Source organism: Pararhizobium sp. DWP1-1-3 (assembly GCF_049896125.1).
GTDB lineage: Bacteria > Pseudomonadota > Alphaproteobacteria > Rhizobiales > Rhizobiaceae > Pararhizobium.
Genome location: NZ_JAFCTR010000013.1, coordinates 55,766 through 112,533 on the forward strand (window position 1 = coordinate 55,766; position 56,768 = coordinate 112,533).

The 56,768-nt window shown below is 59.9% G+C and carries 52 protein-coding genes, 3 tRNA genes and 1 pseudogene (2 of these 56 running past the window's edge); 11 read left to right on the plus strand and 45 right to left on the minus strand.

All coding sequences use genetic code 11. From position 1 onward, the window contains the following. Positions 1-197: the end of a L,D-transpeptidase family protein gene (locus ACP7BS_RS22460; protein WP_426239950.1), read on the plus strand. It extends 1,027 nt beyond the left edge of the window; the window shows 197 of its 1,224 coding nt (coding positions 1,028-1,224); its start codon lies off the left edge, out of view; the stop codon is at positions 195-197. A gap of 10 nt (positions 198-207) precedes the next feature. Here ACP7BS_RS22460 and dnaE read toward each other — a convergent pair whose 3' ends face one another. Beyond that, on the minus strand, positions 208-3,714 hold the full coding sequence (dnaE, locus tag ACP7BS_RS22465) for a DNA polymerase III subunit alpha (RefSeq protein ID WP_426239881.1): 3,507 nt from the start codon (positions 3,712-3,714) through the stop codon (positions 208-210). 466 nt (positions 3,715-4,180) lie between these two features. Between dnaE and ACP7BS_RS22470 the strand changes: the two genes are divergently transcribed. Together ACP7BS_RS22470 and ACP7BS_RS22475 are read left to right on the plus strand one after the other, a co-directional pair. Continuing rightward, positions 4,181-4,762 carry a hypothetical protein gene (locus tag ACP7BS_RS22470; protein ID WP_426239882.1) on the plus strand — a complete coding sequence of 194 codons (582 nt, stop codon included), beginning with the start codon at positions 4,181-4,183 and terminating at the stop codon, positions 4,760-4,762. A gap of 80 nt (positions 4,763-4,842) precedes the next feature. Beyond that, positions 4,843-5,310, plus strand: coding sequence for a DUF5680 domain-containing protein (locus ACP7BS_RS22475; protein WP_426239883.1), 468 nt, complete (start codon positions 4,843-4,845; stop codon positions 5,308-5,310). Between the two features lie 17 nt (positions 5,311-5,327). On the opposite strand, the gene ACP7BS_RS22480 is transcribed toward ACP7BS_RS22475, so the two are convergent. From ACP7BS_RS22480 to ACP7BS_RS22595, 24 genes and pseudogenes are all read right to left on the minus strand, one after another. Beyond that, positions 5,328-6,011, minus strand: a complete 684-nt coding sequence (locus ACP7BS_RS22480; RefSeq protein ID WP_113245935.1) for an ABC transporter ATP-binding protein — start codon at positions 6,009-6,011, stop codon at positions 5,328-5,330. A gap of 18 nt (positions 6,012-6,029) precedes the next feature. Continuing rightward, a complete protein-coding gene (locus ACP7BS_RS22485; RefSeq protein ID WP_426230007.1) occupies positions 6,030-7,337 on the minus strand; it encodes a lipoprotein-releasing ABC transporter permease subunit in 1,308 nt (435 codons plus the stop codon). Between the two features lie 11 nt (positions 7,338-7,348). Further along, positions 7,349-8,677 (minus strand): proline--tRNA ligase, encoded by a 1,329-nt coding sequence (gene proS, locus ACP7BS_RS22490; protein WP_426230006.1) that lies wholly within the window; start codon positions 8,675-8,677, stop codon positions 7,349-7,351. Positions 8,678-9,361: 684 nt separating this feature from the next. Beyond that, positions 9,362-9,631: a DUF1467 family protein gene (locus tag ACP7BS_RS22495; protein WP_426239884.1), complete on the minus strand. Its 270-nt coding sequence runs from the start codon at positions 9,629-9,631 to the stop codon at positions 9,362-9,364. A gap of 130 nt (positions 9,632-9,761) precedes the next feature. Further along, positions 9,762-10,166 carry a methylmalonyl-CoA epimerase gene (mce, locus tag ACP7BS_RS22500; protein ID WP_426239885.1) on the minus strand — a complete coding sequence of 135 codons (405 nt, stop codon included), beginning with the start codon at positions 10,164-10,166 and terminating at the stop codon, positions 9,762-9,764. 18 nt (positions 10,167-10,184) lie between these two features. Beyond that, on the minus strand, positions 10,185-11,852 hold the full coding sequence (locus ACP7BS_RS22505; RefSeq protein WP_426230003.1) for a ribonuclease J: 1,668 nt from the start codon (positions 11,850-11,852) through the stop codon (positions 10,185-10,187). A 35-nt stretch (positions 11,853-11,887) separates the two neighbouring features. After that, positions 11,888-12,655: a biotin--[acetyl-CoA-carboxylase] ligase gene (locus tag ACP7BS_RS22510; protein ID WP_426239886.1), complete on the minus strand. Its 768-nt coding sequence runs from the start codon at positions 12,653-12,655 to the stop codon at positions 11,888-11,890. Next, positions 12,652-14,094: an NADH-quinone oxidoreductase subunit NuoN gene (nuoN, locus tag ACP7BS_RS22515; RefSeq protein ID WP_426239887.1), complete on the minus strand. Its 1,443-nt coding sequence runs from the start codon at positions 14,092-14,094 to the stop codon at positions 12,652-12,654. The genes ACP7BS_RS22510 and nuoN overlap by 4 nt, the downstream gene beginning before the upstream one ends. A gap of 18 nt (positions 14,095-14,112) precedes the next feature. Continuing rightward, on the minus strand, positions 14,113-15,624 hold the full coding sequence (locus ACP7BS_RS22520) for an NADH-quinone oxidoreductase subunit M (RefSeq protein WP_426239888.1): 1,512 nt from the start codon (positions 15,622-15,624) through the stop codon (positions 14,113-14,115). Next, a complete protein-coding gene (gene nuoL, locus ACP7BS_RS22525) occupies positions 15,624-17,621 on the minus strand; it encodes an NADH-quinone oxidoreductase subunit L (protein WP_426239889.1) in 1,998 nt (665 codons plus the stop codon). The genes ACP7BS_RS22520 and nuoL overlap by 1 nt, the downstream gene beginning before the upstream one ends. Positions 17,622-17,628: 7 nt before the next feature. Next, positions 17,629-17,937 carry an NADH-quinone oxidoreductase subunit NuoK gene (gene nuoK, locus ACP7BS_RS22530; protein ID WP_037107776.1) on the minus strand — a complete coding sequence of 103 codons (309 nt, stop codon included), beginning with the start codon at positions 17,935-17,937 and terminating at the stop codon, positions 17,629-17,631. A 27-nt stretch (positions 17,938-17,964) separates the two neighbouring features. Further along, positions 17,965-18,579: an NADH-quinone oxidoreductase subunit J gene (locus ACP7BS_RS22535; protein ID WP_426229998.1), complete on the minus strand. Its 615-nt coding sequence runs from the start codon at positions 18,577-18,579 to the stop codon at positions 17,965-17,967. Positions 18,580-18,719: 140 nt separating this feature from the next. After that, entirely contained in the window at positions 18,720-19,211 is a 492-nt protein-coding gene (gene nuoI / locus ACP7BS_RS22540; RefSeq protein WP_113314430.1) for an NADH-quinone oxidoreductase subunit NuoI, read from the minus strand. A gap of 64 nt (positions 19,212-19,275) precedes the next feature. After that, on the minus strand, positions 19,276-20,319 hold the full coding sequence (gene nuoH, locus ACP7BS_RS22545) for an NADH-quinone oxidoreductase subunit NuoH (protein WP_060641215.1): 1,044 nt from the start codon (positions 20,317-20,319) through the stop codon (positions 19,276-19,278). 20 nt (positions 20,320-20,339) lie between these two features. Then, complete coding sequence (nuoG, locus tag ACP7BS_RS22550) at positions 20,340-22,421, minus strand: NADH-quinone oxidoreductase subunit NuoG (protein ID WP_426239890.1); 2,082 nt, start codon at positions 22,419-22,421, stop codon at positions 20,340-20,342. Between the two features lie 110 nt (positions 22,422-22,531). After that, positions 22,532-23,218, minus strand: coding sequence for a hypothetical protein (locus ACP7BS_RS22555; RefSeq protein WP_426239891.1), 687 nt, complete (start codon positions 23,216-23,218; stop codon positions 22,532-22,534). 5 nt (positions 23,219-23,223) lie between these two features. Continuing rightward, positions 23,224-24,528, minus strand: a complete 1,305-nt coding sequence (gene nuoF, locus ACP7BS_RS22560) for an NADH-quinone oxidoreductase subunit NuoF (RefSeq protein ID WP_060641218.1) — start codon at positions 24,526-24,528, stop codon at positions 23,224-23,226. A gap of 12 nt (positions 24,529-24,540) precedes the next feature. After that, positions 24,541-25,665, minus strand: coding sequence for an NADH-quinone oxidoreductase subunit E (locus ACP7BS_RS22565; protein WP_426239893.1), 1,125 nt, complete (start codon positions 25,663-25,665; stop codon positions 24,541-24,543). A gap of 15 nt (positions 25,666-25,680) precedes the next feature. Beyond that, positions 25,681-25,944: a hypothetical protein gene (locus ACP7BS_RS22570; RefSeq protein WP_426229994.1), complete on the minus strand. Its 264-nt coding sequence runs from the start codon at positions 25,942-25,944 to the stop codon at positions 25,681-25,683. Then, entirely contained in the window at positions 25,944-27,134 is a 1,191-nt protein-coding gene (locus ACP7BS_RS22575) for an NADH-quinone oxidoreductase subunit D (RefSeq protein WP_426229993.1), read from the minus strand. The genes ACP7BS_RS22570 and ACP7BS_RS22575 overlap by 1 nt, the downstream gene beginning before the upstream one ends. Before the next feature lie 54 nt (positions 27,135-27,188). Further along, positions 27,189-27,577: pseudogene (locus ACP7BS_RS22580) on the minus strand (four helix bundle protein). A 42-nt stretch (positions 27,578-27,619) separates the two neighbouring features. After that, a complete protein-coding gene (locus ACP7BS_RS22585; RefSeq protein WP_037107735.1) occupies positions 27,620-28,222 on the minus strand; it encodes an NADH-quinone oxidoreductase subunit C in 603 nt (200 codons plus the stop codon). Between the two features lie 17 nt (positions 28,223-28,239). After that, positions 28,240-28,818: a NuoB/complex I 20 kDa subunit family protein gene (locus ACP7BS_RS22590; RefSeq protein WP_037107732.1), complete on the minus strand. Its 579-nt coding sequence runs from the start codon at positions 28,816-28,818 to the stop codon at positions 28,240-28,242. Continuing rightward, positions 28,809-29,174 (minus strand): NADH-quinone oxidoreductase subunit A, encoded by a 366-nt coding sequence (locus tag ACP7BS_RS22595; RefSeq protein WP_037107729.1) that lies wholly within the window; start codon positions 29,172-29,174, stop codon positions 28,809-28,811. Before ACP7BS_RS22595 ends, ACP7BS_RS22590 begins: the two co-directional genes overlap by 10 nt. 544 nt (positions 29,175-29,718) lie before the next feature. On the opposite strand from ACP7BS_RS22595, the gene ACP7BS_RS22600 reads away from it, so the two are divergent. Both ACP7BS_RS22600 and ACP7BS_RS22605 read left to right on the plus strand, forming a co-directional pair. Next, a complete protein-coding gene (locus tag ACP7BS_RS22600; RefSeq protein ID WP_426239894.1) occupies positions 29,719-29,982 on the plus strand; it encodes a DUF982 domain-containing protein in 264 nt (87 codons plus the stop codon). Between the two features lie 102 nt (positions 29,983-30,084). After that, positions 30,085-30,432, plus strand: coding sequence for a hypothetical protein (locus ACP7BS_RS22605; protein ID WP_426239895.1), 348 nt, complete (start codon positions 30,085-30,087; stop codon positions 30,430-30,432). A gap of 87 nt (positions 30,433-30,519) precedes the next feature. On the opposite strand, the gene ACP7BS_RS22610 is transcribed toward ACP7BS_RS22605, so the two are convergent. Beyond that, positions 30,520-30,596 (minus strand) — tRNA-Asp (locus ACP7BS_RS22610). Between the two features lie 52 nt (positions 30,597-30,648). Beyond that, positions 30,649-30,725 (minus strand) — tRNA-Asp (locus ACP7BS_RS22615). Between the two features lie 405 nt (positions 30,726-31,130). On the opposite strand from ACP7BS_RS22615, the gene ACP7BS_RS22620 reads away from it, so the two are divergent. Continuing rightward, positions 31,131-31,206 (plus strand) — tRNA-Val (locus ACP7BS_RS22620). Between the two features lie 191 nt (positions 31,207-31,397). Then, positions 31,398-31,655, plus strand: a complete 258-nt coding sequence (locus ACP7BS_RS22625) for a hypothetical protein (RefSeq protein WP_426229990.1) — start codon at positions 31,398-31,400, stop codon at positions 31,653-31,655. Between the two features lie 90 nt (positions 31,656-31,745). Here ACP7BS_RS22625 and ACP7BS_RS22630 read toward each other — a convergent pair whose 3' ends face one another. The 4 genes from ACP7BS_RS22630 to ACP7BS_RS22645 form a co-directional block, all read right to left on the minus strand. Continuing rightward, a complete protein-coding gene (locus ACP7BS_RS22630; RefSeq protein ID WP_426239896.1) occupies positions 31,746-32,120 on the minus strand; it encodes a CAP-Gly domain protein in 375 nt (124 codons plus the stop codon). Between the two features lie 143 nt (positions 32,121-32,263). Beyond that, positions 32,264-32,662 carry a (R)-mandelonitrile lyase gene (locus tag ACP7BS_RS22635; protein ID WP_426239897.1) on the minus strand — a complete coding sequence of 133 codons (399 nt, stop codon included), beginning with the start codon at positions 32,660-32,662 and terminating at the stop codon, positions 32,264-32,266. A gap of 124 nt (positions 32,663-32,786) precedes the next feature. Beyond that, positions 32,787-36,260 carry an AAA family ATPase gene (locus ACP7BS_RS22640; protein ID WP_426239898.1) on the minus strand — a complete coding sequence of 1,158 codons (3,474 nt, stop codon included), beginning with the start codon at positions 36,258-36,260 and terminating at the stop codon, positions 32,787-32,789. Beyond that, a complete protein-coding gene (locus ACP7BS_RS22645) occupies positions 36,260-37,537 on the minus strand; it encodes a metallophosphoesterase family protein (RefSeq protein WP_426239899.1) in 1,278 nt (425 codons plus the stop codon). The genes ACP7BS_RS22640 and ACP7BS_RS22645 overlap by 1 nt, the downstream gene beginning before the upstream one ends. A 197-nt stretch (positions 37,538-37,734) precedes the next feature. On the opposite strand from ACP7BS_RS22645, the gene ACP7BS_RS22650 reads away from it, so the two are divergent. After that, positions 37,735-38,205, plus strand: coding sequence for a MarR family winged helix-turn-helix transcriptional regulator (locus tag ACP7BS_RS22650; protein WP_426229985.1), 471 nt, complete (start codon positions 37,735-37,737; stop codon positions 38,203-38,205). Positions 38,206-38,291: 86 nt separating this feature from the next. Here the strand turns inward: ACP7BS_RS22650 and ACP7BS_RS22655 are convergent, their stop codons facing one another. The 7 genes from ACP7BS_RS22655 to ACP7BS_RS22685 all read right to left on the minus strand — a co-directional run bounded on the left by ACP7BS_RS22655 (position 38,292) and on the right by ACP7BS_RS22685 (position 49,000). Next, positions 38,292-40,487, minus strand: a complete 2,196-nt coding sequence (locus ACP7BS_RS22655; protein ID WP_426239900.1) for an esterase-like activity of phytase family protein — start codon at positions 40,485-40,487, stop codon at positions 38,292-38,294. A gap of 213 nt (positions 40,488-40,700) precedes the next feature. Beyond that, positions 40,701-40,973, minus strand: coding sequence for a DNA-binding protein HupB (gene hupB, locus ACP7BS_RS22660; RefSeq protein WP_037107702.1), 273 nt, complete (start codon positions 40,971-40,973; stop codon positions 40,701-40,703). A 230-nt stretch (positions 40,974-41,203) separates the two neighbouring features. Continuing rightward, complete coding sequence (gene lon, locus ACP7BS_RS22665) at positions 41,204-43,624, minus strand: endopeptidase La (RefSeq protein WP_426229983.1); 2,421 nt, start codon at positions 43,622-43,624, stop codon at positions 41,204-41,206. 469 nt (positions 43,625-44,093) lie between these two features. After that, complete coding sequence (gene clpX, locus ACP7BS_RS22670; protein ID WP_426229982.1) at positions 44,094-45,371, minus strand: ATP-dependent Clp protease ATP-binding subunit ClpX; 1,278 nt, start codon at positions 45,369-45,371, stop codon at positions 44,094-44,096. A gap of 299 nt (positions 45,372-45,670) precedes the next feature. Beyond that, positions 45,671-46,303 carry an ATP-dependent Clp endopeptidase proteolytic subunit ClpP gene (gene clpP, locus ACP7BS_RS22675; protein ID WP_426229981.1) on the minus strand — a complete coding sequence of 211 codons (633 nt, stop codon included), beginning with the start codon at positions 46,301-46,303 and terminating at the stop codon, positions 45,671-45,673. 270 nt (positions 46,304-46,573) lie between these two features. After that, a complete protein-coding gene (locus ACP7BS_RS22680; RefSeq protein WP_426239901.1) occupies positions 46,574-48,133 on the minus strand; it encodes a phospholipase D family protein in 1,560 nt (519 codons plus the stop codon). 18 nt (positions 48,134-48,151) lie between these two features. After that, positions 48,152-49,000, minus strand: coding sequence for an endonuclease/exonuclease/phosphatase family protein (locus ACP7BS_RS22685; RefSeq protein ID WP_426123600.1), 849 nt, complete (start codon positions 48,998-49,000; stop codon positions 48,152-48,154). A gap of 216 nt (positions 49,001-49,216) precedes the next feature. On the opposite strand from ACP7BS_RS22685, the gene ACP7BS_RS22690 reads away from it, so the two are divergent. After that, the gene (locus tag ACP7BS_RS22690; RefSeq protein WP_426239902.1) at positions 49,217-50,464 is read left to right on the plus strand and encodes a cytochrome P450; all 1,248 of its coding nucleotides are present in this window, start codon (positions 49,217-49,219) and stop codon (positions 50,462-50,464) included. A 39-nt stretch (positions 50,465-50,503) separates the two neighbouring features. Here the strand turns inward: ACP7BS_RS22690 and ACP7BS_RS22695 are convergent, their stop codons facing one another. The 4 genes from ACP7BS_RS22695 to ACP7BS_RS22710 all read right to left on the minus strand — a co-directional run bounded on the left by ACP7BS_RS22695 (position 50,504) and on the right by ACP7BS_RS22710 (position 53,659). Continuing rightward, positions 50,504-51,349 carry an oxidoreductase gene (locus tag ACP7BS_RS22695; RefSeq protein ID WP_426239903.1) on the minus strand — a complete coding sequence of 282 codons (846 nt, stop codon included), beginning with the start codon at positions 51,347-51,349 and terminating at the stop codon, positions 50,504-50,506. A 69-nt stretch (positions 51,350-51,418) separates the two neighbouring features. After that, positions 51,419-51,763, minus strand: coding sequence for a cupin domain-containing protein (locus tag ACP7BS_RS22700; protein ID WP_426239904.1), 345 nt, complete (start codon positions 51,761-51,763; stop codon positions 51,419-51,421). Between the two features lie 55 nt (positions 51,764-51,818). Next, positions 51,819-53,099: an O-acetylhomoserine aminocarboxypropyltransferase gene (locus ACP7BS_RS22705; RefSeq protein ID WP_426239905.1), complete on the minus strand. Its 1,281-nt coding sequence runs from the start codon at positions 53,097-53,099 to the stop codon at positions 51,819-51,821. A gap of 131 nt (positions 53,100-53,230) precedes the next feature. After that, positions 53,231-53,659 carry a CoA-binding protein gene (locus ACP7BS_RS22710; protein ID WP_426239906.1) on the minus strand — a complete coding sequence of 143 codons (429 nt, stop codon included), beginning with the start codon at positions 53,657-53,659 and terminating at the stop codon, positions 53,231-53,233. 231 nt (positions 53,660-53,890) lie between these two features. On the opposite strand from ACP7BS_RS22710, the gene ACP7BS_RS22715 reads away from it, so the two are divergent. After that, a complete protein-coding gene (locus ACP7BS_RS22715; protein ID WP_426239907.1) occupies positions 53,891-54,727 on the plus strand; it encodes an EamA family transporter in 837 nt (278 codons plus the stop codon). A gap of 12 nt (positions 54,728-54,739) precedes the next feature. Here ACP7BS_RS22715 and ACP7BS_RS22720 read toward each other — a convergent pair whose 3' ends face one another. From ACP7BS_RS22720 to ACP7BS_RS22730, 3 genes are read right to left on the minus strand one after another with little or no spacing between them, the layout of a single operon-like run. Further along, on the minus strand, positions 54,740-55,027 hold the full coding sequence (locus tag ACP7BS_RS22720; protein WP_060641242.1) for a HigA family addiction module antitoxin: 288 nt from the start codon (positions 55,025-55,027) through the stop codon (positions 54,740-54,742). An 11-nt stretch (positions 55,028-55,038) separates the two neighbouring features. After that, positions 55,039-55,317, minus strand: coding sequence for a type II toxin-antitoxin system RelE/ParE family toxin (locus ACP7BS_RS22725; RefSeq protein WP_426239908.1), 279 nt, complete (start codon positions 55,315-55,317; stop codon positions 55,039-55,041). 52 nt (positions 55,318-55,369) lie between these two features. After that, positions 55,370-56,191 (minus strand): enoyl-CoA hydratase, encoded by an 822-nt coding sequence (locus tag ACP7BS_RS22730; protein WP_426239909.1) that lies wholly within the window; start codon positions 56,189-56,191, stop codon positions 55,370-55,372. A 163-nt stretch (positions 56,192-56,354) separates the two neighbouring features. On the opposite strand from ACP7BS_RS22730, the gene ACP7BS_RS22735 reads away from it, so the two are divergent. After that, a protein-coding gene (locus ACP7BS_RS22735) for a PaaI family thioesterase (protein ID WP_426239910.1) crosses the window boundary here: on the plus strand, positions 56,355-56,768 show its 5' portion. Its footprint extends 18 nt past the window's final position; 414 of the gene's 432 nt are visible here — the first part of the coding sequence; the start codon lies at positions 56,355-56,357; its stop codon lies beyond the right edge, outside the window.

Here is a 56,768-nt window from a genome sequence, read left to right on the forward strand (position 1 = left end):
CTGACGAAGACCCGGCGGCTTTCAATGCCGCGCAACGGACGCTGGACCGCATCACCGTTCCGGACGAAACGCGCCAGCGGATCGAGGAACTGCTCGCCGAGGGCTCGTCGCTAACCATTTCGGACATGGGACTTGGCCAGGAAACCGGCGCCGGCACGGATTTCGTCACCGTCACCCGTTCCCGATCAAAGTCCTGACGGTCCGCCGCTATACCAGCTCGACGTCGATGACGCCGGGCGCTGTCCGGAGCGCTGCGGCGATCTCCGGCGAGATGCGATACCGCTCATTGAGCTCCACCTCGATCTCGCGCTGGCCGTTATCCTTGATGACGATGAACGACACCAGGCCGTCGCCGCGTGTGTTCAAATGCGCCGCGACCGAGCGCAGCGGGCCGCTGTCCCGGACATAGACGCGCAGCGCCTTCTGCATCTGCAGCGACCGCTCTTCCAGCGACTGCAGCGTCTGGATGCGCATGCCGATGCCCTCCGGCCGCTCTTCGGCCTGCACCGTCATCACCAGCGATTTGCCGGGCTCCAGAAGGTCGCGGTACTGATTGAGCGCCTCCGAAAACAGCACGGCCTCGAACTGGCCGGTGGAATCGGAAAAGGCGATGATGCCCATCTTGTTGCCGGTGCGGGTCTTGCGCTCCTGCTTGGATGTTACTGTTCCGGCCAGACGTCCGGCAGCAGCCCCCTTTTTCACCGATGCGGCGAAATCGGCAAAGGTCTGGACGCGGATCTTGTTCAGCAGCTCGTTATAGGTGTCGAGCGGATGGGCGGACAGATAGAAGCCCAGAACCTGAAATTCGCGGTGCAGCTTTTCCGATGCCAGCCAGGGGGAATAGGGCGGCAGGTTGACCTTTTCCGGGCCGGTCGCAGCACCTGCGCCAAACATGTCGCTCTGGCCGCTGATCTTGTTGGCCTGGGCGATCTGCGCAAAGCCGAGAATGCGGTCAAGGCCGCCCACCAGTTCCGCCCGGTCATACCCAAAGCAATCGAAGGCACCCGCGCAGATCAGGCTGTCGAACACCCGCCGGTTCAAAAGCTTCGGATCGATCCGGAGGCAGAAATCCTCGAGATCGGCGAAAGGCTCATCACCCCGCACCTCGACGATATGATCGACGGCCGCTTCGCCGACGCCCTTGATGGCCGAGAGCGAATAGTAGATGCGGTTGTCGCCGGTCTCGAAACGGCGAAACGAGGTCTGCACCGACGGCGGGATGACCTCGATGCCGAGCCGGTTGGCGTCCTGGCGGAAGTCGTTGATCTTGTCGGTATTCGACATGTCGAGCGTCATCGACGCGGCAAGGAACTCGACCGGGAAATGCGCCTTCAGATAGGCCGTCTGATAGGAAACGATGGCATAAGCCGCAGCGTGCGACTTGTTGAAGCCGTAATTGGCGAACTTGGCAAGCAAGTCGAAGATCAGGTCGGACTGCGGCTTCGAGACGCCGTTGTCGACGGCACCCGTAACGAAACGGGTGCGCTGCTTGTCCATTTCCTCCTTGATCTTCTTACCCATGGCGCGGCGCAGAAGGTCGGCTTCGCCGAGCGAATAGCCCGACAGGACCTGGGCGATCTGCATCACCTGTTCCTGGTAGACGATAACGCCTTGTGTTTCCTTCAGCAGATAATCGATCTTCGGATGGATCGATTCGATCTCTTCCTCGCCGTGCTTGCGGGCATTGTAGACCGGGATGTTTTCCATCGGGCCCGGGCGGTAGAGCGCCACCAGCGCGATAATGTCCTCGATGCAGTCCGGCCGCATGCCGATCAGCGCCTTGCGCATGCCGGCACTTTCCACCTGGAACACGCCGACAGTGTCGCCCTTGGACAGCATCTCGTAGGTCTTCTGGTCATCGAGCGGCAGCGCCTCGAGCTTGACCTCGATATCGCGCTTCCTGATGAAATCGACGGCGACCTTCAAGACGGTCAGCGTCTTCAAGCCAAGAAAGTCGAACTTGACGAGGCCGGCCTGCTCGACCCATTTCATGTTGAACTGGGTGACCGGCATGTCGGAGCGCGGATCGCGGTACATCGGCACCAGCTGCGACAGCGGCCGGTCGCCAATGACGATACCGGCGGCATGGGTCGAGGCGTGGCGGTAGAGACCTTCGATCTTCTGGGCGATATCGAGCAGGCGGCCGATCACCGGCTCCTTATCGACCTCCTCCTGGAAGCGCGGCTCTTCCTCGATCGCCTTGGCGAGCGTGGTTGGATTGGCCGGATTGTTCGGCACCATCTTGCAGATCTTATCGACCTGGCCATAGGGCATTTCCAGCACGCGGCCGACGTCGCGCAAGGCGGCGCGCGCCTGCAGCGATCCGAAGGTGATGATCTGCGCTACCTGCTCGCGGCCATATTTGCGCTGGACGTAGCGGATCACCTCTTCGCGCCGGTCCTGGCAGAAGTCGATGTCGAAGTCGGGCATCGAGACGCGGTCCGGATTGAGAAAGCGTTCGAACAGCAGCGAGAAGCGCAAGGGATCGACATCGGTGATGGTCAGCGCATAGGCGACCAGCGAGCCCGCACCCGATCCGCGGCCCGGGCCGACTGGAATATCCTGCAGCTTTGCCCATTTGATGAAGTCGGCAACGATCAGGAAGTAACCCGGAAACTTCATCTTCTCGATGACGGAGAGCTCGAAATCGAGGCGCTCGCGATAATCGGTCTCGCTATAGCCCGCCGACATGCCGAGCATTCGCAGCCGTTCGTCGAGACCCTCGACAGCCTGACGGCGCAATTCGATCTCCTCGGCGCGCTCGGCTTCCTTCGGATCGTCCGAGGCACCGGTGAAACGCGGCAGGATCGGTGCGCGGGTCTTCAGGACAAAGGAGCAGCGCTTGGCGACCTCAATGGTGTTTTCCAGCGCTTCCGGCAGGTCGGCAAACAGAGCCGCCATGTCCTTGCGGCTCTTCAAATAATGATCCGGCGTCAGGCGAAAGCGCGTGTCATCCGAAACCATCGCATTGTGCGCCACCGCCATCAGTGCGTCATGCGCCTCGAATTCGGCGGGCGACGGGAAGAACGGCTCGTTGGTCGCCACGATCGGCAATTCAAGCTTGTAGGCAAGATCGACGACACGGTTTTCGTGGCGCCGGTCATATTTGCCGTGGCGCTGAAGCTCGACGTAGAGACGATCGCCAAACACTGCGGCAAGAGTCTTCAGCCGCGTTTCCGCCAGCGCATGGTGACCCGACTTCAAGGCCATATCGACCGGCCCGCCAGAGGCGCCGGTCAGGGCAATCAAACCCTCCGATCCGCCTTCCTGCAGCCAGGACAGCGCGATGCGCACCGACTGGTTTCCCTCGCCGCCGAGATAGGCCCGGCTGACGATATCGACGAGCCGGACATAGCCGGCATCCGTCGCGGCGATCAGAACGATGGCCGGCAGCTTGGCCAGGTGCTGGGCGTGGCCGCGTTTCTCGCCCTCGCTCTCATCCTCCATGTCGATCGACAACTGGCAGCCGATCAGTGGCTGCAGGCCATCGTCCATACATTTCTGCGAGAATTCGAGCGCTGCAAACAGGTTGTTGGTGTCGGCAATGCCGATCGCCGGCTGGCCGTCGGCAACAGCCTTGCCGATGATCTTCTTGATCGGCAAAGCCCCTTCGAGCAGCGAAAAGGCAGAATGAACCCGAAGATGAACGAACTGGGGAGACGCGCCGCCCTCAGCGGAACTATCCTGCCGCTTGCCGTTTACCGCATCTGCCATGGCACACCCCGATTCCCGTGAAGGCCTCAGGATATCCCGTTTCCATCCGCAGATGTCCAGTTTTCATCTGTCGCATGGCAGCATTTTCAAACTCGATCGACCTTGTCCACAGCCGCCACTCGTCCATTCCCGCACCACAGCGTATGGGCGGAGTTGGCGGTCTCGGCTCAAGCCATGCTCACATCCCGATGACGATGATCGAAAAGCTGGCGATGAACATGGCGATGGAGGTCAAAGCGGCGAGATCACGAATGAAGTCAGTCATTGGTCGGCTCCCTTTTCCGTTATGTTCTTATATTGTTCTATTTATGTTCACTCGTCAAGCAGCTGTTGCAAATCTTCGACCTTTGAGAAACGGAGATGGTAAACACTTTTCACCCGAGCGCTCAGGCCAGACAACTCGCATCTGGACGCCGGCGGGGCGGCCGATTAGTCTGCGTCTCAAATCCGACTAGGGGAAAGATCGATGAAGATGTCACTGGCCGTCATGACGGCATTCCTGGGCCTGACGGCCACCACGGCGCAGGCGGAAAAAGCCATCGATCCGGATCGCATCGTCTTTGCGGCGACAGGCGATTGGGACAAGGACGGCAGCTCAGACCTTGCCATGCTGGTGGCGCCGGACGAAGGCAGCGACGAGGATAACGCAGTTTATATCTATCTCAATGACGGCGACACCGACCGGTTGAAACTGAGGACCGTGGTACCGAACAAGGTTTGGGGAGATTTGACCATGGCCGGGCGGGCGCCGTCGATCACCGCCCTTGAGAATGGCTCGATCCTCATCACCACCCACAATGATTCTGTCGGCCGCGATCGCTGGGAGCAGAAACTGACGGTCGCCTATCGCAACTTCGACTTCGTCGTCGCCGGCTACACCTATACATCCTACGACACGCTCGACCCCGACAACACGACAGAATGCGATTTCAACGTGCTGACCGGCAAGGGAAAGAGCAGCGGCAAGCCTGTTGCGGTCGCCGGAAAGTTGATTTTCCTCAAGGACTGGAACGACGAGGCCGGTCAGAAAGTCTGTCAGGAACAATGACGTATATGTTCACTTTTTGTTCTTTACAATAGGCAGCCCCTTGTGTCACCTTTCCAGCTTCGACCATGCGGAGAGGCGGCATGCGAAACCTTGATGAACTGACGGCCTTCATCGTCGAGGCTAAAGCGAAAGCCTATGTGGGCGGCGGGAAAACACTTCCCTCTTGCCGGCAAGCCTCACATGACATCGGACATGTGCGCGACGTATGGTCTTATCTCGACAGCTATTTCGGTGGAACGGATTTTGCCGGGCAGGAAGTCGTCTGGGATACAGGCACACCGATCTGGGCGATGAACTATTTCGGAAGAATTATCCTTCCGGATCTGCTCGACGGCGCCCGCGCCGGGGCCGTCATCAAGGCAGCCCTTGCCAGTATGTATACGCAGCAAGGCCGGTTTCTCGGCGGCATGCGATACGCCCACGAACACGGGCTCTATGTCGATGACAGCGATGGCGACACCGCACATTTTCGCGGACGGGAGGTCATCATCGTCGATGGGCAAGAAGCCTACGAACTGGACTACCGCGGCGGCCTTATCCGTCCGTGATCGGCAAGCGCCCCCTACTACAACTCGACGACCTTGCCGTCCTCGATGGTGACGCGGCGGTCCATGCGCGCGGCAAGCTCGTAATTGTGCGTGGCGATCATCGCCGCGAGGCCGGACTGGCGCACCAGTGCTTCCAGAGCTTCGAAGACGTAGCCGGCGGTTTCCGGGTCGAGGTTGCCGGTCGGCTCGTCGGCAAGGAGCACCAGCGGCGCATTGGCGACGGCGCGAGCGATGGCGACGCGTTGCTGCTCGCCACCGGACAGCTCCGATGGGCGATGTTCGGCACGGTGGCCGATGCGCATGTAATCCAGAAGTGCTGCCGCGCGTTCGCGCGCCTCCGCCTTGCTGAGACCGGCGATCAGCTGCGGCATCATGATGTTTTCGATTGCCGTGAATTCCGGCAGCAGATGATGGGCCTGATAGACAAAGCCGATCTCATTGCGGCGGATCGCCGTGCGCCGCTCATCGCTTAGTGCACCGCAGGACTGGCCGTTGATCAAGACTTCGCCGGCATCCGGGCGCTCCAGCAGCCCAGCCAGATGCAAAAGCGTCGATTTGCCCGTGCCCGACGGGGCAACGAGCGCCACGGTCTGGCCGCCATGAAGCGAAAAGTCCGCACCCTTGAGGATCGACAGGGTTTCTTCGCCCTGGCTGAAATGACGTTCGACGCCGGAAAGCTGCAATGCCACGCGCGCATTCATCGTGTCTGTATTCCCTCGTTATTCGTAGCGCAGAGCCTGAACCGGATCGAGGCGCGAGGCGCGCCAGGCCGGAAAGATCGTGGCAAGAAAGGACAGGCCGATGGCCATGACGACGACCGATGTGGTCTCGCCGAGGTTCATATCGGCCGGAAGCTGGCTTAGGAAATAGAGTTCGGGATTGAACAGTGTCGTGCCCGAAATCCAGGAAAAGAACTGGCGGATCGACTCGATGTTGAGACAGACCACAACGCCCAGGAGCACGCCGGCGATCGTACCGACAATACCGATCGCCGCCCCTGTCATGAAGAAGATCCGCATGACCGCGCCTGACGAAGCGCCCATGGTGCGCAGGATGGCGATGTCGCGGCCCTTGTCCTTTACCAGCATGATCAGGCCGGAGACGATGTTCAGCGCCGCCACCAGAATGATCAGCGTCAGGATCATGAACATGACGTTGCGCTCGACCTGAAGGGCGGAGAAGAAGGTCTTGTTGCGATCACGCCAGTCGCTGATCAGCACCTGGCGGCCGGCCGCATCCTCGATCGGCTGGCGCAGGTCATCGACCAGATCCGGGTCGGTGACGAACAGCTCGATCGACTGGGCAATGCCCTCGGCGTTGAAATAGAGCTGGGCTTCTTCCAGTGGCATGAAGATGATCGAGGCGTCATATTCCGACATGCCGATCTCGAAGATCGCCGAGACGGTATAGGATTTGACGCGCGGATTGACGCCCATCGGCGTGATGTCGCCTTCCGGCGCCACCAGCGTGATCGTGCCGCCGGCGGTGATGCCGAGCTGCTGGGCCATGCGCGAACCGATTGCAACGCCTGTTCCAGCGGCGTAACCGACGAGATCGCCGGACTGGATGTGATCGGAAATCGACTTCATCTTGGCGAGATCGTCAGCGCGCACGCCGCGTACCAGCGCGCCCGTCCCGGCGCCGCCCGGACCGGAGGCAAGCGTCTGCCCCTCGATCATCGGGATCGCCATGGTGATCCCCTTGACGCCGGAAAATTTCGTCGCGAGGTCGGCATAGTTATCCAGCGGCCCATCCAGCGGCTGGACGATCATGTGACCGTTGATGCCCAAAATGCGCGAGATCAGCTCGGTGCGAAAACCGTTCATCACAGCCATGACGATGATCAGCGTCGCGACACCGAGCATGATGCCGATGAAGGAAAAGCCGGCGATCACCGAAATGAACGCTTCCTTGCGGCGCGAGCGCAGATAGCGCCAGGCCACCATGCGCTCGAATGTGGAAAACGGACGGCTCGACGGCGCCTTGGCGGTCGTGGCCTTTTCCTGTTCTAGCGTCGCAGCGCTCATTCCCTGGTCCCTTATTTCGAGGCGGTCAGCTTGTTGATGGCTGCCTCGATCGTCAATGTTTCGCGGGCGCCGGTCTTGCGGTCCTTGAGTTCGACCTCGCCACTGGCGACCGATCGCGGCCCGGCAATGATCTGCACGGGAACGCCGATCAGGTCGGCGGTGGCAAACTTGGTGCCGGCGCGGTCGTCCTTGTCGTCGTACAGCGTGTCGAATCCTGCGTTGTTGAGGGCAGCATAGAGGGTTTCGCACGCCGCGTCGCAGGCTTCGTCGCCGGATTTCATGTTGATCACGACCGCATCGAACGGCGCGATCGAGGCCGGCCAGATGATGCCATTCTCGTCATGCGACGCTTCGATGATGGCGGGAACCAGACGGGTCGGGCCAATGCCATAGGAGCCCATGTGCACCGTGTGCTCCTTGCCGTCAGGCCCTTGGACCTTGGCGCCCATGGCTTCGGAATATTTGGTACCGAAATAGAAGATGTGGCCAACTTCGATGCCGCGGGCCGAAACCTTGGAGGCATCGTCGATGGCGTTGAATGCGGCTTCGTCGTGCATCTCCGAGGTGGCGGCGTAGAGCGACGTCCACTTGTCGAAGATCGCCTTCATCGCTGCGGCATCCCAGAAATCGGTATCGTCGGCCGGAATGTCGAAATCGAGGAAGTGCTTGTGGCAGAAGACTTCCGATTCACCGGTATCGGCAAGGATGATGAACTCGTGGCTGAGATCGCCGCCGATCGGGCCGGTGTCGGCCCGCATCGGAATGGCGCGCAGGCCAAGCCGCGCGAAAGTGCGTAGATAGGCGGCGAACATGCGATTGTAGCTGTCCACAGCACCTTCGCGGTTGAGATCGAAGGAATAGGCGTCCTTCATCAGGAATTCGCGCGAACGCATGGTGCCGAAACGCGGGCGCCGTTCGTCACGGAACTTCAGCTGGATATGATAGAGGTTGAGCGGCAGGTCCTTGTAGGACTTGACGTAGGAGCGGAACACGTCCGTGATCATCTCCTCGTTGGTCGGCCCATACAGCATGTCGCGCTTGTTGCGATCCTTGATCCGCAGCATTTCGTCGCCATAGGCGTCGTAACGGCCGCTTTCCTGCCAGAGTTCGGCCGATTGCAGCGTCGGCATCAAAAGCTCGACGGCGCCGGCGCGGTCCTGCTCCTCCCGGATGATTTTCGTAACCTTGTCGAGAACCCGTTTGCCGAGCGGCAGCCATGTATAGATACCGGCCGACTGCTGACGCACCATGCCGGCACGCAGCATCAGCCGGTGCGAGACAATTTCCGCTTCCTTCGGGGTTTCCTTCAGAATGGGCATGAAAAAGCGGGACAGGCGCATGAACGGGTTCCAGAAGTTAAAGCACTTCGCACTATCGTCGGAATCGGGCGAAATAACGTTGAGCCTGCAGGCCGCGCACGCGTCAAGCGCGCAAACCAGACACTGCCGTTTGACTGTTTGCCGCGACGATCCATCCAGCTGATTCCAGAAGGGGATGCACCGCGCTCACGCGTTCATAGACGCTTCGCGGCAGGAAGAAAACCCGTCATCGTGTTTGGCAGGAGCGGTGGAGTATGCATGGATTTCAAGTTGGGAAAAAACGAAAATACCTGCGTCAAAAAGGCACGGTAGTAACAGGATTTTGACAGAAGTTGTCAACGGAAAAATTTAACCAGAGTGTAGCAAAAATGCAAAAAAATCGGATGACAACGCATAATGTTTGAGCTAGTTTTGGCCCACAAAAGAGGCAGGGAGATTAAATTCTTGTCGATTTCGCGGTCAAGTCTTGGGAGGATAAGATCTTAGGCGCGTTTATACGCAGCCACCGGTAACGGATAAGGATCACGCGATACTTTAAGAACAAGGCTTTCAGCCTTGTTTTTTTTTGACTTTTTATACTGAACGCTGGGTCATGAAAAACCACCGTCGCCTGAATCGCGGCAATTCTGTGGCGCCCTGCCTGGCCTGCTCTTCACGCAGCCCGTAAGCCGCCGCTGTCGCAGCCACGGCAACACCGATCATCCCTCAATAGAACTTCGGCGCAAACTGGGGGATTGAATCCAGACCATAGCCCATCCGGACCGAAAGAACGTACCATGTGGCATGGATAACGGCGGCGAGCACCGATGTCATCAGGAAGACCCGAAGTGCGCGGAACCGCGCAGGCGCACTTTCGACGCTTCCCGGCACGACATCGTTCTCTTCGGCCTGCGTCCGCAAGCCGATCGGCAAGACGATGAACAGCGCCAACCACCAGATGATGAAATAGATCGCGAAGGTGGAAAAGATCGGCATGATGGTCTCTCATAAGGAAGGGAGATGGATGTCTCACCTCTTTGGCATGGCGCGTTGGAGCGACGTTATAACGCTTTCGCATCCGCCCGACAAATATTGCGGCCGATATGTACCGGCGCGCGGTCTTCTGTCACACCTGCTCGAGTTCGATCAGCGTGCCGAAGAAATCCTTGGGGTGGAGAAACAGCACCGGCTTGCCATGCGCGCCGGTCTTTGGATTGCCATCGCCAAGCACCCTGCCCCCGGCGGCAACCAGGCTGTCGCGCGCGGCAAGGATGTCTGCGACCTCATAGCAGATATGGTGCATGCCGCCGGCAGGATTTTTCGCTAGGAACGCCCCGATCGGTGATTCAGCGCCAAGTGGCTCCAGCAGTTCAACCTTTGTATTTTCAAGCGTGACGAACACGACGGTGACGCCGTGCTCCGGCAAGGGTTCCGGCTCGGTCACCGAGGCACCGAGCATCGACCGGTATCGCTCGACCGCTTCGGCAAGATCCGGAACGGCGAGAGCGATATGGTTGACACGTCCAAGCATTGAATTTGATCCCGGCTGTCAGAGCTTGTTGATGAACACGGTGACGACGGGCTTCTTGCCCCAGACGTCGTTGGCCGTGCCGCGAATGGCCCGGCGTACGGCTTCCGTCACCATGGCGATATCCTTGCGCTTGCCACGCGGAATGCTTTCGACGGCACCAAGGACCGCGTCGTAGAGCGTGTCATTCATGTCCTCGCCTTCATCGTCGAACTCGGGCAAGCCGATTGGAACGACGATCGGGTCGGCTGCGAAATCGTAGCGCGCGTCCAGAATAACATTAACCGCGACATGGCCGGCAAAGGACAGCTTGCGGCGATCGCCGATGCCCATCTCCTCGAAATCGCCGATCAGGCTGCCATCCTTGTAGATGCGGCCGTGCGGCGCTTCGCCGATGACGGTGGCCGGTCCCGGCGCAAGACGGAGGATGTCGCCGTTGCGGACACGCGGAACGGTCTTGATGCCGGACTGCAAACCAAGTTCGGCCTGTGCGGTCAGGTGGGCAGCCTCACCATGCACCGGCACCAGCATCTGCGGGCGCGTCCACTGGTACATCTGCTGCAACTCGTTGCGGCGGGGATGGCCGGAAACGTGAACCAGTGCTTCGTTATCGGTGACGATATGGATGCCCTGTTCGACGAGGCCGTTCTTGACGTCGTTGATCGCCTTCTCGTTGCCGGGAATGGCGCGCGAGGAAAACACCACCGTATCGCCAGCCGTCAGCGCTACATTGCGCATCTCGTCACGCGAGATCTTGGCGAGTGCAGCACGGGATTCGCCCTGGCTACCGGTCAGGATCACCACGACCTTGTCGCGCGGGATGTAGCCGAATTCGTCTTCGGCGATGAACGGGTTGAGACCTTCCATCAAGCCGACATCGCGGGCGACGTCGCAGACGCGCTTCATCGAGCTGCCGAGAAGCAGCACTTCGCGGCCGGCAGCAGCCGACGCCTTGGCAATCGAGCGGATACGGCCAACGTTCGACGAGAAGGTGGTGATCGCCACGCGTCCCTTGGCGTTCTCGATGATCTTGGTCAGGCTGGTCGACACTTCCTCTTCGGAGGGAGAGACGCCATCGCGCATGGCATTGGTGCTGTCGCACATCAGCGCCAGAACGCCCTCGTCGCCGACAGCGCGGAACCGCGCTTCGTCGGTGAATGGTCCGAGCGACGGTGCGTGGTCGATCTTCCAGTCGCCGGTATGGACGACATTGCCGAGCGGCGTGCGGATGACCAGCGACATCGGTTCGGGGATCGAATGATTGACGCCGATCGCCTCGATCTCGAACGGACCGACATTGATGCGGTCGCCTTCCTTGAAGATGGTGATCGGCACCTGGGCGCGGCTGCGCTCGTAGGAACGTTTGGCTTCCAGCATGCCGGCCGTAAACGGCGAGGCATAGACCGGCACATTGAGGCCCGGCCACAGATCGGCCAGCGCGCCGTAATGGTCTTCATGGGCATGAGTGATGATGATGCCCTTGAGGTTCTTGCGCTCTTCGGCAAGGAACCGGATATCAGGCAGCACCAGATCGACGCCGGGCAAATCGAGCCCCGGGAAGGTCACGCCGCAATCGACCATGATCCACTGGCGGTGGGCGGGCGAACCATAGCCATAAAGGGCCAGGTTCATGCCGATTTCCCCCACTCCGCCTAGCGGCAGGAAGACGAGTTCGTCTTGTTTGCTCATTGATTGATTGCGCCTTATGTCACCCGAAAGGGGGTCTATCCAAAAAATACATCGCCTGCGGCGATGCGTTGAACCGTGCCTGCCCCAAGATCGAGCATCAGCCGGCCGTCTTCATCTATGCCTTCAAACATGCCGGAAAGCGAGCGATCCGGCAGGTTGACTGTAATCTTCTGGCCGATCCCGCCTGCTGCGGACCGCCATTGTGCAATAATCTCTGCGATCCCGTCGCCACGGTTCCAGGTATTCAACGCGTCGCTCATGCTTCGAAACAGATGGGCAAAAAGCTCGTCCGGTGAAACGGCGGCACCTTCCGCCTGCAGGCTGGTGACCGGATAAAGCCCATGATCCGGCGCCAGCGCGACATTGATGCCGCAGCCGATAACCAGCGCATGATGCCCGTCCGGCAGGCCTTCGCCTTCCAGCAGGATACCGCAGCACTTCTTACCGGCAATCAGAATATCGTTCGGCCATTTGATCGAGACCGGATTTGCGCCTGATGGCATGACCGCCTGGATCGCCCGATGCACCGCAACGGCGACTGCCAACGGCAGCGATTGCAGTTTCTCCATCGGCGCCGGGTCGATCAGAAGCAGCGACGCGTAAAGATTGCCCGGCTCCGACGCCCAGCTGCGGCCGCGCCGGCCCCGGCCGGAAATCTGCCGTGCTGCGGTGATCCAGTGAAGTCCCGGGTCACCCGCACGCGCACGGATTAGGCATTCCGTATTCGTCGATCCGACATCGCCAAGCGCCGTATGCCGGTAATTATCAAGCGAAACTCTGCCGATCCGGTCCTGTCCTGTCAAAAGAACGTCCGCGCTGCAACTTCGGCCGCTGTACCGATCGGTCCGCCGATCAACACATAGGCAAGAACGAACAGACCCGAAAGGCCGTAGACCAGGCGCAACACGCCGGAAGGCCGTGCAAACTCGCCCTTGGCTTCATCGAACCACATCAGCTTGATGACGCGCAGATAGTAGTAGGCGCCGACGACGGAGGCGAGAACACCGATGATCGCCAGAGCATAGAGATGCGCTTCGATGGCCGCCATGAACACGAAGTATTTGGCAAAGAAGCCGGCGAGCGGCGGAATGCCAGCCAGCGAGAACATCATCACGGTCAGCACCGTCGCCATGAACGGGTTGGTCTGCGACAGGCCGGCGAGATCATCGACGCTTTCGACGTGATTGCCGTCCTTGCGCTTCATCGCCATGATGCAGGCAAAGGTGCCGAGCGTCATCACCACATAGACCAGCATGTAGATGAGCACGCCACGCACACCGGCCATCAAGCCGCTGGACAGGCCGACGAGCGCATAGCCCATGTGGCCGATCGACGAATAGGCCATCAGTCGCTTGATGTTCTTCTGGCCGATGGCGGCAAATGAGCCGAGCAGCATCGAGGCAATCGAGATGAACACGACGATCTGCTGCCAGTCCGTGACGATCGGCTCGAACGGCGAGATCACCAGACGGATCAGCATGGCCATCGCGGCAACCTTCGGAGCCGCGGCAAAGAAGGCGGTGACCGGTGTCGGTGCGCCTTCATAAACGTCCGGCGTCCACATGTGGAACGGAACGGCCGAAATCTTGAAGGCGACGCCAGCAAGAATGAAGACCAGACCGAAGACCAGGCCGAGCGAACGGCCTTCTGCCGACAGCGCAGCAGCGATGCCGTCAAAACCGGTATGGCCGGTGAAACCGTAGACCAGCGACATGCCGTAGAGCAGCATGCCGGACGACAGCGCGCCGAGTACGAAATACTTGAGGCCCGCTTCCGTCGAACGCAGATTGTCGCGGTTCATCGCGGCAACGACGTAGAGCGCCAGCGACTGCAGTTCGAGCGCCAGATAGACCGAGATCAGATCGTTGGCCGAGATCATCAGCAGCATGCCGAGCGTGGCCAGCACGATCAGAACGGGGAATTCGAACCGGTCGATGCCGGTCGAACGCGCCTCGCCCGCCGACATGATCAGCGCCACGATGGAGCCGAACAAGGTCAGCACCTTCATGAACTTGGCAAACGGATCCGACAGGAAGGCGCCGTTATAGGCCTGTCCGTCGCCGGTCTGCCAGACCAGCCAGACACCGGACACGGCGAGCAGGCCGACCGCAAGACCGGTGACCAGACCGGACGATTTCTCGCCGGAAAAGACGCCGATCATCAACAACACCATGGCGCCGACCGCAAGGATCAGCTCCGGGGTCGACAGGTGCAGGCTAGCGAGGAATGTTTCAGCAGTCATTTCAATCCCGTCCTGTCGTCATTTCGCCGAAAGCGCAACGTCATGCGCTGCCTGCACGGCCGCAGTGTAGTTGTTGATAAGCACGTCCACCGAAGCCGCCGTCGCATCGAAGACCGGAGCCGGATAGACGCCGAAGAAGATGGTCAGCACGATCAGCGGATAGAGCAGCGCCTTTTCACGGCCGGACAGATCCAGCAGCGATTTCAGGCTGTCCTTGTCGAGTGTCCCGAAGATCACCCGGCGGTAGAGCCAAAGAGCATAACACGCCGACAGGATGACGCCGGTGGTGGCGAAGAACGCCACCCAGGTGTTGGCCCGGAAGGCGCCAAGCAGCACGGTGATTTCACCGACGAAGCCAGACGTGCCCGGCAGGCCGACGTTCGCCATGGTGAAGATCATGAAGGCGACCGCATATTTCGGCATGTTGTTGACGAGCCCGCCATAGGCGCTGATCTCGCGGGTGTGGGTGCGGTCGTAGACCACGCCGACACAGAGGAAGAGCGCGCCGGACACGAGGCCGTGCGACAGCATCTGGAAGATCGCACCCTGGACGCCTTGAGTATTGGCGGCAAAGATACCCATGGTCACATAGCCCATGTGGGCAACCGACGAATAGGCGATCAGCTTCTTGATGTCGGACTGCATCATCGCCACCAGCGAGGTGTAGATGATCGCGACAACCGACAGCGTGAAGACGAAGGGTGCGAAATACTCGGATGCGAGCGGGAACATCGGCAGCGAGAAGCGCAGGAAGCCGTAACCGCCAAGCTTGAGGAGAACGCCAGCCAGAATGACCGAGCCCGCCGTCGGCGCCTGAACGTGCGCATCGGGAAGCCAGGTGTGGACGGGCCACATCGGCATCTTCACCGCAAACGAGGCGAAGAAGGCCAGCCATAGCCATGTCTGCATCTGCGCCGGGAACTGATAGGCGAGCAGTTCTGCAATGTCGGTCGTGCCGGCCTGCCAGTACATCGCCATGATGGCGAGCAGCATCAGCACCGAGCCGAGCAGCGTGTAGAGGAAGAACTTATAGGCAGCGTAGACGCGCTCCTTGCCACCCCAGACGCCGATGATGATGAACATCGGGATCAGGCCGGCTTCGAAGAACACGTAGAACAGCACGATATCGAGCGACACGAAGACGCCGATCATGAACACTTCCAACAGAAGGAAGGCGATCATGTACTGCTTCAGGCGCTTTTCGACCGAGAGCCAGCTGGCCACGACACAGAACGGCATCAGGAAAGCCGAGAGCACCACGAACAGCATCGAAATGCCATCGATACCGAGATGATAGGAGATGCCCGTGCCGAGCCAGGCATGCTTCTCGACCATCTGGAAGCCGGGGTTCGACTGGTCGAAGCTCCACCAGATCCAGCAGGATACCAGGAAGGTAACAACTGTCGTCAGCAATGAGATGTTGAGGATATTGCGGCGGCCGGCGGCGCTGTCTTCACGCACCAGAAGCAGAAGAGCAACACCGACCAACGGCAGGAAGGTGACCGCGGAGAGAATGGGCCAATCGGTCATCAGAAGGAGCTCCCGAGCATCATCCAGGTAACGAGCGCCGCGATGCCGATGAGCATCACGAAAGCGTAGTGATAGAGGTAACCGGTCTGCAGGCGAACGACGCGGTCAGTGACGTCCATGACGCGGGCGGCAATACCGTTCGGGCCATAGCCGTCGATGATCCGGCCATCGCCTTCCTTCCACAGGAAGGTGCCGATGCGCTTAGCGGGACGAACGAACAGGAAGTCGTAAAGTTCGTCGAAATACCACTTGTTGAGCAGGAACTGGTAGAGACCACGATGCTGCTCGGCCAGATACTTCGGCGTCTCCGGCGAACGGATATACATGTACCAGGCGGTGACGAAGCCGAGGATCATGGCGATGAACGGGCTGAGGGCTACCAAAGCCGGCACGTGATGGAACTCGTCAACCAGTTCGTTGCCCGGCAGCGTGAACAATGAGCCCTGCCAGAATTCGGCATATTCGTGGCCGTAGAAATATCCCTCACCGAGGAAACCGGCAACCACGGCGCCGAACGCCAGGATGTAGAGCGGGATCAGCATGACCTGCGGCGATTCGTGAACGTGGTGCATAACCTCGTGGGACGCGCGCGGCTTGCCGAAGAAGGTCAGGAACATCAGGCGCCACGAGTAGAAACTGGTGAACAGGGCCGCAATGACCAGAAGCGTGAAGGCGAAACCGCCGACCGAGGAATGCGACGCATAGGCCGCCTCGATGATCACGTCCTTCGAGAAGAAGCCCGCGAAACCAAACGAGGTGAACGGGATGCCGACGCCGGTGATCGCCAAAGTGCCGATCAGCATCATGGCAAAGGTCACCTTGATGTGCGGACGCAGGCCGCCCATGTGTCGCATGTCCTGTTCGCCATCAACGGCATGGATGACCGAGCCGGCGCAGAGGAACAGCAATGCCTTGAAGAAGGCGTGCGTGAACAGGTGGAAGATCGCAGCGCCGTAAGCGCCTGTTCCGAGCGCCACGAACATATAGCCGAGCTGCGAGCAGGTCGAATAGGCGATGACGCGCTTGATGTCGTTCTGGACGAGGCCGACGGTTGCCGCAAAAAACGCGGTGATCGCGCCGATGACGGTAACGACCATCAGAGCCGTATGGGACAATTCGAACAGCGGCGACATGCGGGCGACGAGGAAGACGCCGGCCGTGACCATGGTCGCGGCATGGATCAGTGCCGACACGGGCGTCGGGCCTTCCATGGCGTCCGGCAGCCAGGTGTGCAGCAGGAACTGCGCCGATTTGCCCATCGCGCCCATGAACAGCAGCAGGCAGACGCCGGTGACCGCATGGGCCTTGTCGAGATGCATGCCGAACAGGTTGATGACGACCTCGCCACCCTCGGCAGCGCCCTCAGCCGGCAGGTAGCTGGCAGCAGCGGCAAAGATGGTTTCGAAGCTGATCGAGCCGAACAGCACGAAGACGCCGAAGATGCCGAGCGCGAAACCGAAGTCACCGACGCGGTTGACGATGAAAGCCTTCATCGCCGCAGCCGATGCCGACGGCTTCTTGTACCAGAAGCCGATCAGCAGGTAGGACGCAAGACCCACCCCTTCCCAGCCGAAGAACATTTGCAACAGGTTGTCCGACGTCACCAGCATCAGCATGGCGAAGGTGAACAGCGACAGATAGGCAAAGAAGCGCGGCCGATGCGGGTCGTGGTGCATGTAGCCGATCGAATAGAGGTGAACCAGGCAGGACACGGTGTTGACGACGACGAACATGACGGCGGTCAGCGTATCGACCCGGAAGGCCCATTCTGCATCGAAGCTGCCGGACTGGATCCAGCGCATCACGCTGACCTTGATCAGCTCCGTCTCGCCGAGTGCGACGTGGAAGAACACGACCCAGGACAAGACGGCGACAATAATCATGAAGCCGGTGGTGACGTATTCCGAAGCCTTGGCGCCGATCGAGGTGCCGAACAGGCCCGCGATCAGGAAGCCGATCAGCGGCAGGAAGACGATGGCTTGAATAATCGTATTCATTGGCCGCTCAGCCCTTCATCATGTTGACGTCTTCCACGGCGATGGAGCCGCGGTTACGGTAGAAGACGACGAGAATTGCAAGACCGATTGCGGCTTCCGCTGCCGCGACGGTCAGAATGAACAGGGCGAACACCTGGCCGGTGATGTCGTTCAGGAAGTGCGAGAACGCGACCATGTTGATGTTCACCGCGAGCAGAATGAGTTCCACCGACATCAAGATGACGATGACGTTCTTCCTGTTGAGGAAAATGCCGAAGACGCCCAGTATGAACAGGATGGCGCTGACGGTCAGATAGTGGGAAATACCGATTTCCATGATGTGTTCCTTGACCTCGCGTCCGTCTTAAAGGCCCTGCCCCGACTTCACCTTGACCACTTCAACAGCGGTCTTGGGCGAACGGGCAACCTGTGTGGGAATATCCTGGCGCTTGATGTTGTCGCGATGGCGCAGCGTCAGAACGATGGCGCCGATCATGGCGACCAAAAGAACCAGGCCGGCAATCTGGAAGAAGTAGACATAGTGCGTATAGAGCACGTCGCCGAGTGCGGCCGTGTTGGTGCGATCGGCGATGGCCGGGATCGGCATCGAGATCGACTTGGCGATTTGCGGCGAAAACGAGCTGCCACCGACCACGATGATCAGCTCGGCTGCCAGCACCAGGCCGATCAGCGCGCCGACCGGCGCATATTCCAGCACACCAGACCTCAGCTGCGTGAAGTCGATGTCGAGCATCATCACCACGAAGAGGAAGAGAACCGCGACCGCGCCGATATAAACGACCAGCAGGATCATCGCCAAAAACTCGGCGCCCGTCAGAAGAAACAGGCCGGCGGCGTTGAAGAACGTCAGGATCAGGAACAGCACGGAATAAACAGGGTTCCGCGCAGAAATCACCATGAACGCCGACGCAACCGCGACGAATGAAAAAAGATAGAAAAACAGAGCCTGCAGACCCATGATCGGTGCCTTTTTCGTCTTCCCCGGGCAGGCATGGCAGCGAGGCCATCCTTCCCACTGGCGCACCGGCTCATGCCGGCCACGCCCAAGATCAGTGTAACGCCGGCCTCAAACGGCAGGCGCAGTCCCCATGCAAAGTCTCAGCGGTACGGCGAGTCCATTGCAATGTTGCGGGCAATTTCGCGCTCCCAACGGTCGCCGTTGGAAAGCAGCCGGTCCTTGTCGTAGTAGAGTTCTTCGCGCGTCTCGGTGGCGAACTCGAAGTTCGGGCCTTCGACGATCGCGTCTACCGGACAGGCTTCCTGGCAGAAACCGCAATAGATGCACTTCACCATGTCGATGTCGTAACGGACCGTGCGGCGCGTGCCATCGTTGCGGCGCGGGCCAGCCTCAATGGTGATCGCCTGGGCAGGACAGATCGCTTCGCACAGCTTGCAGGCGATGCAACGTTCTTCACCGTTCGGATAACGGCGCAGTGCATGTTCGCCACGAAAGCGCGGGCTGATCGGCCCCTTTTCAAACGGATAGTTCAACGTTGCCTTCGGCGCGAAGAAATAGCGCATCGACAGGAAAAACGCGTTGACGAATTCCTTGAGGAACAGCGAACTGACGGCTTGCGACAGACCTGCCATCATCAACCTCCAAACATGCCGGCCTGGGAGGCGCCGGCTGATTTTGCGAAACGGGACGTAAGCATCAGGCCCACACCACCAGTTTCAACGTGACTGCAACAATGAAGACCATGGCGAGCGACAACGGAAGGAAGACCTTCCAGCCCAGACGCATCAGCTGGTCGTAGCGGTAGCGCGGCACGAAGGCTTTGACCATGGCGAACATGAAGAACACCATCGAAGACTTCAGGATGAACCAGATGATGCCCGGAACCCAGTTGAGGAACCATACATCGACCGGAGGCAGCCAGCCGCCGAGGAAGAGGATCGTCGTCAGCGCGCACATCAGGCAAATGGCGGCATATTCGCCGAGCATGAACATCATGTACGGGGTCGAGCCATACTCGACCATGAACCCGGCGACCAGTTCCGATTCCGCTTCGACCAGATCGAAGGGCGGACGGTTGGTTTCAGCCAGCGCCGAGATGAAGAAGATGATGAACATCGGGAACAGCGGCAGCCAGTACCAGTCGAGGAACGAGCCAGGCAGGCCCATCATCGTCCCCAGGCCATCGCGCTGCGAATCGACGATATCGGTCAGGTTCAGCGAACCGGCGCAGAGCAGCACGGTGACGATGACGAAGCCGATCGAGACTTCATAGGAGACCATCTGGGCGGCGGAGCGCAGCGCTGACAGGAACGGATATTTGGAGTTCGATGCCCAGCCGCCGATGATGACACCGTAAACCTCAAGCGAGGAAATGGCGAAAACATAGAGGATGCCGACATTGATATTGGCCATCACCCAGTTGGCATTGAGCGGGATAACCGCCCAGGCTGCAAGCGCCAAAGTCACGGAAACCAGCGGCGCCAGCAGGAACAGCACCTTGTTCGAACCGGCCGGAATGACCGGCTCCTTGAAGACGAACTTCAAAAGATCGGCGAAGGACTGGAAAAGTCCCCACGGGCCTACCACATTCGGTCCACGGCGCATCTGCACCGCTGCCCAGATCTTGCGGTCAGCCAAAAGGATGTAGGCGATGAAGATCAACAGCGCGACCAGAAGCAGCAGCGACTGGCCGATCATGATGGCCGTTGGCCAGACATAGGTCGAAATGAAAGCGTCCATTGTGTCTTATTCCCTCGCGCTCATTCCGCCGCAGCTTTGAAATTGTTGCGTGCCAAAGCCGAACATTCGGCCATGACGGCGGACGCGCGTGCTATCGGGTTCGTCAAATAGAAGTCTTTGACCGGAGACGCAAACGCCGATTTGCCCATCTCACCGGCTTTTTGTGCAAGTGCGGCAATTTCACCCGTTACGCCCGTTGCAATCATGTCGATCGCAGCGAAATGCGGGTGTGCCGCGTAAAGTTTTCCGCGCAATTCACTAAGCGAATCAAATGGCAGCTTCTTGCCGAGCACGTCGGAGAGAGCGCGAATGATCGCCCAGTCCTCGCGGGCGTCGCCCGGTGCAAAGCCTGCACGGTTGCCCATCTGGACGCGGCCTTCGGTATTGACCCAGAGGCCCGACTTCTCGGTATAGGTCGCGCCCGGCAGGATGACGTCGGCGCCGTGTGCACCTTCGTCGCCATGCGAACCGATATAGACGGTGAAGCCGGCGGTCTTGCCGGAGAAATCCATTTCGTCGGCGCCGAGCAGGAAAAGAACGTCCGTTCCGGTCAACATTTCGGCAGCAGTCTTGCCCCCCTCACCCGGCACGAAGCCAAGATCGAGACCGCCGACGCGCGACGCTGCGGTGTGAAGAACCGCAAAACCGTTCCAGTCTGCGGTGACGGCGCCAATGGCACCTGCGAGCTTGGCGGCGGCAGCCAGAACCGAAGCGCCATTCGCCCCGGAGATCGCACCCTGGCCGATGATGATCATCGGACGCTGTGCATTCTTCAGCACGCTGAGGAACTTGCCCTTGCCGGCAACCAGTTCGGCGAGCGTGTCCGTGCCTGCGCCGAGATAATCGTAGGAATAACGCAGTTCCGCCTGTTCGCCGATCACGCCGATCGGGAAATTGGCCATCCGGAAGCGCTTGCGGATCCGGGCGTTCAGAACCGAGGCTTCAAAGCGCGGGTTCGATCCGATGATCAACAGCGCGTCGGCGCTTTCGATGCCCTGGATCGTCGGGTTGAACAGATAGCTTGCGCGGCCGAACGACGGATCGAGCGCTGCGCCATCCTGGCGGCAGTCGATGTTCTTCGAGCCGAGCGAGGAAATCAGTTCCTTCAGCGCGTACATTTCCTCAACGGACGCCAGATCGCCGGCAATCGCGCCGATCCTGTCGCCGCTGGTCTTTGAAACTGCCGATTTGATGGCGGCAAAGGCTTCATTCCAGCTGGCAGGCTGCAGGCGGCCGTCCTTCTTCACGTAAGGGCGGTCGAGACGCTGGGTCTTCAGGCCATCCCAGATGAAGCGGGTCTTGTCGGAAATCCACTCTTCGTTGATCTCTTCATTGACGCGCGGCATGACGCGCATGACTTCGCGGCCACGCGTATCGACGCGGATCGCCGAGCCGACGGCATCCATGACGTCGATCGATTCGGTCTTGCCGAGTTCCCACGGACGGGCGTTGAAGGCGTAGGGCTTGGAGGTCAAAGCACCAACCGGGCAGAGATCGACGACATTGCCCTGAAGCTCCGAGGTCATCGCCTGCTCGAGATAGGTGGTGATCTCGGCATCTTCGCCACGGCCGATCAGGCCGAGTTCGGCAATGCCTGCGACTTCGGTGGTAAAGCGGACGCAGCGCGTGCAGTGAATGCAGCGGTTCATCACGGTCTTGACCAGCGGGCCGATATACTTGTCTTCGACGGCGCGCTTGTTCTCGTTATAGCGGGTCGAATCGACGCCGAAGGCCATTGCCTGGTCCTGCAGGTCGCATTCGCCACCCTGGTCGCAGATCGGGCAATCGAGCGGATGGTTGATCAGCAGGAATTCCATCACGCCTTCGCGGGCCTTCTTGACCATCGGCGTGGTCGTGAAGACTTCCGGCGTTTCTCCGTTCGGGCCGGGACGCAGGTCGCGCACGCCCATGGCGCAGGAGGCTGCCGGTTTCGGCGGCCCTCCCTTCACCTCGATCAGACACATGCGGCAGTTTCCGGCGACCGAAAGCCGCTCATGGAAACAGAAGCGCGGAACTTCGGCGCCGGCTTCTTCGCACGCCTGAAGCAGCGTGAAATGATCCGGGACCTCGATCTCTTTTCCGTCGACTTTCAGCTTTGCCATCTTCGTACTCAATCCTGTCGTTCATTCGCCAGCCAAAGCGGCGAACAGATATTATAAAGGCACGCTAACCCGTTGAACGAAAACCACCGGCCCCCGCCCGAAACTCAATCTCAACCCTTCATCAGGGCCTTTGCCTGCTCGACCCAGCCGTCCCGCGCGATACGGCCGGCAAAACCCAGCTGGTCGTCGAAACGCTGCACGTCCTTATCGCTCCACAAAGCGACATCGGCATAACGCCGCACGCCCATTCCATTCAAAACCTGTTCCAGCTTCGGTCCGATGCCGGAAATCCGCTTCAGATCGTCCGCCTGCGTTTCGACAACGCGGGCAACCTTCTGCCGCTTCGGCTTTTCGGCCTTGACCGGCGCAACCGCAACCGGCTCGGCCGCCGCTGGCTTCGCCTTTGCCGGCCGGGGCTTGGCCGGAGCCTTGCCGGGCGCCTTCGCCTTCACTACCGGCTTAGCCTTTGCCGCCGCAACCGGTTCCACTAAAGGTTCGGCTTCTTCTGCCGCCTTCTTTTCATCCGCCACAACACCGGTCTTCTGCGCCGTTTGCGCCAGCCCCTGCATCGCCCCAAGCATGAAACCGGCGATCTGGCTGGTCATTCCGAAACCGATCGCCGTTGCCGCCGCCATGGCTGCCGCTGGATGCTGCATCAGCGGATGCAGCGCAGCCTTGGGCATGTCCTTCAACCACTCGGCCATGCCGAACGGATCATTGCCGGCCGGCGGCACGGTCGAGGGTCCGGCAGGTCCTGCCTGCTTCCCCTTCCCCGTTTCGTGTCCCGGCCTTGCCATATCGGTTACTCCGCCGCAGCCAGCACCGCGCCATGCGATGATGAGTTGCGGGTGTATTCGTCGATGCGCGCTTCCATCTCAGGACGGAAGTTGCGGATCAGGCCCTGGATCGGCCAAGCCGCCGCGTCGCCGAGCGCGCAGATAGTGTGGCCTTCGACCTGCTTGGTGACATCGAACAGCATGTCGATTTCACGCTTCTGGGCGCGGCCCTGAACCATGCGTTCCATGACGCGCATCATCCAGCCGGTGCCTTCGCGGCACGGCGTGCACTGGCCGCAGCTCTCGTGCTTGTAGAAGGCTGCGAGGCGCCAGATGGCCTTGATGATGTCGGTGGAGCGATCCATGACGATGATGGCGGCGGTACCGAACGACGACTTGACGTCACGCATGCCGTCGAAATCCATCGGCGCGTCGATGATATCCTCGGCCTTGACCACCGGACAGGACGAGCCGCCTGGAATAACGGCCAGAAGATTGTCCCAGCCGCCGCGGATGCCGCCGCAATGGCGCTCGATCATTTCGCGGAACGGTGTGCCCATCGCGTCTTCGAACGTGCACGGCTTGTTGACGTGGCCAGACACCATGAACAGCTTGGTGCCGACATTGTTCGGTCGGCCGATGGCCGAGAACCAGGAGGCGCCACGGCGCAGGATGGTCGGGGCGACGGCGATCGATTCGACGTTGTTGACCGTCGTCGGGCAGCCATAGAGGCCCATATTGGCCGGGAACGGCGGCTTCAGGCGCGGCTGGCCCTTCTTGCCTTCGAGGCTTTCGAGAAGGGCCGTTTCCTCGCCGCAGATATAGGCGCCGGCGCCGTGATGGACGTAGATGTCCATGTCCCAGCCGAGCTTGTTGTTGATGCCGAGAAGACCGGCGTCATAGCATTCGTCGATCGCCGCCTGCAGCGCTTCGCGCTCGCGGATATATTCGCCGCGCACGTAGATATAGGCGACATGCGCGCCCATGGCGAAGCTCGCGATCACGCAGCCTTCGATCAGCGTATGCGGATCGTGGCGCATGATGTCGCGGTCCTTGCAGGTACCGGGCTCGGATTCGTCGGCGTTGACGACGAGATAATGCGGGCGGCCGTCGCTTTCCTTCGGCATGAAGGACCACTTGAGACCGGTCGGGAAGCCAGCGCCACCACGGCCACGAAGGCCGGAAGCCTTCATCTCGTTGATGATCCAGTCGCGGCCCTTTTCCAGGATCTGCTTGGTGCCATCCCAGTGGCCACGGCCCATCGCGCCCTTGAGCGACTTGTCATGGATGCCGTAGATATTGGTAAAAATTCGATCTTTATCGTCGAGCATGGTTCACCTAACTTATCGCGGCTTCTTGCCGAAAACTTTGATGTATTCGGCTTCGCCGCCCTTGGCCAGCGCCTCGGCCTGCTTGACCCAGTCGTCACGTTCGATACGGCCCTTGAAGTTCAGATAGCCGTCCACCCATTCGCGCTCGACCAGCTTCCAGCCCGCGACCTGCGCGAAGGTGAAGATACCGAGTTCGTGCAGCGTGCCTTCGATCTTCGGGCCAACGCCGGAGATCAGCTTCAGGTCATCGACAGCATCCGGCTTGGCAATCCCGGCCGGACGGTTCTTGTCTTCGAGCGACGGCTTTGCCGCAGCGGCGCCAGGCTTGGCGTCTGCGCCGCCTTCAGCCTTGGTTTCGCCGGAAACCTTATCGTTGGCAGCGGATTCGGACTTTGCCGTCACCGGCGTCTTCAAGGTCGGATCGGCTTCCGGGGCGTCAGGCCTCGCCCGTCCGGCATTCGACGGCGCCAGGTTGACGGCAGCCTCGTCACTGACCTTTTTGGCGCGTGGTGCTGCCGGCTTTTTTTCCGGTGTCAGCAATGTGCTCAGACCGCCAACCGGAGCCGAGAAGATACGGTCGATCTGCGGACCCGGCTTGACGTCGGCACCCTTGCCTGCGTCGAAACGGTCGATGATGTATTCCAGCTGCGGAACCGTCAGGTCTTCATAGGTATCCTTGAAGATCATTACCATCGGTGCGTTGACGCAGGTCCCCTGACACTCGACTTCTTCCCAGGACAGCGTGCCGGCTTCGTTCGGCGTCAGCGGATTGGGATGAATGCGCTTCTTGCACAGGTTGATCAGGTCTTCAGAGCCGCGCAGCATGCACGGCGTCGTGCCGCAGACCTGAACGTGGGCGCGCGTTCCGACCGGCTTCAACTGGAACTGGGTGTAGAAGGTGGCAACCTCAAGGGCGCGGATATACGGCATGGTCAGCATGTCGGCGATGCTTTCGATCGCCGCCTTGGTGACCCAGCCATCCTGCTCCTGCGCCCGCATCAACAGCGGAATGACCGCAGATTGCTCGCGGCCCTTCGGGTATTTATTGATCGTGGCCTTGGCCCATGCGGCATTATCCTTGCTGAACGCAAAGGCCGCTGGCTGGACGTTTTCTTCGGCTAGTCGACGAACGGACATTCTTCCCGCACCTTATCAGTTAATCGAACCGCACCGCGATGTCGTCAGTGTGACGAATTCGCAGGCATAGGCTGACTGGTCTTTTTGCAAAAATACGATGTAGCGCGTGCCGTTCGGCACTGCGGCCCTGATCTCGTAGCCCTGGCTCAGAAGCCTGCCCATGCCGCTGCCCGACGAACCGCTCATCGCAGGTTCATCGGATTTCGGTGCGGTTTCCTGCGCAAAGGCAGGAGCCGCAGCAAGCGTCGATGCCAAAACTGTCAGGGCCATCCCGCGCATCAGCGATCAACCTCGCCGAACACGATATCAAGCGAGCCGAGAATGGCGGAAACGTCCGCCAACTGGTGGCCGCGACAGATATAATCCATGGCCTGAAGATGGGCGTAACCCGGCGCGCGGATCTTGCAGCGATACGGCTTGTTGGTGCCGTCGGAGATCAGATAGACGCCGAATTCGCCCTTCGGCGCTTCGACAGCCGCGTAAACCTCGCCCGCAGGCACGTGGTAGCCTTCGGTATAGAGCTTGAAATGGTGGATCAGCGCTTCCATCGACCGCTTCATCTCGCCACGCTTGGGCGGCACGATCTTGCCGTCAAGCGACGAAACCGGGCCGATCTTGGCGTCGCCCAAAAGGCGATCGACGCACTGGCGCATGATCTTGGCGGATTCGCGCATCTCGATCATGCGGATCAGGTAACGGTCGAAGCAGTCACCATTCTTGCCGATCGGAATGTCGAACTCCATGTCGGCATAGCATTCATAAGGCTGCGACTTGCGCAGGTCCCAGGCAGCCCCCGAACCGCGCACCATGACGCCGGAAAAGCCCCAGGCCCAGGCATCGTCCAGCGTCACGACGCCGATATCGACATTGCGCTGTTTGAAGATGCGGTTGCCGGTCAAAAGTTCGTCGATATCATCGACGGTTTTCAGGAACGGCTCGATCCACTTGCCGATGTCTTCGACCAGTTCGTGCGGCAGGTCCTGATGGACGCCGCCCGGACGGAAATAGGCCGAGTGCATGCGCGCGCCACAGGCCCGCTCGTAAAACACCATCAGCTTTTCGCGCTCTTCAAAACCCCAGAGCGGCGGCGTCAGCGCGCCGACGTCCATGGCCTGCGTCGTGACGTTCAGGAGATGCGAGAGGATACGGCCGATTTCCGAATAGAGAACGCGGATCAGCTGGCCGCGGATCGGAACCTCGGTCGCGGTCAGCTTCTCGACGGCCAGCGCATAGGCATGCTCCTGGTTCATCGGCGCGACATAGTCGAGCCGGTCGAAATAGGGCACAGCCTGCAGATAGGTCTTGGTCTCGATCAGCTTTTCGGTACCGCGATGCAAAAGGCCGATATGCGGATCAACGCGCTCGACGATCTCGCCGTCCAGTTCCAGCACGAGACGCAAAACGCCGTGCGCCGCCGGATGCTGCGGGCCGAAATTGATGTTAAAATTCCGGACGTTATGTTCGTTCATTTCATCGCGCTCCGCGCTTGCGGTGATTAGTGACCAGTGAGTAGTGATTAGTCATCATCCGCGAACCTGCTCATCGTCTTTCTTGCGCTGGACAGTCCGGATAAGAGCGCCCAGCATTTTTCCATTCTCATCGCACTTGTCCAACAATTCGCTAAAACGGCCGAACGTATCAGATCGACCCTTCCGGCGATGATCAAGTGCGTCTCTAGCTCTTTCAACGACCCCTGCGCAATCCGCAGAAACTGGACAAACGAGCCTCTGTTTTCCCTTCCGTAGCCTTCAGCAATGTTTGCTGCGACCGATGCGGATGAGCGTCTGATCTGGCTCGTCAGCCCGTATATCTCTTCCCTCGGAAGGGTCTTCGTCACTTCATAACAGGCCACCGATATATCGATCGCCAATTGCCAGACCTTCAAATCACGGTAGGAACTGATTTTCCCAATCGTCACCGAAGACCTTTCTAATCACTACCGACTAATCACTAGTCACTGCTTTGCCTTCTCATCACCCGGCAGAACGTAATCCGTTCCTTCCCAGGGCGACATGAAGTCGAAGTTTCGGAATTCCTGCTTCAGTTCGACGGGCTCATAGACGACACGCTTGACTTCGTCATTGTAACGAACCTCGACGAAACCGGTCGTCGGGAAGTCCTTGCGCAGCGGATAGCCCTCGAAACCGTAGTCGGTGAGGATGCGGCGCAGGTCCGGATGGCCGGTGAAGAGGATGCCGTACATGTCGTAGGCTTCCCGCTCGAACCAGTCGGCGCCCGGATAGACGGCACAGGCCGACGGCACCGGCTGATCTTCGCCGGTTGCGACCTTCACGCGGATGCGCAGGTTCTGCTTCGGCGACAGCATATGATAGACGACGTCGAAACGGTCCGGACGCTGTGGCCAGTCGACACCGCAAATATCCGTAAAGTTGATGAAACCGCAGCGGGCGTCATCGCGCAGGAACGTCAGGAGCGCGATCAGATTGTCGGCTGTCGACGTCAGCGTCAGTTCGCCATAGCTGATGACGGCATCCGAAATCAACGCACCGCGTGTCTCGCGGATGTAGGTAGCAAGTCCGTTCAGGGCTTCACTCATGTTCAGGTCCCCTGCCCTTACCGTTCGATCGTGCCTGTGCGGCGGATCTTCTTCTGCAGCAGGAGCACACCGTAAAGGAGCGCTTCTGCCGTGGGAGGACAGCCCGGCACATAGATATCGACCGGCACGACGCGGTCACAGCCGCGCACCACCGAATAGGAATAGTGATAGTAACCGCCGCCATTGGCGCAGGAGCCCATCGAGATGACGTAACGCGGCTCAGGCATCTGGTCATAGACCTTGCGCAGAGCCGGGGCCATCTTGTTGGTCAGCGTGCCGGCGACGATCATCACGTCGGACTGACGCGGCGAGGCGCGCGGTGCAAAGCCGAAACGCTCTGCGTCGTAACGCGGCATCGACATCTGCATCATTTCGACGGCGCAGCAGGCCAGACCAAAGGTCATCCACATCAGCGAACCGGTGCGGGCCCAGTTGATCAGCTCGTCCGTCGAGGTGACCAGAAAACCCTTGTCGGCGAGCTCATTGTTGATCTCGCCGAAATATTTGTCATTGCTGCCGATCAGCTGGCCGGTCGAGGGATCGACGATCCCCTTCGGCTTAGGCGCGACGAGCGTCGTGCTGGATGTCAGTTCCATTCCAGCGCTCCCTTCTTCCATTCATAGATAAAGCCGATGGTCAGCACGCCGAGGAACGACATCATCGAGAAGAAGCCGAACCAGCCCATGTCCTTGAACGATACCGCCCAGGGAAACAGGAACGCCACTTCGAGATCGAAGATGATGAAGAGAATCGACACGAGGTAGAATCGGATGTCGAATTTCATGCGGGCGTCGTCGAATGCGTTGAAGCCGCACTCATAGGCCGAAAGCTTTTCGTCGTCAGGCGCCTTATAGGCAACGGCGAACGGCGCGATCAGCAGCGCCAGCCCGATAACCAGCGATATACCGATGAAAATCGCGATCGGGATGTAGGAGCCGAGAAGGTCTGTCATTGTATCCGTCCCTGCCTGCGAGGCGCGCTGGAGAAGCGCAAAACAAAGGCTCACAGGCCGAAAAATATGTTGCAACGCCAAAGTGGTTAGCGCAGCCAGCGCCGCTGTGCAAGCCTTGAGAACGGTTTTCACCCCCTTGTGTCGCGGGAATGAAGACCGGCCAAAAACTAGCATCTCCGCCGGGTAGGCGCAAATCCCGCAGAATCCCGGCCGCCCCATGCAAGACAGACGGCCAAGCCTCTGAGCGGCAACGCCGGGGACATATGGTCGCGCTGGCTAAAATCGATTGAAATCAAAATGCAAAAACGCCGGAAAGTGGACACGGAGGCGACCCCCGCATGCTCACGGGAGCTGCAGCAAGACTGCATGGCGCCTATCCGCGTTTTGCATGGGTCGCAATGCAGCCCATCCGGTTCCTTTCTGAAATCAGGGTCGAAAGCATGATGCCGAAGGCTATCTTCGGCGAATTTCTTGACCGGCACGGACAAACACAACCTTCGCACAAGCCCATTTAGGTAATTTATTCCTAATAGAGGGTGAGCTCATGGATGATATTCCCTGGCATGAGAGTGTTTTACTCGAACTGAACGACCGCCAAGACGTGATCAGCGTCTCCAGCTCGCGGGAAGCCGCCGACCTGCTCCTCAATAACTGGCCGAAGAAACGCGGCCCCAGTTACAAGCTTGCCGTCATGACCTGCCTGGATTCCTTTCGCGGCAAACAACCGCCAGAACTTGTCCGGCAGGATCTGATCGCAGCGGCGATCGAAGCGCATATCTATGTGAAGCCGGGCCCCATCAACCTTTGACCCATCGGCCGTCAGAACACGGGAATGACGGCCGGGTATCCGCCACCAAAGATGCCTGCCTCAGCAACTGCCTGCAACGGAACAGAGGAAGGTCTGTCTACCGTGAAAAAGATTGCGCATCATCGCTATCCCCTCTTTGCGGGGATGAGACCACCGGCAGTACGGCGGCACACGCCGGATATCCTCGAAAACGACAGATGGCGCGCCGGGCAAGTCGGCCCATGCATGCCACACACCGTGCGGATCAGCCTGCTGTGCGAGGGGGAACGCTGCGGCGAAGTCAGACCACTGACTGCCGCTGACCTGCACGACATGCTTTCTTTCCGCTTCGGGCTGGATGAAACAACCTTGCGCTTCGTCTGCAACCAGATGGAGGAAGCCGGCATCTGCGAACTGCGCGATGAGACCGGCACCTCAGGCTACCTGATCGAAAAAATCCTGCACGCCTGATGCAGCGGAAAAACGGCAAGAACCGACCGGGACCAGAGGTCCCGTCGGCTTTCAAATCACACTTGCATTTGAAATCTTAGCGGAAAATGGCGCGAGTGACGGGGCTCGAACCCGCGACCTCCGGCGTGACAGGCCGGCACTCTAACCAACTGAGCTACACCCGCGCATTATGTTACAAACATCACCGGACATAAGCAGAAACTGCTAATCTTGAAATGGCGCGAGTGACGGGGCTCGAACCCGCGACCTCCGGCGTGACAGGCCGGCACTCTAACCAACTGAGCTACACCCGCGCATTTCATTTCAAGTCGTCCAGATGCTTTTGCATCCGCTCGAACCGGCTAGGCCGTTTCGATGAGCGGCTAACTACGAGGTTCGTCTTTGGGTGTCAAGCAGGTTTGGAGACAAAACCGTGACAGCCATCGAATTGTTTCCACAGGCATGAAAAAGCACCCACAAAATTCCACACCTCTCTGGGAAGCACTTCCCGCTACAGCATAATTTGCTCGCTCGGCCCTCCCTATTGCTGTCCCTCAACGCCCTGCCGGTTTTCCACATCCGATTTATCGGGCGACGGCCAGCGATCCTGGCGCTTTGCAAAAAAATCGAAAAAATCTTCCATTCCGCTCTTGCGGTTTTCTACCGATACGCATAGATCACGGCCACCGACGCGGCAGACACTGCTTCTGCTTCGCGAAGGGCGATTAGCTCAGTTGGTAGAGCGCCTCGTTTACACCGAGGATGTCGGCGGTTCGAGTCCGTCATCGCCCACCATTTTCCCTTCTCCTGAATTTCGGCATCTCAACTCGATCTTGAGGGTTTTTGCATACTTTCTTAAACAGCGGCCTTGAAGGCTCTTGTCATGTGGCAGGCGCGTTGCCATCTGTTTGCCAGCAAATTTGCCGGTCCAGCGCCATAGAATAGAGAGCCGGGACCAGCGATCGGGGCGTGAAGGGGAAATCCACATGAAGAAAGCAATCCTGGCAGCAACGCTTGCCGCAGGCCTTGCCGCCTGTTCGGCAATGCCGGAAATAAGCCCGATCCCCGGCAGCATCACCTATGGTGGCCAACCGAAGACCAAGCTGACCAAGGCTCCCGTCGGTAGCGTCGTTCATCATCAGTTGAATGACCAATACGGCAAGCCAGCTGAAGAAACCTACATCATCCAGCCTGACCGTTCCCTGCGGCTGGTGCGCAGGCATCAGATCATCGATCCAAACTGACCCGTTCCGCATTAGCGGAAGGGGCTTGTGCCGAGCATCAGAAGAACCGCAGCGCCGCGCGTCATTCGTGACGTGCGGCGCTGTCGTCGATTAGACCTCTTCCTTTTTCCGAACCGGTGCCTTGCGCTTGGGCTCTTCGGGGGCGTCTGGCGCATAGGGTTTTTCACCTTTCGGCGTCGGCGCCAGAAGGTTTTTCAGGGCCGACAGGCGATCCTTCAGCAGGGGGCGAAAGCGCGTGGCCCGAAACGGCATATCGGCTGCGCCATAGCCTTCCGGACCATCGTCATTGCCCCTGTCGATCTCCGCCAATTTCACGCCGATGAATTCGCCGTCGATATAATGCTTGTAGGGACCAACCCAGCGGATCGTATAGATCTGCCCCTTGCGGATGCCCTGATCGATCGAGACGTTCTTGAACTTGCCGTCGATACAGACGACCTTTTGTCCAACATGGAAATTGTACATCGGCGAAACCTTTAAGCGGCAGTCCGTGGGCAGATATCCCCGAGACGCAAACCTTCGCCTCAGATAACTGTGTTCGCCTGTCTATTGCAACGCGGAAACGGCAAGAATCATTGGCCCGGTTTCATGCGGCGCCTGCCGGACGCTTATCTTGCCAGATATTGGTCGTCGCTCACCTGTTCCATCCAATCAACCGCCTTGCCGTCCAGCGCTTCCTGGATGGCGATATGGGTCATGGCCGTTGTTTCCGTGGCGCCGTGCCAGTGTTTTTCACCCGGCGGAAACCACACGGTATCCCCTGCCCTGATGCCGCGAACCGGCTCGCCCCACGTTTGGGCAAGGCCGGTGCCGGCCGTGACGATCAGGGTCTGGCCGAGTGGATGGGTGTGCCAGGCGGTGCGGGCGCCGGGCTCGAAGGTGACCGAGGCGCAGCGCATGCGCGCGGGCTCCGGCGTGTCGTGGATCGGGTCCAGGCGGACGGTGCCGGTAAAATAATCTGCCGGCGGACGAACTGACGGACGTGATCCACAGGTCTTGATTTCCATGGTGATGGCTCCCTGGTGTTTGCCGCCAACAGAGCGGCGGTCATTGCAAGGGGCAAACATAGTGCACTCCGGCCCAATGTCTCCCCCGTCATCCCGGACTCAGCCACCTTCGCCATTACGACAATCACAGCGCATGGATCGTCACGTCCGGGCAGGCCTTGCGGGCAAGATCGCAGAGATGCTGGTGGTGCGTCAGATAAATCACCTGTCCAACCCCGGCCATGTCGGCCATCAGGGAAAAAGCGTGCTCCGCGCGCCGATCGTCGAAGGTTTCCATGATGTCGTCGGCGATGAAGGGCAGCGATTCGCGGGTTGAGGCGATCTCGTGATAACCGGCCATGCGCAGCGCCAGGTAAAGCTGAAAGCGGGTCCCCTTGGAGAGATCCCGCGCCAGTTTCGATCCGCCGCCGGCGGCATTGGCGATCAGGAATTCCTCGCCCTTCTCTGCCTGGGTCGTCAGTCCCTCGTAATCGCCGCCGCTGATGACGCTGAAGGCAGCAGACGCCCGGCGCATCATCGCGCTGCGATGACGCTCGCGATAGAGCCTGAGCGCCGTTTCGCCGGCCAGGATGCCCATCCGCAGCCGCAGATAGGCGGTCGCCCGCTCCTCGATCTCGGCCAGCACCGTGCGGCGCTTTTCCTCGATATGGGCGGCTGCATCGCCGCCGCCGATGGCAGCCAGCGCTTTTTCGGCATCACGCCGTTCGGCATGCAATTCAGCCCCGTCCCGGTCGGCTTGTTCAAGCCGGGACTGCAGTGCCGCCAGTTCCAGGCGCAGTCCATCCGCATCGACGGCACTCAGCAGCATTTCCGCCTCGTCGGCGCCGCCGACACCGAGCCGGGCGGCCAGATCGGTCTCCGCCTCGGCAATCCGTTCGCGCAGGCGCTGCCGCGCCTTGACCGTTTCCAGATGGGCTCCAACCTCCAGCAGCGAGCCGCTCTCAAACAGATCAAGCATCCCACGCTTCTGCGCGTCGTGCCGCGCTCGCGCTTCGCCCAACGAGCGCTTTTCGGTATTGCGGGCATCGTTTTCATCGGAAAGACGCCGGAACAGCGCTTCCTGCCGTTCGGCATCGGCCAATCGATCGCGAATCGTCTGAATGGCAACGAGCGGTTCGTCCGGTGCTGCGATGGTTAGCTTTTCAGCAAGCGTCCGGACGGTGGCAGAAAAGGCCAGTTGATCCTTGCGCATGCCATCGATTCGATGGTCAAGGTCCGCCCTGCGCTGAATGAGCTTGTCCAGATCCTGAAGGATGGCCAGAACGGGCGCGATCTCCTGCGGTGACAGGGGCGTCGCAGCCTCGGCCAGCCACGTAGCCGCGATAGTCTCCTGCCAGCGCGCGGTCCACTCTGTCATGTCAACATCAGCCGACGCCCATGCGGCCGTCCGTGTGCGCAGAACGGTCCCTGCCCGTTCCACAGCTTCCGCAGCAGTGACATGCGCCCGGTGGGCCGCCTGCAAATCGTCGATGATACGTTCGGCAAAGGCGATGGCATCCTCCAGCCGCGCCGGCATGCCCTTGGCCACGCCGCTATCCTGCAGCGCCTGGGTCAGACGCTCCAAGGCCTTGGTTTCATCCACTGCGGCAAACCGCGCATCCTTTCGTGCTGCACGAAGCTGGTTGCGCACCTCCAGCACTGCCAGCCGTCGCCCAAGCCACGCCACCAGCTGGTTCAGCTTGGTATCCTCGGGCAATCCACAGGCAATGGCCGACGTCGAAATCTCCGAACGAAGGGCCGCAATCGCGGCATGCGCTGCCGCATGCTGCTGTCGGAATGCGACAAGCTTGCCGTTGCGTTCGGCGATCGACAGCGAAAGCCCGCGTGCCTGCGCAAGGTCCTGCGATCGCGCCAACCGCAGCGTCGCCGCCTCGTCGTCCTTCTTGAGCACCGCTTCGAAAACGCGGGCGCTGTCGCTGTCCAGCTGTGCCGCATGCGCCTGCCACGCACGGTCGCGCTCCTGACGCAGCGTCAAGGCCGCATCGTCGGCGGCAAAGCCCCCCGTCCGCGTCAGTTCCTGAAGCTTGGCCTCGTCCGCAGCCTTCAGCGCCGTCTCTTCGGCTATCCGGTCATCGAGCCGCTTCAACTGTTCCGTCAGCGCCGTCCGCCGCGCCGTCCACTCGGCGATTTCGCTTTCGTCGGGAATGGAAACGGCTGCCAGACTGTCCGCATCGAGTTGCGCTGGCGACAGCGTTGCGAGCTTGTCGGTCAGAGTGTCTTCCAGTTCTGCGATCTGGCGGTTTGCCGTTTGTTGCCGCAGCAGGCAATCGTTTTGACGCAGCGTCCTCAGCACGTCGGCCAAAAGCGCCGGATCCCCGCCACGCGGGGAACCTTCGGAAACCAATGCCGCCTGTACCCTGGCAGCCTCTGCGTTTTCCGCCTGAGCAAGCGTCTTTTCCCGCAAGGCAGCGTCCAGCCGCTCGCTCAGCGCGGCGTATTTTTGGGCAAGATCCTGCAGCCTGCCGGTAACGGCGGCCGGCAGGATGAGCGCAGCGGCGTCGGTCCCATCCGCCCGGTCAAGGCGGCCAGCGCGGACAGCAATGTCAGCGACGATCTTGGCACGCTCGTCGAGGCGGTTCGGCATATCGCTGGCAGCCGTCCGGTGGCGGGCCTCCAACCCGGAATTTTCCAGATCGCGGATATCACCAGCCAACGCCAGCACCGCCTCATCCCGCTGAATGGCGGCGATTTCGGCAGATCTCCGGTCGATATCGGCTTCCAGCTGCGCGAGACGGGCATCGATCCCTGTTTCCTCGCGCTGCAACTGCGGCAAGAGAGCATGCCAGTCGGCCGGTGGTTCCGGCAGGTCGGCGAAACCGGCAAGCTCGGAGCGCAGACCGCGCAACCGCGCCAGAAGCGGCAGCGCCTCGATGCGGTCGCGGGCATGATCGAGGGCAACGCGCAGTTCCGCCCGCGCCTTGACGGCAATCTCATGCCGCTCGGCAGCCGCGTCCCGCACCTTGCGCAGGCTGGCGAATTCGCGGGCGTTGATGTCGATGGCGTTTTTTTCGTCCTTCAGCGCCTCAAGCTCGGCCTTAAGCTCCGCCAGCTTATGCTTGCGGCCCTGCGGCTTGTAGAACGCGTCTGCCTGCGCCTTCAGCCCAGACAGGATGGCGCTGCTGTCCGGCAGGCCGGAACTTGCCGAAAACAATAGGGCACCTAGTTCGCCCTCGCTCTTCAAAATGCTTTCGCCCCCCTTTTCGATACTGTCGTCGTCGAGCGAGAACATCATCTGATAGGTCGCCCGGTCGATCGAACCGAGCGCCGCCGAAAACAGGTTGTCCGGCAGCGGTTGATCGTCAGGTCCGAGCAGAGAGTTCTGGTTGCGCTTTACCCGCGAGACGGAATGCACCCTGCCGCCGGTCTCGATGACACCGCCGACCCGCATCGTTGCGTAAGGGTGCAGGAAGCCGTAGCCGCTCAGCCGCTCGATGCCGAATAGCAGATCGAGGAAAGCGGAAAACAGCGTCGATTTTCCGGCCTCGTTCGGGCCGTAGACAAGGTGGAAATCGGCCTTTCCGGGGCGGGCCTCGCCAAAATCCAGGCTGCGTCCGGTAAATTTTCCATAGCGAAGCAGGTCGAGACGATTGAGGCGCATCAGCGATCTCCCTCCGCGTCGCCGCCATGCAGATAGGCGAGCACGTCATCGCTCCCGGCAAGCGCCATGGCCTCGGCCAACCGCCCGGCCGCCTGTTCATCGCCGGCCAGGCTTTCGCGCAATTCGCGCGGCAGCTGCAGCAACAGTTCATCGAGCACGGCACCCGCTTCCTGGCGAAAGGCGTGCGAGGCCAACACATCGGTGCGGATCAGGCTAGCGAGTTCCTCCACCGGGTCTGGGCCGCTCAAGGCCGTCCCCGCTTCGATACCCCGGCAATCGATATCGATCTTCTCGACCCAGCACCCGTTGAGGCCAGCGGCAAGGTTGGTGATCTCGGCCAGCAGAAAATCGGGGTCGCGGCGAAGTTTCCACGCCAGCGGCGTTGTGCCGGTCAGCGCCACTCTGAGGATAAGATGGTCGGCACCCGCCTGATTTCGCAACGAGGCCAGCGTTTCGCCGACCCTCTCCAGCATCTGGCGCCAATCCTGTGCGCCGCTGAGATCGATGGTCACGCGCTCGAAAACCGCCTGTCCGATCTGATGCTCAAGATGGGCAAGCGTGCCATCGTCGCCGACAGTGACCAGCGTTACCGTCTTTGGCCCTGCCTCGTTGATGTCGCGCCCCTGCGGCATGCCCGGCATGACGATCAACGGGCTCTCGGAGTGAACCTGGCGCAGATGGACATGGCCGAGAGCCCAATAGTCAAACCCGTGCCGCGCAAGCTCGGCGACGCTGGTCGGTGCATAGGGATCATGGCCCGGCGTGCCGGCAAGGCTGGTGTGCAGCATGCCGATATTGACGGCATCGGCGACGGGTGGGTGAAAGGACGGCAACAGGCTGTCGGGCGCGTGCGGATTGGCAAAGCTGATACCGTGGATATGGACTTCCCGTCCATCGCCGAGAGCTTTGGCACGCACCGGCTTTGCCCGGCCGGCAAACACATGCACATTGGTAGGAAATGTCAGCTCGCGCGTCACTGCCGACTGCGAATCATGATTGCCGCGGATCAGGAACACGCCGATCCCGGCCCCCTCCAACCGGCGCAATTCGCTCGACAGATAGAGCGCCGTATTCATCGAGGTCTGTGAGCCGTCGTAAAGGTCGCCCGCAATCAGCAGCGCATCGACACTCTCTTCCAGGCACAGATCGACGATCCTTGCGAGCGCGGTCCGGGTCGCGCCGCGCACCAGCTCGGCAAGTTCCGGATTTTTCAGTGCAAGACTGCGCAAGGGGGAATCGAGATGAAGGTCGGCGGTATGGACGAAACGAAAGGGCATAACCGACCATGGCCCGGCGTCCGGCCTCGCGTCAATGCCGTGGGTGGCCTGGTCCAACGTCTATTCAGCGCTTTCATCCCTGCAACATTATTGGGGAGATGCGAGACCTTGGCGCACGGGTCCGGAATTAGACTTGACTAGGCTACCAACAATACCGTCATTTGACATGGCCCCTCATAATATCCATATAAAACATCATGAAATCCACATTCGAAGTCTCCGACAAGCTCTTTGAGCTCTACCATCGCGTCCACCGCCTCATCAACGAATCGATGACGGAAGAAGGCGTGTCGTTGGCGCGCAGCAAGTTCCTGTTTTTCCTGAGCAAGCTTGGTCCCTGCCGGTCGACCGATATTGCCTGTGCCCTGAATTTTGCGCCGCGAACGGTGACGGAAGCCATCGACGGGCTGGAGCGAGACAAGCTGGTGGTGCGCAAGCCCGATCCGGAAGACCGCCGTGCCAAGATCGTTTCGATCACCGATGTCGGCCGCGTCGTTCTCGAAGCCGCCGAACATCCGCGCAAACAGCTGATCGAGGAAATCTTCTCTGCACTCGACGATCAGCAGCTCGACCAGATGCACGACATCGTCAGCCGGCTGGTGGCCAAGGCAGATGAAATCCGCAAACGCAAGGAAGCGGAAGGAAACGGCGAAACTGCAGCCGAATAGCGCGTCTTTCGCCGACCTCAACAGGTACAAATGGAAAAGGCCGGAACATCATGTTCCGGCCTTTTCCGCTCTCAATACCGACGCAATCACATTGCGTTCATTGTACCGATCGAGAAGAACAGGGTTTCGCCCGAGGAGCCGTCGACACCATCATTATCGGTGACGACATAGCCGTTGCCGGCTGCATCGACGGTGAAGCCTTCGACCTTGTCGACGACGTAACCGTTGGTGGCTGACTTCAGGTCGGGAACGAGGTCGCGGACCTCCTCCTTCTTGACGACAGGCAGCTCGCCGCCGAGCTTGGCCGGCTTCAGGTCGGCAAGCGCGACGCGGTAGAGCTTCTTCAGCTTGGCGGCATCGCCGACCAGGTTGTCACGCTCGATGATGTAGGCGTAGTCGCCGCTGGCGGTAATTTCGGAAAGGCCGACCCAGCCTTCTTCGGTCTTTTCGAGCGGATAGCGCACGGCGCCCCATTCCTTCGAGGACGGCTTGTAGGAAACGAGCTTCACAAAGCCCTTTTCGTCATCGCCCCATTCGCGCTGCATGGCCATCCACAGAACCTGGTCATCGCCTTCGCCAACGCTGGTGATGCCTTCGAAGCCAAAGCGCTTCTCGCCGGCGCGCAGCTCGGCGGGAATGGCGATTTCCTTCTCGATCTCACCCTTCTTGTTCACGTGAATGATGGCGTGACCGACGAGCTTGTCGGCATCGCCTTCATTGGCGAGCCAGAAGCCGCCCTCGCCGTCCGGGGACAGGCCTTCGCTGTCAAGCTTCTGTGCGGCGGCACCATTGCGTGTGATGCGCAGGGCATCGACAATTTTCGCCGGCTTTGCAGTGGCGTCGATCGTGAAGATCGTCGGCTGCGAGGCGTAGAACGAATCGTTGACGGCGTAGAGCATGCCCGGCTTGTCCTTGACCGGAGCAAGGCCGGAAAGCGCGCCGAAGCCGATCAGTTCGCCGTCCTTCTCGGTGGAGACGATCTGCGGATAGGCAGCTTCGCCTTCCGCACGCTCATAGATCATGACGTGCGAACGGGCTCCGCCATCTTCGACGAGGTCGGTTTCGTTTGCGGTCACGAACAGGTTGCGGCTCGCAATGGCAACGGCACCTTCAGGGCCGATGCCCGACGGCAGAAGCTGGAGAAGCTCCGGCTCGGCGCCAGTGTCCTTGTAGACGCCGACGACGGACGCACGCTCGGCCAGCACGAACAACAGATTGTCGTCGCCGAACTTGGCGGCTTCCAGGCCTTCCGGTTCGACGCCCTTCTTGTTGCGCTTGTCCGGGTAGTGACCAATCTTGGCGATCTCGCGCTCGAAGCCGGCGCCGTTCTCGTAAAGAACCTTGCCAGTCTTGTCGAAGATGGTGAAGCCGCGGGCGCCGCCCTTCCAGTCGCCTTCGTTGGCAACGACGAAGCGGTCGTCGTCCAGCCACTTCACGGCGTCGGGTTCGCGGGCGACATCCTTGATCTCGCCGGTGAACTTCAGTGCACCGTCCTTCTTGGTGTCGATGCCTTCAAGGTTGACGGTACCGGCGGAGAAATGGCTCTTCACGGTGCCGGTCTTGCCGTCGATGATGACGATGTAGTTGTTTTCCTGCAGCGTCAGCGCGATCTCGTCCTGGCCGTTGAAGGCGACGAATTCCGGCTCGGGATCGTCGCCGGCGACATCGGCAAGTCCGGTCAGCGTGACGTGCTTGATCGAGCCGCAATCGACGACGCCATCCTTCAGCGACAGGATCACCAGATCGCCGGCCGGCATCTGCGGGATGTCGCCGTCATTGACCTCTTCGTCGCGCTCGTTTTCGATGGCGATCGCGGCAATCGTCTTGTCCTTGTTGAGGGCGATGGAGTCCGGCTGGCCGCCGAGATCGCAGGTCGTGTCGATCGCCTTGGAAGCGATATCCACCTGCGCCAGGATGCCCGACGGCTTGACGAAGCTTTCGCGCGTGTTGATCGCGACAAGCGCCTTGCCGGCGGCGATGGTCACCGACGTCGGCTCACCGTCGAAAGCGACGGAACCGCCGGCCTTCGGGGCCTTGGCATCGGTGATATCGATAAAGCCGATCGCCTTGTTCGGGCTGTCGGAATAGACCAGCATGTTGCCGTCTTCGCTGGCGGCGATGATTTCAGCCGAGGTGACGGATTTCTTGTCAACGCCTTCAGGCAGATTGCCGGCGACGGCGAAGGAGGCAATACGATTGAATACCGGTTCTGCGCTGACGGCTGACGCGGTCGAGGCGGCAAGCACGGCAGCGAGTGCTGCGGTGAGCGAAAATGTCTTCACGGGATGTCCCTCCTGATCAATGAATATGGAAGGGGTTTTGATCGCGCTGTGTAACACCCGCATGACAGTCAAAGCATATTAGAAATCGGTCGCCAACACGAAGCCAGGCAAAGGCTTCAAAGGAAAAGAGGCCCGGGAAAACCCGGGCCTCAAATCAACCTGCTCTCGAACCGTTGGCGTCTTCGCCACGGTGCTGCAGACGAAACATGAAACTTAGTTCACGGCGTCCTTGAGACCCTTGCCGGCCGAGAACTTCGGCACGTTGCGGGCTGGGATATCAACTTCTGCGCCAGTGGACGGGTTACGACCCTTGGATGCTTCGCGGCGGCTGACCGAGAAGTTGCCGAAGCCAACGAGGCGAACGTCGCCGCCGTTCTTCAGTTCTGCCTGGATAACGTCGAAGATTGCATCAACTGCAGAAGATGCATCTGTCTTCGAGAGTCCGGCCTTCTCGGCAACTGCGGACACGAGCTCATTCTTGTTCATGTTTCCACCCCTTTCAATACTGGTTCGAAACGACTCAATTTTCAAGCCGAGGGCAGCATACGCGCCGCCCCCGCCTTGGCAAACCCAATCGCTCCGAATCCCATGGAATGCAAGGCTTTGCGCAGGGTTTTACATAAAAAAGACCGGCAAAAATGCCGGTCTTCCACTGTTTCCGCTTCAAATCAGTGCACAACCTGCGGCAGGCACCAGTTCGCGCTCAAGTCAAGTGCCTAATGGGCAATCAGCGCGCCGGCGTCGTCAGCCGGATCGGTTGCCGCAACAGGCACCGCCTGCTTGGCCGGATCCCACTCGATCGCGACCGGAACCCGCAGCAGTGCATGCTGCAGAACCTCGCCAATATGCGAGACCGGAACGATCTCCATATTGTTCTTCACGTTGTCCGGAATATCAGCCAGGTCCTTGGCGTTTTCTTCCGGGATCAGCACCTTCTTGATGCCGCCGCGAAGGGCTGCGAGCAGCTTTTCCTTCAGGCCACCGATCGGCAGGACACGGCCGCGCAGGGTGATTTCACCCGTCATCGCCACGTCCTTGTTGACGGCAATACCAGTCATGATCGACACGATTGCCGTTGCCATGGCCACACCTGCGGACGGACCGTCCTTCGGTGTCGCGCCTTCCGGCACGTGCACATGGATATCGCTCTTGTCGAACAAGGGCGGCTCGATGCCGAAGTCGATCGCGCGGGAGCGGACGTAGGATGCCGCAGCCGAAATCGATTCCTTCATCACGTCGCGCAGGTTGCCGGTCACCGTCATGCGGCCCTTGCCGGGCATCATGACGCCTTCGATGGTGAGAAGCTCGCCGCCGACTTCCGTCCAGGCGAGACCGGTGACGACACCGACCTGGTCGGTGCGCTCGGCTTCGCCATGGCGATAGCGTGGAACACCAAGATAGTCGTTGATGTTCTCGGCTGTCACTTCAACCTTGTCGGTGCGACCCTTGAGGATTTCCGTGACGGCCTTGCGGGCAACCTTCATCAGCTCGCGCTCAAGGCTACGCACACCGGCTTCGCGGGTATAGGTCTGGATGATCGCTGACAAGGCACCGTCGGTGATCGAGAACTCTTTCGACTGAAGCGCGTGATCGGCAATCGCCTTCGGCAACAGGTGCCGCTTGGCGATTTCCAGCTTTTCTTCTTCCGTGTAGCCGGCGATACGGATCACTTCCATGCGGTCCATCAACGGGGCCGGGATATTGAGCGTATTCGCCGTGGTGATGAACATCACGTTCGAAAGGTCGTACTCGACCTCCAGATAGTGGTCCATGAACGTCGAGTTCTGTTCCGGATCCAGCACCTCCAAGAGAGCAGACGACGGATCGCCGCGGAAATCCTGGCCCATCTTGTCGATTTCATCGAGCAGGAAGAGCGGGTTGGACTTCTTTGCCTTCTTCATCGACTGGATGACCTTGCCGGGCATCGAGCCGATATAGGTGCGGCGGTGACCGCGGATTTCGGCTTCGTCACGAACGCCGCCAAGTGCCATACGGATATATTCGCGGCCGGTCGCCTTGGCGATCGACTTGGCAAGCGAGGTCTTGCCGACGCCCGGAGGACCGACGAGGCAAAGGATCGGCCCCTTGATCTTCTGCGAACGCGCCTGGACCGCCAGATACTCGATGATCCGTTCCTTGACCTTGTCGAGGCCGAAATGATCCAGTTCCAGCACCTTTTCAGCGTGGTTGAGATCGGTCTTGACCTTCGACTTCTTCGACCACGGAATACCGAGCAGCCAATCCAGATAATTGCGCACGACGGTGGCTTCCGCCGACATCGGGCTCATCTGGCGCAGCTTCTTGACTTCCGCATCGGCCTTTTCACGGGCTTCCTTGGACAGCTTGGTCTTGGTGATACGGTCTTCCAGCTCGGCCATCTCGTCGCGGCCTTCCTCGCCGTCGCCAAGCTCCTTCTGGATCGCCTTCATCTGTTCGTTCAGGTAATATTCGCGCTGGGTCTTTTCCATCTGGCGTTTCACACGCGAACGGATGCGCTTTTCAACCTGCAGAACCGAAATCTCGCCTTCCATGAAGCCGAGTGCCTTTTCAAGACGCAGCTTGACGCTGGTCGTCTCAAGCATTTCCTGCTTTTCGACGATCTTGATGGAGAGATGCGATGCAACGGTATCGGCGAGCTTCGAATAGTCTTCGATCTGGCTGGCAGCGCCGACGACTTCCGGGGAAATCTTCTTGTTGAGCTTCACATAGCTCTCGAATTCGGACACTACCGAACGGCTCAGCGCCTCGACCTCAACCGGATCTTCTTCCGGCTCGGACAGCGGATGGGCCATCGCTTCATAGAATTCCTCGCGGCCGGTATAGCCGTCGATCTCGGCGCGTGCACGGCCTTCGACCAGAACCTTGACGGTCCCGTCGGGCAGCTTCAACAGCTGCAGAACGTTGGCGATGGTGCCGATCTGGTAGATCGCAGCCGGTTCCGGATCGTCGTCGCTGGCATTGATCTGGGTGGCAAGCATGATCTGCTTGTCGGTACCCATGACTTCTTCCAGCGCGCGGATCGATTTTTCACGGCCAACAAAGAGCGGCACGATCATGTGCGGGAATACCACGATATCGCGCAGCGGCAGCACCGGATAGGTCGCGCTCTCGATTGCCGGAGACGTTTTGCTCGTCATGTCATTTCCTTTCCGTCCCGTTTCCGGGCGCGTTACCCGAAGCGTTCAAGGGCGCTTCCGGTCCTCATTCTTTCCACTGTCAGGTGGAGTGTGTGACGTCTGTTTTCAACCCTTTGCCGACTACCGACCTGGGAGGCGGTGGAGCCGGATAGTAAACGGCATCTAACTGTTGCGGGCCTTGCCGCAAGAGTGAACGCACACGCTTCGTGCCGGGACACATCGACACAGAATCGTTACATAATCGCGTTGTTGTCCGCTTTTAGCAATCGCTGATTCTCTCGAATATTCCTTCGGCGGCTAAGTCCGGTGATCAGGCTTTCAGCAGATGCATATCCGCAATATTTGCAGGGCTGACCTGCACATATTGCTTATGTGCACCCTGCCCTTCCGGGACAGACCAAGCCTTTCAGCATATGCCGCATAAAAAAGGCCCGCACATGGCGGGCCTCTTCAAAAGACGCAGATCCGATCAAGCCGAAACGTTGGCCTTTTCCTCGGAACGTTCCGAGTAGATGTAGAGCGGACGGGCCGAGCCCTTGACCACCTCGTCGGAGATGACAACTTCGCGGACGCCTTCCAGGGTCGGCAGTTCGAACATCGTGTCGAGCAGGATCTTTTCCATGATCGAGCGCAGGCCACGGGCACCGGTCTTGCGGATGATGGCGCGCTTGGCGATTTCGCGCAGCGCATCCTCGTGGAACGTCAATTCCACGTCTTCCATCTCGAACAGGCGCTGGTACTGCTTGATCAGCGCGTTCTTCGGTTCCGACAGAATCTGGATCAGCGCCGGCTCGTCGAGATCCTCGAGCGTTGCCAGAACGGGCAGACGGCCGATGAATTCCGGGATGAGGCCGAACTTGACCAGATCTTCCGGCTCCAGTTCGCGCAGGACTTCGCCGACGCGGCGATCTTCCGGAGACTTCACCGAAGCGCCGAAACCGATCGAGGTTTTTTCGCCGCGTGCCGAAATGATCTTGTCGAGGCCAGCGAATGCGCCGCCGCAGATAAACAGGATATTGGTCGTGTCAACCTGCAGGAATTCCTGCTGCGGATGCTTGCGGCCACCCTGCGGAGGAACGGATGCGACCGTGCCTTCCATGATCTTCAACAGTGCCTGCTGCACGCCCTCACCCGACACGTCCCTGGTGATCGACGGATTGTCGGACTTGCGCGAGATCTTGTCGACTTCGTCGATATAGACGATGCCGCGCTGCGCACGCTCGACATTGTAGTCGGCAGCCTGGAGAAGCTTCAGGATGATGTTTTCGACATCTTCGCCGACATAACCGGCTTCGGTCAATGTCGTGGCATCAGCCATCGTGAATGGCACATCGATGATGCGGGCCAAGGTTTGGGCAAGATAGGTCTTGCCGCAACCGGTCGGGCCGACGAGCATGATGTTCGATTTTGCAAGCTCGATGTCGCTTCCCTTCGCGGAATGCGCCAGACGCTTGTAGTGATTGTGGACAGCAACCGACAGGATGCGCTTGGCCTGTTGCTGGCCGATAACGTATTCGTCGAGAACCTTGATGATCTCCTGCGGCGTCGGAACGCCATCGCGGGACTTGACCATCGAGGTCTTGTTCTCTTCGCGGATGATGTCCATACACAGTTCGACGCATTCATCGCAGATGAACACTGTCGGTCCGGCAATCAGCTTGCGGACCTCGTGCTGGCTCTTCCCGCAGAAGGAGCAGTATAGGGTATTCTTGGAGTCACCGCCGTTGCTACCGCTGACCTTGCTCATATCACTTTCCTTCCAGCACGCCGGACACCCAGACAAGGTGTAACGGACTACTCAACCCGCTCCGCACATTTCCGCGTTCATTGCGCAAATGACGGCGCTTTCGGGAGTACGAACCAGCTTCAAACAACCATGTTTGATGTCCGGCAGCAACGAATCTCCCACCGAATACCGAAATGCTAGGACTTCAAACTTCAACATAGCATTAACGGTCGATCTTAACGGCTTTGGTCTGCGGATAAAGCCCTATGACGGTTACAAATGTGTCACAAATGCATCTATCCGCATACAAAAGCTTGAATTCACGCGTCGGACGCTGTTTCCATGGCTTCACGCGATGTGATGACCTTGTCGACGACACCCCAGCTCAGCGCTTCGTCCGCAGTCATAAAGTGGTCACGATCCAGCGTTTGTTCAACCTCTTCCAAAGTCCTGCCAGTGTGCTTGACGTAGACTTCGTTGAGGCGGCGCTTCATTTTCAGGATATCGCGGGCATGCCGTTCGATGTCGGATGCCTGGCCCTGGAAGCCGCCGGACGGCTGATGGACCATGATGCGCGCGTTCGGCGTGGCAAAGCGCATGTCCTTGTGGCCGGCGGCCAGAAGCAGCGACCCCATGGAAGCGGCCTGCCCGATGCACAGCGTCGAGACGGCAGGCTTGATGAACTGCATCGTGTCGTAGATCGCCATGCCGGCGGTAACGACGCCACCCGGCGAATTGATGTAGAGGGCGATTTCCTTCTTCGGGTTTTCAGCCTCGAGGAACAGCAACTGGGCGCAGATCAGCGTTGCCATGTGGTCTTCCACGGGACCCGTCAAAAAGATGATGCGCTCTTTCAGGAGACGCGAAAAGATATCGTAGGAGCGCTCGCCGCGATTGGTCTGTTCAACGACCATCGGCACCAGGGCCATAGCGGTATCAACGGGATTTCTCATGTCAAACCTTTGTCTATCTGGCGCGCAAACCCTCTTGCACACCGGGAATCATCGGGAATATCTCTTGTCCATACATAGAGTGTCCAAGTACCCGACTTCAAGTCGCGAAGTCTTCATAACGTTAATACACGTCCCGGACCGGAACGTTGCCACCGTAGCGTCCGCAGGATCGTTTAGCGAGTTCTAACGGTCAGGATAGGTGCAAACCGCGATTTCCGCTTTTCCACACAGGCTTTGGCGCATTCGGAGTGAAAAATCGGTAAATGCGGATCAAAGTTGCGATTCGATCGGCAGAATACGGATGATCCCGGCCGTCAGCCGCCGCCAGAAACCGGCTTCCGGTTCGCGGCGAAGGACGCGCACGCCATCGCCCTCACGGTCGTGCCAGCGCAGGCGTCCCTTTTCGAGCGACAGGCGGAAGCTGTTGTCCGGGCTGGTTTCCGCATCGAAAATCGCCTCGACCTCCCGCACCAGCGCCGGATGGGTGAAGAGCACGCCCATTTCCGTGTTCAGAGACGCCGAGCGGGGATCGAAATTCATCGAGCCGACAAAGCCGGTTTTTCCATCGACGGTGAAAGCCTTGGTGTGCAGACTGGCGCCGCGCGAACCGAACAGCGACATCCGCTGCGGATCGCCGATTTCGTGCGTTGCCTTCAGTTCGAACAGGACCGCCCCGCCCCTGAGCAGCGCCTTGCGGTAGTTGGCATAGGCGCCATGGACGGCAGCGACGTCCGTGGCGGCCAGCGAATTGGTCAGCACCTCGACCTTGACCTGCCGCTGAACCAGCCGGGTGATTTCCGCAATCCCTTGCGCACCGGGGATGAAATAGGGGGAAATCACCCGGACACCGTGCTGCGCCGATGTCAGGGCCGGCATCAGTTCGCGCATGACCCAATTGTTGCGCTTCTGCAGAAATGCCTTTTCCGGCGGATCCGATACCAGCATGGCTGCGCTTGTCCAATGCAACATCGTCTTGGCGGGCAACAAGGCGCCGTCCGGTATCATCGTATTGACATGGGCCAGATAATCCCGGCCGCCCGGCGTTGCCGCGACGGTCTCAAGCTTTGCCCTGAAAGCCGGCAGGTAATGGGCGCGCGGCGTGCGCAGCAAGCCGATCGGCACCACGACAGAGCTGTTCCAGTAGCGATCGAAGACCACTGCGGCATCGTCGGCGACAGGGCCCAGCATCCAGACATCGAGATCGCGAAAATTCGACTGCTCATCCGCATCGAAATAGGCGTCGCCGATATTGCGGCCACCGGCGATCACCAGACGGCCGTCGGCGATCCATTGCTTGTTGTGCATCCGCCGCGTGGCGCGGAAGGGCCGCATCATCATTTCCAGCCCGCGCTTCAACCGATCGGTACGTGCGCGGCTTGGATTGAACAGCCGGACCTCGATATTTTCATGACCATCCAGCGCCAGGCACATGCGGTCGTGCAGGCCGGCATTGATATCGTCGAGGAGAAGCCGCACCCGCACACCGCGATCGGCTGCCGCCAGCACTTCGCGTATCAGCATCCGTCCGGTCAGGTCGTTCTTCCAGTAATAATATTGCAGATCGAGGCTGCGGCCAGCCCTGCGCGCCGATAGGGCTCTCAACGCGAAAGCAACCATATTATCGGAGATCAGCGAAATTCCGTTGAGGCCGGCGTGCTCGTCCAAAAGCGGCGCGGCCAGCCGGTCGATTTGCGTCTGGCCAGCCTGCGGCTGCAGGGCGGCCGATTCCGGGCCCTGAAGGTGGCGTCCGAAGCGGCCATAGGTGTAGACGGCAACCAAAGCCAGAAGGCCGAACACGGAAGCGGACAGAGCGACGATATGGGCACGCATGCTATGACGGCCTGTTGGTCATGATTGAGCGGCGGAAACCGATTCGATCGGGTTTCCCTCGCCAACTGCGGCCTTGAGATCGATATAAGCCTTGATCGGCAGGTGATCGGAAGCGACGCGGGAAAGCGGTGTATTGTGTACCTCCACCGCGGTGACCAGATTGTGCGGGCTGCCCATCACCCGGTCGAGCGCCAGAAGCGGAAAGCGCGAGGGGAAACTCGGCACCGCCGTTGCTGCGTGATCAAAGATGGGGCTGAGCGAACTCAGCGCCGAGCGGCGTCCCATGCGCCACTCGTTCAAATCGCCGATCAACAGCGTCGGCCGCTCTTCCGCCTCGCTGATGGCGGCGATGATCGCTTCCGCCTGGCGGGCGCGCGAATGCCTGAGCAGACCGAAATGCGCGGCAATGATGCGCAGCGGACCGGCCTTCAAATCGAGATCGACGACCAGCGCGCCGCGCGGCTCGACACCGGGCAACTTCAATTGATGAACCTTGGCGACGGCGCCTTCGCGCAGCAGAAGCACATTGCCGTGCCAGCCATGCCCCTTGGCGGAGAAGGCGGCGATCGGCACCGCGATCAGGTGACAGTCGCGATGCAGCCGTTCAAGATCGAGCAACCCTGCCCGTTCGCCAAACCGCTGGTCTGCCTCCTGCAGCGCGATGATGTCGGCGCCGATCTCGCTGATCACGTCGGTGGTGCGGCCGGGGTCGAAGCGCTTGTCGGTGCCGACGCATTTGTGGATGTTATAGGAGGCAATCACCGTGTCGCCCCGTTCGCCTGCCGGATCTCTGCCCGCCAGCGACACGCGCTTTCCGCGGATGGCGGCCAGAATGCCCTTTGACAGGCTGGTATGCGACGATGCCATAGTCTCTCTCTGGTCGTTGCCGTTCATCATCCATGACATAGACATGTCCCACCGCAAGGCAAGACAGTATCCGGCATAAGCATGTTTTTCGTGACCTGAGCGACGATTTTACGGGGTAGGAAAATCTGCTAGCGGCAAGACAATTTCCTTGTCGGGCGCGCTGTACTGACCATAAATCGCGGCGTAGTCCGCCATTTCATCGAGTGAGAATGCAAAATGCCCGCGCCATCAGCCATTTCCATCACGCCTTCGACCCGCACCGCCAGCATCGACGTTCGCGATCCCAGCTTTTACAAAAACCCGCTCGCCACCTACGCCGCCCTACATGCGCAATGTCCGTCGTTCTTTTGGGAAGAGCAGCAGCAATGGTATTTTGCCGGCTATGACCAGGTGAACAGCCTGCTGCGCGATCGCCGCTTTGGCCGGCAGATCCTGCATGTGGCGACCCGCGAGGAGCTGAACTTGCCGGAGCCCAAGCTGCATCTGGCGGATTTCGACCGGCTGGAGGCCCATTCGCTGCTCGAGCTCGAGCCGCCGGCGCATACCCGGTTGCGCACGCTGGTCAACCGCGCGTTCGTCTCGCGCCAGATCGAACAGCTGAAGCCCGAGATCGCCGCCCTCTCCCATTCCCTGATCGACGGTTTCGAGAAAGAAGGCCAGGTCGAGCTTCTGAAGACCTATGCCGAAATCGTTCCCGTCACGGTGATCGCGCGCATGCTCGGCGTGCCGCTGGATATGGCGCCAAAACTGCTGGACTGGTCGCACCGCATGGTGAAGATGTATGTGTTCAATCCGTCGCTGGAGACCGAACACGATGCCAACCGGGCCTCGGCCGAGTTCGCCGATTACCTGAAGGGCATCATCGACTGGAAGCGCCAAAATCCTGCCGACGATCTTTTGACCCATATGATCACCACCGAAAAGGACGGCGAGCGGCTGTCCGACGACGAGTTGATCTCGACGGCAGTGCTTCTGCTCAATGCGGGACATGAAGCTACCGTGCATCAGCTCGGCAACGCCGTGCGCACCCTGCTTGAGACCGGCACATCGGTAAAAGACGTGTTTTCCAGCGACACGGCCACCGAACGGATCATCGAAGAAACGATGCGCTATGCTGCACCTCTGCACATTTTCCAGCGATACGCGCTCTCCGACATCGAACTCGACGACGGCATCAGCCTGAAAAAGGGTAACAAGATCGGTCTTCTGCTTGGCGCTGCCAATGTCGATCCGAAGAAATTCTCCGATCCCTTGAGCTTCCGCCCCGAGAGAAACGAAGGCGCCCATGTCTCCTTCGGCGCCGGCGTGCATTTCTGTATCGGCGCACCGCTTGCACGGCTGGAGCTGAAACTGTCGCTGCCGATCCTGTTCGAGCGGCTGCCGGGTCTGAGGCTCGCGGCCGAACCACAGGTCAAGGACAGCTATCACTTCCACGGACTGGAGCGGCTGGACCTAGCATGGTAGAGAAAGCGGCGCGGCTCTCACGCCGCGCCAGATCACCTTTTACTCCGGAAAATCAGCCCCTTCCGTTACATCGGCCCAGGCTTCGAAATCGCGGCGCAGCGTCTCGATCTTGGCCCGGCCGCCGGCCAGCGCCGCCTTGCCCAAAAGCAGGCGCAGCGGCGGATCTTCGGCTTCTACCGCCTTGATGATGGCCTGGACGGCGCGTTCCGGATCGCCCGCCTGCTTGCCACTGCGTTCGCGGATAACCGAGGCGTTCTTGCCCGCCGTCTCGCGGTAGTCGTCGATCGTCTGCGGCGCCTCGTTGGCCGAGCGTCCCGCCCAATCGGTTCGAAAACCGCTGGGCTCGACCAGAAGAACCTTGATGCCGAGCGGCGCGGTCTCCAGAGACAACGCCTCCGACAGGCCTTCGACGGCGAACTTGGTGGCGTTGTAGAAGCCGACTGCGGGTCCGCCGCGAATGCCGCCGATCGACGATATGTTGACGACGGTGCCTGAACGCTGCTTGCGCATCGCAGGCAAGACCGCCCTAGTCATCGCGGCGAGGCCCCAGACGTTGATTTCGAACATGCGGCGGACTTCGTCCAACTCGCTTTCCTCGACCGAGCCGAAATAGCCGATGCCGGCATTGTTGACGAGCACGTCGATGCGTCCGAAACGGGCAAGGGCTGCCTTGACGGCGGCTTCGACCTCTTCGGGCTTGGTGACGTCGAGCTGCAAGCCCAGAGCCTTGTCTTCGTTGCCCTTGACGAGGTCTTCGACCTGCGCCGGATTGCGGGCAGTGACGACGGTCGGATAGCCCAGCGATAGCGTTTGCTGCGCAAGTTCCCGGCCGAAACCGGTCGAACAGCCGGTGATGAACCAGACGGGCTTATCGGCTTGAGACATTGGATTTCTCCTAACGATGGAAAAGACAGCGCATGCCATCTTTGGGTACGCCCATCGGATATAGGAAGGCTAGATCCGAATGACATAGTCCTTGCGAGTCGTTTCAATCACTTCCCAGGTTCCCTTGAAGCCGGGTCTGAGGATCATGCTGTCGCCAGCCTTCAGATGGGTTTCGGCACCGCCGTCTTCGGTGACGATGGAAACGCCGGACAGGATGTGGAAATACTCCCATTCGTCATAGACGATCCGCCATTTGCCGGGCGTCGCCTCCCAGATGCCGGCATAGATGCCCCCTTCGGCTTCCTCGAAATTCCAGGTGCGGAATTTTGGCGCGCCGGAGATCAGCCTGTCTGGAGCGGGGGCGCCCGCTTCGGGCTCGAGAGACGTCGGATCGAAAATCAGCGCGTGGGTCATGAAATGCTCCGCAACGAAAAAGAGATGGCCGGCGAACCGGCCATCTCCGGATGGATCAGGCTTTCGCCAGCGACTGTTCGAGATCGGCGATGATGTCGGCGACATCCTCTATGCCGACCGACAGGCGCACGACTTCCGGACCAGCGCCGGCTGCCGTCTGCTGTTCCGGCGTCAACTGCCGGTGCGTGGTCGAGGCCGGGTGAATGACCAGCGAGCGGGTGTCGCCGATGTTGGCCAGATGCGAAACCATTTCGAGGCCCTCGACGAAACGCTTTCCGGCCTCGTAACCGTCCTTCAGACCGAAGGTGAAGACGGCACCTGCGCCGCGCTTGGAATATCTCTGCTGCAGCGCATGGTTGGCGTCGCTCTCAAGACCCGCATACTTCACCCAGGCAACCTTGTCATGGCTGCTGAGCCACTTAGCGACGGCAAGCGCGTTGTCGCAATGGCGCTGCATCCGAAGCGGCAGCGTCTCGATGCCGGTCAGGAGCAGGAAAGCGTTGAACGGCGAGATCGCCGGGCCGAAATCGCGCAGGCCCAGCACCCGGCAGGCGATGGCGAAGGCGAAATTGCCGAAGGTCGCATGCAGTACCATGCCGGCATATTCCGGGCGCGGCTCCGACAGGATCGGATACTTGCCGGACTTCGACCAGTCGAACGTGCCGCCATCGACGATGACGCCGCCCATCGAATTGCCATGGCCACCCATGAACTTGGTCAGCGAATGCACGATGATATCGGCACCGTGCTCGATCGGCTGGATCAGGTAGGGTGTGGCCATCGTGTTATCGACGATCAGCGGCAGGCCATGTTTCTTGGCGACGGCGGAAATCGCGGCGATATCGACGAAAGTGCCACCCGGGTTGGCAAGGCTCTCGATGAAGATCGCCTTGGTGCGGTCGTCGATCTGGCTTTCGAAGGAGGCGATATCGTTGGTATCCACCCAGCGAACCTGCCAGTCGAACGACTTGAAGGCGTTGCCGAACTGGTTGACCGAGCCGCCATAGAGCTGCCGGGCCGCCAGGAAATTGTCGCCAGGGCTCATGATCGCATGGAACACCAGAAGCTGCGCCGCATGGCCGGAGGCGACAGCGAGCGCTGCCGTGCCGCCTTCAAGCGCTGCAACGCGCTCTTCCAGCACCGCCTGGGTCGGGTTCATGATTCGGGTGTAGATATTGCCGAATGCCTGCAGGCCAAACAGCGAGGCGGCATGATCGGTGTCGTTGAAGACGAAGCTGGTTGTCTGGTAGATCGGCGTTGCCCGCGCGCCCGTGGTCGGGTCCGGTGCTGCACCGGCGTGGATCGCAAGCGTGTTGAAACCGGGTTTGTTCGTCATGGATATGTCCTCCCTTGATCAAGTTCGGCGCACTATTTCAGAGGCAATACCGTGCGGTCAAAGACTGTTTTGCCTGATTTGCACGGCGGACGAGCAAGGAATTCCAAAACGGCGCCAGCGGACCGGGACAATCAGCCGACCAACCGCGGGTATTCGATCGCCGGACAGCGGTCCATCACCACCTGAATGCCATTTTCCTCAGCCTTTGCCGCAGCTTGGTCGTCGCGCACAGCCAGTTGCGCCCAGATGAATTTGGGCCGGTTTTTCAAGTCAAGGATTTCATCGACAAGAGCGGGCAGCGCATTTGCGGCGCGGAAAACATCGACCATGTCGATCGGCTCGGGAATATCGGCAAGCGTGGCATAGACCTTTTGACCGTGGATCTCCTTGCCGGCCTGGCCCGGATTGACCGGGAAAACCGTATAACCCTTGCGCAGCAGGAACGCCATGACGCGATGGCTCGGACGCTCGGCATTGGGCGATGCGCCAACCAGAGCAATGGTTTTCGTCGAGCGCAGAATATCGGTCAGATAATAGTCCGGATACACGTCATGATTCATCGTCGAATTCCGCGCTCTGCAATCTTTGCGCCGATAATTGAGACAGCACTCCTACCTGTCAACCGATCACGTTCGGGTTTGCCTGTAAATTCGCGGAGGACAACAGGCTTTGGGTGACCAAATCTGGCCTTCTGTCAAAATCGCATTGCTTTTCGCCAGTCACCGCCGCAAAACTCGATCATCGTGTCTTCCCTTCCATCCTCCGTCTTCTCGCATTCCTGAAGGTTTCCCGTGCCTCTCGACGTCATCGCTCTCGTTCTGTTCGGAGCGCTTCTGCATGCGACCTGGAATGCACTGGTCAAGGCGGGGACGGACAAATCGCTTGACGCCGCGATGATCGCGCTGGGTGCAGCCGTCGTCGCTCTTCCCTTCCTGCCCTTCATGCCCTTGCCGCATCCGGATGCCTGGCCGTTCATCCTGGTCTCCGCGCTGTTTCAGTTCGCCTATTTCCAGCTTGTCGCCGCAGCCTACCGCGCCGGTGATATCGGCCTTGTCTATCCGCTGATGCGCGGCGTCGCTCCCTTGCTGGTGGCGGCGACAAGCGGCGCGATCATCGGCGAAAATCTTTCCAGCGGCGCGATCGCCGGCGTGCTGACGATCTCGACGGGCGTGCTGACCCTGGCGTTTGAGGCGCGCAAGGGCGGCACGCGTGCCATTCTGCTGGCGCTTGCCAATGCCGTGGTGATCGCCAGCTATACCTATGTCGACGGGATCGGTGCCCGGGTGGCACTCAACCCGATCTCCTACACGCTGTGGATGGCGCTTTTGCCGCCGGTGCTGCTTTTTTCGTGGGCTTTTGCCAAGCGCGGCTTTGCGCCGGTGCTCTTCCATGTCCGCCATCAATGGTGGCGCGGGCTGATCGGCGGCGGCGGCTCGATCGGCGCCTATGGCCTGGCGCTCTGGGCGATGACCAAGGCACCGGTCGCAACGGTCGCGGCGCTGCGCGAAACATCGATCCTTTTTGCCATCGTCATATCCATCGTCTTCCTGAAGGAACGCGTCAGCATCTTCCGCATCACCGCCGCTTGCCTGATCGCGCTCGGGGCACTGATGCTGAAGCTGGCTTGAGCGACGCCAACTTCAGGCGGCAGATTTTGCGGGAAGAACTTCGGCCTTGATCCGATCACCGTTTTGCCGCGATGCGACCGCGAGATCATAAGTGGCCTGAAGTCCGAGCCAGAACTGAGGATCATTTCCAAAGAACTGACCGAGCCTCAAAGCGGTATCGGCGGAAATTGCACGTTTTCCTGTCAGAATCTCGGAAATACGTCCGGAGTTTATGCGTAACGCGAGTGCCAACGCGTTGCCCGTCATGCTGCGCGCATCCAATTCTTCCCTGAGCATTGCGCCCGGGTGAACCTCAAACATGCCAGTCTCCTTCAATGGTAATCCACGATTTCAACGTCATAAGCATGCCCGTCTTCAAATCGAAAACACAGCCGCCAAGGTCCATTGATGGTCATGGCCCATTGGTTTTTTCGATCGCCAGACAACTTATGCAGGCCAACCGATCTCAAGGGAGCCAGATCATCAAGAGACCGGGCATTCTGCAGCATTACCAACCGCATTTTTGCCTTGTCGGCATCCAAGCCGGAAAACTTTGATTTTCCACTCTCGGCAAATTGCCGCGTCGCGCTGTTGGCGATCGATTTGATCATCCGACAAACATACTACGCGTCGCGATGCATGTCTATCGTACAACGCTCCGCGTTACTCTTTCGACCACTCCGGCGTCCGCTTGCCGAGAACCGCGTCGATCCCCTCCTTGGCATCCGACTTCAGCATATTGTCCACCATCACCCCTGTGGCAAAATCATAGGCCTCGGTGATGCTCATCTCGGCCTGCTGATAAAACGCCCGCTTGCCGATTCTGAGCGCCTGCGGCGACTTCGAAGCGATGACGGCGGCGTATTTGTTGACGACCTGCTGCAGATATTGTTTCGGCACGATGCGGTTGACGAGGCCGAAGTCCTTGGCGGTGGAGGCGTCGATGGTTTCGCCGGTCAAAAGCATTTCCATTGCCTGCTTGGGATGGGCGGCACGCGAGACCGCAACCATCGGCGTCGAGCAGAACAGGCCGATATTGACGCCAGGCGTGCAGAAGGTCGAGCTGTCCGTGCAGATCGCCAGATCGCAGCTTGCGACCAGCTGGCAACCGGCTGCCGTTGCCAGGCCGTCGATTTCGGCGATCACCGGCTGTGGCAGATGGTTGATCTTCAGCATCAGATCGGCGCAGCGCCGCAGCGACGTTTCAAAGAAGGCCCTGCCCGCGTCTTCGTCGGTGCGATGCGACGTCAACTCTTTCAGATCGTGGCCAGCACTGAACAGCGAACCGGACGCCGCCAGAATGACAACCCGGATGTCTTCGGATTGAGCAACCGCGTCCAGTTCTGCGGTCAGCGCTTCCATCATTGCAATCGACAGCACGTTGGCCGGAGGATTGTTGAGCGTCAGGCGCAGCACATTGCCGGAGACCTCGCGCAGCAGCGGGCCACGGGGTTCTTCCTTGTGCAGGGCAACGATATCCGCCATCTCTCTTCTCCTCTTTCTGATCTTTCGTCCGGCTTGCCGGGATCAGCGTTTGGTACGCTGCCCCAAGCAGCGTTTCAAGCTGCCGTGAAACCGATAGGACTTTCGTCCGGCTTGCTTGAGCCACACGCCGGGTTCTAAAACGCTTCAATTCTGGGAGTGAACCATGCCTTTGGAACCGATCCTCACCGTCGCCGATCTCAACCGTTTCCTCGAAACGGATTTTTCCGAGGTACATACCGACGGCAAGATCTTCGAGGTGATCGCCACCGGCCCGGGCTTCGCGACGATGCGGCTCGATCCGCAGGAAAAGCACCTGCGCCCCGGCGGCACAGTCTCCGGACCAACGCTTTTCGCGCTCGCCGATGTCACCGCCTACATCACCCTTCTTGCCCATATCGGCCCGGTGGCGCTTGCGGTCACTACGAATCTCAACATCAATTTTCTTAGAAAGCCCCGGCTCGGGCCGCTGCAATGCACCTGCCGAATCCTCAAGCTCGGCAAACGGCTGGCCGTGCTCGATGCGGCGATTTCAGAGCTTAATAGTGATGAGCTGGTTGCCCATGCGACCGCGACCTAT

Coding starts and splice junctions, on each gene's coding strand:
- ACP7BS_RS22685 (WP_426123600.1), bottom strand. CDS start 49,000: ATGGCATCGTCGCATACCAGCCTGTCAAAGGGCATTCTGGCCGCCATC.
- ACP7BS_RS22725 (WP_426239908.1), bottom strand. CDS start 55,317: ATGATCAAATCGATCGCCAACAGCGCGACGCGGCAATTTGCCGAGAGT.
- ACP7BS_RS22630 (WP_426239896.1), bottom strand. CDS start 32,120: ATGTACAATTTCCATGTTGGACAAAAGGTCGTCTGTATCGACGGCAAG.
- lon (WP_426229983.1), bottom strand. CDS start 43,624: ATGACGAGCAAAACGTCTCCGGCAATCGAGAGCGCGACCTATCCGGTG.
- ACP7BS_RS22590 (WP_037107732.1), bottom strand. CDS start 28,818: ATGGAACTGACATCCAGCACGACGCTCGTCGCGCCTAAGCCGAAGGGG.
- nuoG (WP_426239890.1), bottom strand. CDS start 22,421: ATGGCAAAGCTGAAAGTCGACGGAAAAGAGATCGAGGTCCCGGATCAT.
- ACP7BS_RS22570 (WP_426229994.1), bottom strand. CDS start 25,944: ATGCGCGGGATGGCCCTGACAGTTTTGGCATCGACGCTTGCTGCGGCT.
- ACP7BS_RS22625 (WP_426229990.1), top strand. CDS start 31,398: ATGAAGAAAGCAATCCTGGCAGCAACGCTTGCCGCAGGCCTTGCCGCC.
- clpX (WP_426229982.1), bottom strand. CDS start 45,371: ATGAGCAAGGTCAGCGGTAGCAACGGCGGTGACTCCAAGAATACCCTA.
- ACP7BS_RS22695 (WP_426239903.1), bottom strand. CDS start 51,349: ATGTCTCAAGCCGATAAGCCCGTCTGGTTCATCACCGGCTGTTCGACC.
- nuoF (WP_060641218.1), bottom strand. CDS start 24,528: ATGCTCGACGATAAAGATCGAATTTTTACCAATATCTACGGCATCCAT.
- ACP7BS_RS22700 (WP_426239904.1), bottom strand. CDS start 51,763: ATGACCCACGCGCTGATTTTCGATCCGACGTCTCTCGAGCCCGAAGCG.
- proS (WP_426230006.1), bottom strand. CDS start 8,677: ATGCGCCTGTCCCGCTTTTTCATGCCCATTCTGAAGGAAACCCCGAAG.
- ACP7BS_RS22480 (WP_113245935.1), bottom strand. CDS start 6,011: ATGAATGCGCGCGTGGCATTGCAGCTTTCCGGCGTCGAACGTCATTTC.
- ACP7BS_RS22650 (WP_426229985.1), top strand. CDS start 37,735: ATGAAATCCACATTCGAAGTCTCCGACAAGCTCTTTGAGCTCTACCAT.
- ACP7BS_RS22635 (WP_426239897.1), bottom strand. CDS start 32,662: ATGGAAATCAAGACCTGTGGATCACGTCCGTCAGTTCGTCCGCCGGCA.
- ACP7BS_RS22485 (WP_426230007.1), bottom strand. CDS start 7,337: ATGAGCGCTGCGACGCTAGAACAGGAAAAGGCCACGACCGCCAAGGCG.
- nuoN (WP_426239887.1), bottom strand. CDS start 14,094: ATGACTGCTGAAACATTCCTCGCTAGCCTGCACCTGTCGACCCCGGAG.
- clpP (WP_426229981.1), bottom strand. CDS start 46,303: ATGAGAAATCCCGTTGATACCGCTATGGCCCTGGTGCCGATGGTCGTT.
- ACP7BS_RS22585 (WP_037107735.1), bottom strand. CDS start 28,222: ATGAGTGAAGCCCTGAACGGACTTGCTACCTACATCCGCGAGACACGC.
- ACP7BS_RS22565 (WP_426239893.1), bottom strand. CDS start 25,665: ATGTCCGTTCGTCGACTAGCCGAAGAAAACGTCCAGCCAGCGGCCTTT.
- ACP7BS_RS22535 (WP_426229998.1), bottom strand. CDS start 18,579: ATGGGTCTGCAGGCTCTGTTTTTCTATCTTTTTTCATTCGTCGCGGTT.
- mce (WP_426239885.1), bottom strand. CDS start 10,166: ATGCTTGGACGTGTCAACCATATCGCTCTCGCCGTTCCGGATCTTGCC.
- ACP7BS_RS22600 (WP_426239894.1), top strand. CDS start 29,719: ATGGATGATATTCCCTGGCATGAGAGTGTTTTACTCGAACTGAACGAC.
- ACP7BS_RS22720 (WP_060641242.1), bottom strand. CDS start 55,027: ATGTTTGAGGTTCACCCGGGCGCAATGCTCAGGGAAGAATTGGATGCG.
- nuoI (WP_113314430.1), bottom strand. CDS start 19,211: ATGGCAGGTCTGTCGCAAGCCGTCAGTTCGCTGTTCCTCAAGGAATTC.
- nuoK (WP_037107776.1), bottom strand. CDS start 17,937: ATGGAAATCGGTATTTCCCACTATCTGACCGTCAGCGCCATCCTGTTC.
- ACP7BS_RS22575 (WP_426229993.1), bottom strand. CDS start 27,134: ATGAACGAACATAACGTCCGGAATTTTAACATCAATTTCGGCCCGCAG.
- nuoL (WP_426239889.1), bottom strand. CDS start 17,621: ATGAATACGATTATTCAAGCCATCGTCTTCCTGCCGCTGATCGGCTTC.
- ACP7BS_RS22705 (WP_426239905.1), bottom strand. CDS start 53,099: ATGACGAACAAACCCGGTTTCAACACGCTTGCGATCCACGCCGGTGCA.
- ACP7BS_RS22640 (WP_426239898.1), bottom strand. CDS start 36,260: ATGCGCCTCAATCGTCTCGACCTGCTTCGCTATGGAAAATTTACCGGA.
- ACP7BS_RS22710 (WP_426239906.1), bottom strand. CDS start 53,659: ATGAATCATGACGTGTATCCGGACTATTATCTGACCGATATTCTGCGC.
- ACP7BS_RS22690 (WP_426239902.1), top strand. CDS start 49,217: ATGCCCGCGCCATCAGCCATTTCCATCACGCCTTCGACCCGCACCGCC.
- ACP7BS_RS22680 (WP_426239901.1), bottom strand. CDS start 48,133: ATGCGTGCCCATATCGTCGCTCTGTCCGCTTCCGTGTTCGGCCTTCTG.
- ACP7BS_RS22505 (WP_426230003.1), bottom strand. CDS start 11,852: ATGAGCAAACAAGACGAACTCGTCTTCCTGCCGCTAGGCGGAGTGGGG.
- ACP7BS_RS22520 (WP_426239888.1), bottom strand. CDS start 15,624: ATGACCGATTGGCCCATTCTCTCCGCGGTCACCTTCCTGCCGTTGGTC.
- hupB (WP_037107702.1), bottom strand. CDS start 40,973: ATGAACAAGAATGAGCTCGTGTCCGCAGTTGCCGAGAAGGCCGGACTC.
- ACP7BS_RS22555 (WP_426239891.1), bottom strand. CDS start 23,218: ATGGCAAGGCCGGGACACGAAACGGGGAAGGGGAAGCAGGCAGGACCT.
- ACP7BS_RS22645 (WP_426239899.1), bottom strand. CDS start 37,537: ATGCCCTTTCGTTTCGTCCATACCGCCGACCTTCATCTCGATTCCCCC.
- ACP7BS_RS22475 (WP_426239883.1), top strand. CDS start 4,843: ATGCGAAACCTTGATGAACTGACGGCCTTCATCGTCGAGGCTAAAGCG.
- dnaE (WP_426239881.1), bottom strand. CDS start 3,714: ATGGCAGATGCGGTAAACGGCAAGCGGCAGGATAGTTCCGCTGAGGGC.
- nuoH (WP_060641215.1), bottom strand. CDS start 20,319: ATGGACGCTTTCATTTCGACCTATGTCTGGCCAACGGCCATCATGATC.
- ACP7BS_RS22470 (WP_426239882.1), top strand. CDS start 4,181: ATGAAGATGTCACTGGCCGTCATGACGGCATTCCTGGGCCTGACGGCC.
- ACP7BS_RS22730 (WP_426239909.1), bottom strand. CDS start 56,191: ATGGCGGATATCGTTGCCCTGCACAAGGAAGAACCCCGTGGCCCGCTG.
- ACP7BS_RS22495 (WP_426239884.1), bottom strand. CDS start 9,631: ATGCCGATCTTTTCCACCTTCGCGATCTATTTCATCATCTGGTGGTTG.
- ACP7BS_RS22595 (WP_037107729.1), bottom strand. CDS start 29,174: ATGACAGACCTTCTCGGCTCCTACATCCCGATCGCGATTTTCATCGGT.